The 55,555-nt window shown below is 62.5% G+C and carries 55 protein-coding genes and 10 riboswitches (1 of these 65 only partly in view); of the genes, 20 read left to right on the top strand and 35 right to left on the bottom strand.

Annotated elements, in window-relative coordinates; genetic code table 11:
• Positions 1-953, bottom strand: partial view of an alpha/beta hydrolase gene (locus tag U5A57_RS14990; protein WP_321912058.1) — the 5' portion only. The gene continues 91 nt to the left of window position 1, outside the view; the window shows 953 of its 1,044 coding nt (coding positions 1-953); its start codon is at positions 951-953; its stop codon lies beyond the left edge, outside the window.
• Between the two features lie 408 nt (positions 954-1,361).
• Here U5A57_RS14990 and U5A57_RS14995 point away from each other — a divergent pair, with 408 nt between their 5' ends.
• Positions 1,362-1,610 (top strand): DUF4148 domain-containing protein, encoded by a 249-nt coding sequence (locus U5A57_RS14995; protein WP_321912060.1) that lies wholly within the window; start codon positions 1,362-1,364, stop codon positions 1,608-1,610.
• Between the two features lie 40 nt (positions 1,611-1,650).
• Positions 1,651-2,073 carry an organic hydroperoxide resistance protein gene (locus tag U5A57_RS15000; protein WP_321912061.1) on the top strand — a complete coding sequence of 141 codons (423 nt, stop codon included), beginning with the start codon at positions 1,651-1,653 and terminating at the stop codon, positions 2,071-2,073.
• Positions 2,074-2,164: 91 nt separating this feature from the next.
• On the opposite strand, the gene U5A57_RS15005 is transcribed toward U5A57_RS15000, so the two are convergent.
• Positions 2,165-3,199, bottom strand: a complete 1,035-nt coding sequence (locus U5A57_RS15005) for a 2-hydroxyacid dehydrogenase (RefSeq protein ID WP_321912063.1) — start codon at positions 3,197-3,199, stop codon at positions 2,165-2,167.
• A gap of 235 nt (positions 3,200-3,434) precedes the next feature.
• Positions 3,435-3,797 carry a DUF4148 domain-containing protein gene (locus tag U5A57_RS15010; protein WP_321912065.1) on the bottom strand — a complete coding sequence of 121 codons (363 nt, stop codon included), beginning with the start codon at positions 3,795-3,797 and terminating at the stop codon, positions 3,435-3,437.
• Between the two features lie 311 nt (positions 3,798-4,108).
• Here U5A57_RS15010 and U5A57_RS15015 point away from each other — a divergent pair, with 311 nt between their 5' ends.
• The gene (locus U5A57_RS15015) at positions 4,109-4,234 is read left to right on the top strand and encodes a hypothetical protein (RefSeq protein ID WP_321912067.1); all 126 of its coding nucleotides are present in this window, start codon (positions 4,109-4,111) and stop codon (positions 4,232-4,234) included.
• Positions 4,235-4,316: 82 nt separating this feature from the next.
• Here U5A57_RS15015 and U5A57_RS15020 read toward each other — a convergent pair whose 3' ends face one another.
• From U5A57_RS15020 to U5A57_RS15035, 4 genes are read right to left on the bottom strand one after another with little or no spacing between them, the layout of a single operon-like run.
• Positions 4,317-5,261, bottom strand: a complete 945-nt coding sequence (locus tag U5A57_RS15020) for a YkgJ family cysteine cluster protein (protein ID WP_321912069.1) — start codon at positions 5,259-5,261, stop codon at positions 4,317-4,319.
• Positions 5,255-6,046, bottom strand: a complete 792-nt coding sequence (locus U5A57_RS15025; protein WP_415773735.1) for a MetQ/NlpA family lipoprotein — start codon at positions 6,044-6,046, stop codon at positions 5,255-5,257. Before U5A57_RS15025 ends, U5A57_RS15020 begins: the two co-directional genes overlap by 7 nt.
• Entirely contained in the window at positions 6,043-7,089 is a 1,047-nt protein-coding gene (locus U5A57_RS15030) for a formylglycine-generating enzyme family protein (protein WP_321912070.1), read from the bottom strand. Before U5A57_RS15030 ends, U5A57_RS15025 begins: the two co-directional genes overlap by 4 nt.
• A gap of 10 nt (positions 7,090-7,099) precedes the next feature.
• Positions 7,100-8,995 carry an arylsulfatase gene (locus U5A57_RS15035; protein ID WP_415774625.1) on the bottom strand — a complete coding sequence of 632 codons (1,896 nt, stop codon included), beginning with the start codon at positions 8,993-8,995 and terminating at the stop codon, positions 7,100-7,102.
• A 322-nt stretch (positions 8,996-9,317) separates the two neighbouring features.
• Here U5A57_RS15035 and U5A57_RS15040 point away from each other — a divergent pair, with 322 nt between their 5' ends.
• The 3 genes from U5A57_RS15040 (at position 9,318) to crcB (ending at position 13,549) form a co-directional block, all read left to right on the top strand.
• Positions 9,318-10,874 (top strand): nodulation protein NfeD, encoded by a 1,557-nt coding sequence (locus U5A57_RS15040; RefSeq protein WP_321912073.1) that lies wholly within the window; start codon positions 9,318-9,320, stop codon positions 10,872-10,874.
• Complete coding sequence (locus U5A57_RS15045; RefSeq protein WP_321912074.1) at positions 10,871-11,644, top strand: slipin family protein; 774 nt, start codon at positions 10,871-10,873, stop codon at positions 11,642-11,644. Before U5A57_RS15040 ends, U5A57_RS15045 begins: the two co-directional genes overlap by 4 nt.
• A 1,198-nt stretch (positions 11,645-12,842) precedes the next feature.
• Positions 12,843-12,908: riboswitch (Fluoride riboswitch) on the bottom strand.
• A gap of 126 nt (positions 12,909-13,034) precedes the next feature.
• A riboswitch (Fluoride riboswitch) is annotated at positions 13,035-13,098 on the top strand.
• A 58-nt stretch (positions 13,099-13,156) separates the two neighbouring features.
• Positions 13,157-13,549, top strand: a complete 393-nt coding sequence (crcB, locus tag U5A57_RS15050) for a fluoride efflux transporter CrcB (RefSeq protein ID WP_321912075.1) — start codon at positions 13,157-13,159, stop codon at positions 13,547-13,549.
• 133 nt (positions 13,550-13,682) lie between these two features.
• On the opposite strand, the gene U5A57_RS15055 is transcribed toward crcB, so the two are convergent.
• Together U5A57_RS15055 and U5A57_RS15060 are read right to left on the bottom strand one after the other, a co-directional pair.
• A complete protein-coding gene (locus tag U5A57_RS15055; RefSeq protein WP_321912077.1) occupies positions 13,683-15,353 on the bottom strand; it encodes a dynamin family protein in 1,671 nt (556 codons plus the stop codon).
• Positions 15,354-15,395: 42 nt separating this feature from the next.
• Positions 15,396-15,818, bottom strand: a complete 423-nt coding sequence (locus U5A57_RS15060) for an amino acid-binding protein (protein ID WP_321912079.1) — start codon at positions 15,816-15,818, stop codon at positions 15,396-15,398.
• Positions 15,819-16,006: 188 nt separating this feature from the next.
• Positions 16,007-16,068: riboswitch (Fluoride riboswitch) on the bottom strand.
• Between the two features lie 110 nt (positions 16,069-16,178).
• A riboswitch (Fluoride riboswitch) is annotated at positions 16,179-16,251 on the top strand.
• Between the two features lie 296 nt (positions 16,252-16,547).
• Here U5A57_RS15060 and U5A57_RS15065 point away from each other — a divergent pair.
• Positions 16,548-17,651 (top strand): hypothetical protein, encoded by a 1,104-nt coding sequence (locus tag U5A57_RS15065; protein ID WP_321912081.1) that lies wholly within the window; start codon positions 16,548-16,550, stop codon positions 17,649-17,651.
• Here the strand turns inward: U5A57_RS15065 and U5A57_RS15070 are convergent.
• The 16 genes from U5A57_RS15070 to U5A57_RS15145 all read right to left on the bottom strand — a co-directional run bounded on the left by U5A57_RS15070 (position 17,631) and on the right by U5A57_RS15145 (position 33,426).
• The gene (locus tag U5A57_RS15070; protein ID WP_321912082.1) at positions 17,631-18,842 is read right to left on the bottom strand and encodes an MFS transporter; all 1,212 of its coding nucleotides are present in this window, start codon (positions 18,840-18,842) and stop codon (positions 17,631-17,633) included. The genes U5A57_RS15065 and U5A57_RS15070 overlap by 21 nt on opposite strands.
• A gap of 33 nt (positions 18,843-18,875) precedes the next feature.
• The gene (locus tag U5A57_RS15075) at positions 18,876-19,226 is read right to left on the bottom strand and encodes a hypothetical protein (RefSeq protein WP_321912084.1); all 351 of its coding nucleotides are present in this window, start codon (positions 19,224-19,226) and stop codon (positions 18,876-18,878) included.
• Positions 19,227-19,254: 28 nt separating this feature from the next.
• Entirely contained in the window at positions 19,255-19,611 is a 357-nt protein-coding gene (locus U5A57_RS15080) for a DUF190 domain-containing protein (protein ID WP_321912086.1), read from the bottom strand.
• Between the two features lie 25 nt (positions 19,612-19,636).
• A complete protein-coding gene (locus U5A57_RS15085; protein ID WP_321912087.1) occupies positions 19,637-20,953 on the bottom strand; it encodes a voltage-gated chloride channel family protein in 1,317 nt (438 codons plus the stop codon).
• Positions 20,954-21,031: 78 nt separating this feature from the next.
• Positions 21,032-21,097: riboswitch (Fluoride riboswitch) on the bottom strand.
• Positions 21,098-21,233: 136 nt separating this feature from the next.
• Positions 21,234-23,213: a proton-conducting transporter membrane subunit gene (locus U5A57_RS15090; protein ID WP_321912089.1), complete on the bottom strand. Its 1,980-nt coding sequence runs from the start codon at positions 23,211-23,213 to the stop codon at positions 21,234-21,236.
• Between the two features lie 4 nt (positions 23,214-23,217).
• On the bottom strand, positions 23,218-24,027 hold the full coding sequence (nuoB, locus tag U5A57_RS15095) for an NADH-quinone oxidoreductase subunit NuoB (RefSeq protein ID WP_321912090.1): 810 nt from the start codon (positions 24,025-24,027) through the stop codon (positions 23,218-23,220).
• Between the two features lie 30 nt (positions 24,028-24,057).
• Positions 24,058-25,545, bottom strand: a complete 1,488-nt coding sequence (locus U5A57_RS15100; RefSeq protein ID WP_321912092.1) for an NADH-quinone oxidoreductase subunit C — start codon at positions 25,543-25,545, stop codon at positions 24,058-24,060.
• Positions 25,542-27,020 (bottom strand): proton-conducting transporter membrane subunit, encoded by a 1,479-nt coding sequence (locus tag U5A57_RS15105; protein ID WP_321912094.1) that lies wholly within the window; start codon positions 27,018-27,020, stop codon positions 25,542-25,544. Before U5A57_RS15105 ends, U5A57_RS15100 begins: the two co-directional genes overlap by 4 nt.
• A 2-nt stretch (positions 27,021-27,022) precedes the next feature.
• Positions 27,023-27,703: a hydrogenase gene (locus U5A57_RS15110; RefSeq protein ID WP_321912096.1), complete on the bottom strand. Its 681-nt coding sequence runs from the start codon at positions 27,701-27,703 to the stop codon at positions 27,023-27,025.
• 4 nt (positions 27,704-27,707) lie between these two features.
• Entirely contained in the window at positions 27,708-28,655 is a 948-nt protein-coding gene (locus U5A57_RS15115; RefSeq protein WP_321912098.1) for a respiratory chain complex I subunit 1 family protein, read from the bottom strand.
• A gap of 165 nt (positions 28,656-28,820) precedes the next feature.
• Positions 28,821-28,892, bottom strand: a riboswitch (Fluoride riboswitch).
• Positions 28,893-28,942: 50 nt separating this feature from the next.
• Positions 28,943-29,311, bottom strand: coding sequence for a DUF190 domain-containing protein (locus U5A57_RS15120; protein WP_321912099.1), 369 nt, complete (start codon positions 29,309-29,311; stop codon positions 28,943-28,945).
• Positions 29,312-29,462: 151 nt separating this feature from the next.
• Positions 29,463-29,807, bottom strand: a complete 345-nt coding sequence (locus U5A57_RS15125; RefSeq protein WP_321912101.1) for a hypothetical protein — start codon at positions 29,805-29,807, stop codon at positions 29,463-29,465.
• A 44-nt stretch (positions 29,808-29,851) separates the two neighbouring features.
• Positions 29,852-31,144, bottom strand: coding sequence for a phosphopyruvate hydratase (eno, locus tag U5A57_RS15130; RefSeq protein ID WP_321912102.1), 1,293 nt, complete (start codon positions 31,142-31,144; stop codon positions 29,852-29,854).
• 39 nt (positions 31,145-31,183) lie between these two features.
• The gene (gene eno, locus U5A57_RS15135; RefSeq protein WP_321912104.1) at positions 31,184-32,482 is read right to left on the bottom strand and encodes a phosphopyruvate hydratase; all 1,299 of its coding nucleotides are present in this window, start codon (positions 32,480-32,482) and stop codon (positions 31,184-31,186) included.
• Positions 32,483-32,560: 78 nt separating this feature from the next.
• A complete protein-coding gene (gene ppa, locus U5A57_RS15140) occupies positions 32,561-33,097 on the bottom strand; it encodes an inorganic diphosphatase (protein WP_321912105.1) in 537 nt (178 codons plus the stop codon).
• Positions 33,097-33,426: a DUF190 domain-containing protein gene (locus tag U5A57_RS15145; protein WP_321912106.1), complete on the bottom strand. Its 330-nt coding sequence runs from the start codon at positions 33,424-33,426 to the stop codon at positions 33,097-33,099. The genes ppa (U5A57_RS15140) and U5A57_RS15145 overlap by 1 nt, the downstream gene beginning before the upstream one ends.
• 172 nt (positions 33,427-33,598) lie before the next feature.
• A riboswitch (Fluoride riboswitch) is annotated at positions 33,599-33,666 on the bottom strand.
• Between the two features lie 153 nt (positions 33,667-33,819).
• Positions 33,820-33,885: riboswitch (Fluoride riboswitch) on the top strand.
• Between the two features lie 122 nt (positions 33,886-34,007).
• On the opposite strand from U5A57_RS15145, the gene U5A57_RS15150 reads away from it, so the two are divergent.
• Positions 34,008-34,478: a hypothetical protein gene (locus U5A57_RS15150; protein WP_321912108.1), complete on the top strand. Its 471-nt coding sequence runs from the start codon at positions 34,008-34,010 to the stop codon at positions 34,476-34,478.
• A gap of 12 nt (positions 34,479-34,490) precedes the next feature.
• Entirely contained in the window at positions 34,491-35,030 is a 540-nt protein-coding gene (ppa, locus tag U5A57_RS15155) for an inorganic diphosphatase (RefSeq protein ID WP_321912109.1), read from the top strand.
• A gap of 18 nt (positions 35,031-35,048) precedes the next feature.
• Here the strand turns inward: ppa (U5A57_RS15155) and U5A57_RS15160 are convergent, their stop codons facing one another.
• The gene (locus U5A57_RS15160; RefSeq protein ID WP_321912111.1) at positions 35,049-35,474 is read right to left on the bottom strand and encodes a hypothetical protein; all 426 of its coding nucleotides are present in this window, start codon (positions 35,472-35,474) and stop codon (positions 35,049-35,051) included.
• A gap of 94 nt (positions 35,475-35,568) precedes the next feature.
• Positions 35,569-35,636: riboswitch (Fluoride riboswitch) on the top strand.
• Between the two features lie 76 nt (positions 35,637-35,712).
• Here U5A57_RS15160 and U5A57_RS15165 point away from each other — a divergent pair.
• Positions 35,713-36,435, top strand: a complete 723-nt coding sequence (locus U5A57_RS15165; RefSeq protein WP_321912113.1) for a hypothetical protein — start codon at positions 35,713-35,715, stop codon at positions 36,433-36,435.
• Positions 36,436-36,449: 14 nt separating this feature from the next.
• Positions 36,450-38,543, top strand: a complete 2,094-nt coding sequence (locus U5A57_RS15170) for a dynamin family protein (RefSeq protein ID WP_321912114.1) — start codon at positions 36,450-36,452, stop codon at positions 38,541-38,543.
• A gap of 97 nt (positions 38,544-38,640) precedes the next feature.
• On the opposite strand, the gene U5A57_RS15175 is transcribed toward U5A57_RS15170, so the two are convergent.
• From U5A57_RS15175 to U5A57_RS15205, 7 genes are all read right to left on the bottom strand, one after another.
• A complete protein-coding gene (locus tag U5A57_RS15175; protein ID WP_321912116.1) occupies positions 38,641-40,197 on the bottom strand; it encodes a MutS-related protein in 1,557 nt (518 codons plus the stop codon).
• Positions 40,194-41,729 (bottom strand): MutS-related protein, encoded by a 1,536-nt coding sequence (locus tag U5A57_RS15180; RefSeq protein ID WP_321912118.1) that lies wholly within the window; start codon positions 41,727-41,729, stop codon positions 40,194-40,196. The genes U5A57_RS15175 and U5A57_RS15180 overlap by 4 nt, the downstream gene beginning before the upstream one ends.
• A gap of 163 nt (positions 41,730-41,892) precedes the next feature.
• Positions 41,893-41,959, bottom strand: a riboswitch (Fluoride riboswitch).
• A gap of 277 nt (positions 41,960-42,236) precedes the next feature.
• Positions 42,237-42,434, bottom strand: coding sequence for a DUF3562 domain-containing protein (locus tag U5A57_RS15185; protein ID WP_321912120.1), 198 nt, complete (start codon positions 42,432-42,434; stop codon positions 42,237-42,239).
• Positions 42,435-42,442: 8 nt separating this feature from the next.
• The gene (locus tag U5A57_RS15190) at positions 42,443-42,670 is read right to left on the bottom strand and encodes a hypothetical protein (RefSeq protein ID WP_321912257.1); all 228 of its coding nucleotides are present in this window, start codon (positions 42,668-42,670) and stop codon (positions 42,443-42,445) included.
• A gap of 52 nt (positions 42,671-42,722) precedes the next feature.
• The gene (locus U5A57_RS15195; protein WP_321912122.1) at positions 42,723-43,535 is read right to left on the bottom strand and encodes a fused MFS/spermidine synthase; all 813 of its coding nucleotides are present in this window, start codon (positions 43,533-43,535) and stop codon (positions 42,723-42,725) included.
• A 5-nt stretch (positions 43,536-43,540) separates the two neighbouring features.
• Positions 43,541-43,804 (bottom strand): HPr family phosphocarrier protein, encoded by a 264-nt coding sequence (locus U5A57_RS15200; protein WP_321912124.1) that lies wholly within the window; start codon positions 43,802-43,804, stop codon positions 43,541-43,543.
• Between the two features lie 35 nt (positions 43,805-43,839).
• Positions 43,840-44,286 carry a hypothetical protein gene (locus U5A57_RS15205; protein WP_321912126.1) on the bottom strand — a complete coding sequence of 149 codons (447 nt, stop codon included), beginning with the start codon at positions 44,284-44,286 and terminating at the stop codon, positions 43,840-43,842.
• A 180-nt stretch (positions 44,287-44,466) separates the two neighbouring features.
• On the opposite strand from U5A57_RS15205, the gene U5A57_RS15210 reads away from it, so the two are divergent.
• Both U5A57_RS15210 and U5A57_RS15215 read left to right on the top strand, forming a co-directional pair.
• Positions 44,467-44,811, top strand: a complete 345-nt coding sequence (locus U5A57_RS15210) for a zinc ribbon domain-containing protein YjdM (RefSeq protein ID WP_321912128.1) — start codon at positions 44,467-44,469, stop codon at positions 44,809-44,811.
• 72 nt (positions 44,812-44,883) lie between these two features.
• Positions 44,884-45,720 carry a spermidine synthase gene (locus U5A57_RS15215; RefSeq protein ID WP_321912129.1) on the top strand — a complete coding sequence of 279 codons (837 nt, stop codon included), beginning with the start codon at positions 44,884-44,886 and terminating at the stop codon, positions 45,718-45,720.
• Between the two features lie 24 nt (positions 45,721-45,744).
• Here U5A57_RS15215 and U5A57_RS15220 read toward each other — a convergent pair whose 3' ends face one another.
• Positions 45,745-45,942, bottom strand: coding sequence for a ribbon-helix-helix protein, CopG family (locus tag U5A57_RS15220; protein WP_321912132.1), 198 nt, complete (start codon positions 45,940-45,942; stop codon positions 45,745-45,747).
• A 299-nt stretch (positions 45,943-46,241) separates the two neighbouring features.
• Positions 46,242-47,009, bottom strand: coding sequence for a YoaK family protein (locus U5A57_RS15225; protein WP_321912134.1), 768 nt, complete (start codon positions 47,007-47,009; stop codon positions 46,242-46,244).
• Between the two features lie 249 nt (positions 47,010-47,258).
• Between U5A57_RS15225 and hyfB the strand changes: the two genes are divergently transcribed.
• The 7 genes from hyfB to U5A57_RS15260 are packed head-to-tail and all read left to right on the top strand — an operon-like array spanning position 47,259 to position 54,934.
• Positions 47,259-49,265, top strand: a complete 2,007-nt coding sequence (gene hyfB / locus U5A57_RS15230; RefSeq protein ID WP_321912136.1) for a hydrogenase 4 subunit B — start codon at positions 47,259-47,261, stop codon at positions 49,263-49,265.
• Positions 49,259-50,209: a respiratory chain complex I subunit 1 family protein gene (locus tag U5A57_RS15235; RefSeq protein WP_321912138.1), complete on the top strand. Its 951-nt coding sequence runs from the start codon at positions 49,259-49,261 to the stop codon at positions 50,207-50,209. The genes hyfB and U5A57_RS15235 overlap by 7 nt, the downstream gene beginning before the upstream one ends.
• Complete coding sequence (locus U5A57_RS15240; RefSeq protein WP_321912140.1) at positions 50,210-50,869, top strand: formate hydrogenlyase; 660 nt, start codon at positions 50,210-50,212, stop codon at positions 50,867-50,869.
• Positions 50,862-52,325 (top strand): hydrogenase 4 subunit F, encoded by a 1,464-nt coding sequence (locus tag U5A57_RS15245; RefSeq protein WP_321912142.1) that lies wholly within the window; start codon positions 50,862-50,864, stop codon positions 52,323-52,325. Before U5A57_RS15240 ends, U5A57_RS15245 begins: the two co-directional genes overlap by 8 nt.
• A 3-nt stretch (positions 52,326-52,328) precedes the next feature.
• Positions 52,329-53,891: an NADH-quinone oxidoreductase subunit C gene (locus U5A57_RS15250; protein WP_321912144.1), complete on the top strand. Its 1,563-nt coding sequence runs from the start codon at positions 52,329-52,331 to the stop codon at positions 53,889-53,891.
• Positions 53,891-54,400 carry a formate hydrogenlyase gene (locus tag U5A57_RS15255; RefSeq protein ID WP_321912146.1) on the top strand — a complete coding sequence of 170 codons (510 nt, stop codon included), beginning with the start codon at positions 53,891-53,893 and terminating at the stop codon, positions 54,398-54,400. The genes U5A57_RS15250 and U5A57_RS15255 overlap by 1 nt, the downstream gene beginning before the upstream one ends.
• A 51-nt stretch (positions 54,401-54,451) precedes the next feature.
• Positions 54,452-54,934, top strand: a complete 483-nt coding sequence (locus tag U5A57_RS15260) for a hypothetical protein (RefSeq protein ID WP_321912148.1) — start codon at positions 54,452-54,454, stop codon at positions 54,932-54,934.
• The last annotated feature ends 621 nt before the right edge of the window (positions 54,935-55,555 follow it).

The raw sequence follows: 55,555 nt of genomic DNA on the forward strand, positions 1-55,555 counted from the left end.
TGCAGGTACTTGCCCGTGAACTTCTTCGCATAGGCGGCCGGCGCGGGATGCGGCGCGCCGTTGGCGTCGCCTTCGAGCGTGATGGTCGGCACGGTAATGGCCGGTGCGGCGGCGAGACGCTGCTCGAGGCTGTCGTACTTCGCTTCGCCCTGCACGAGCCCGAGGCGCCAGCGGTAGTTGGAGATCACGATGGCCACGTGGTCGGGATTCTGGAACGACGCTGCACTGCGCTCGTAGGTCGCGTCGTCGAAGTTCCACTTCGGCGAGGCAAGTTGCCAGATCAACTTGTTGAACGCGTCGCGATTCGAGGCATAGCCCTGCGCGCCACGCTCGGTCGAAAAGTAGAACTGGTACCACCACTGCAGCTCGGCTTGCGGCGGCAGCGGCTTGCGGTTCGCCTCCTGGCTGCCGATCAGATAGCCGCTGACCGAGACGAGACCCTTCACGCGCTCTGGCCACAGCGCCGCGACGATGTTCGCCGTGCGCGCGCCCCAGTCGTAGCCGCCCAGAACGGCCTGATCGATCTTCAGGGCATCCATGAACGCAACAAGATCGACAGCGGTGACGGCCTGCTGGCCGTTGCGCGGCGTGTCGTCCGAGACAATGCGCGTGCTGCCGTAGCCGCGCAGATACGGCACGATCACGCGGTAGCCCGAAGCGGCCAGCATCGGCGCGACCTCGACATAGCTATGGATGTCGTACGGCCAGCCGTGCAGCAGGATCACCACCGGGCCGTTCTTCGGTCCCGCTTCGGCGTAGCCCACATTGAGCAGGCCCGCGTTGATCTGCTTGATCGGGCCGAACGACACGCCGTTGCCCGTGCGCGTGTTGCCGTCCGTACCGCCAGCCGACTGTGCGTGCGCGAGACCGCCGAATGCGAAGTCCGCGAGCGTGAGGCCGGCAAGCGACGTGCCGAGAAGACGACGGCGACGGACGTTGACGGGATCTGACATGACCACTTCTCCTTGATGTGCATGCATGCAGGCCGCGCCCGAACGGCTTGGCCTCGTTGATTGAGCCCACGGCAGCAGATCGGTCGATCGCGCTCGCGGCGGCAGGCAAAACGCCCCGGTGAATTTATATCCGAGCAGGAAAAGCGCCATGTATCCCAATGTGTCTGTTGCGAGCGTGGACACACAACGAATCAAAAAATGTCGGCGTGGCGGGATCGGTCGCGGCGAGCGCGAGGTTGAACGAACGACGGGTTTGTATCGCAATGTATAAGCGCCTGGACGAGATACATACCCTTGCAAAACGCGGCGTTCATGAAACACGGCAGATACGTCCGGCGGTTGTAATGCATCAACGCCGGAACTTGCTGATGACCGGACGGATTGCCCAACCCATCCCAGGAGAAAGTCATGAACGCATCGAAGCTCGCCCTCGCCTTTGCCGCCAGCGCCGCAGTCCTCGCCGCCACGCCGGTGTTCGCCACCATGCCCGCTCAGTCGAGCGCAGCACAACCCACGGTTGCGCAAAGCCAGGCATGGACGCCCGCCAGCAATGCGGCGAACGCGAAGCTCACGCGTGCACAGGTTCGCCAGGAACTGATCCAGGCGCAGCACGACGGCCAGCTCGCCGCCATCCAGCAGCTGTATCGCGGCAGCTAAATCATTGCCATCACGAAGCCCATTTCAGGAGATACACACCATGACTCAGGCAGAAAAAGTGCTGTACACCGGCAAGACCCACACCACCGGCGGCCGCGACGGCGCAGCCCGCAGCGAAGACGGACGTCTGGACGTGAAGCTCTCGCCGCCCGGTTCGAGCGCGCCGGGCACGAACCCGGAACAGATGTTCGCGGCGGGCTGGTCGGCGTGCTTCATCGGCGCGATGGGCCGCGCCGCCACGAAGCTCGGCACGACGCTGCCGCGCGACGTGGCGGTCGACGCCGAGATCGACCTCATCAACGCCGACGACGCCTTCAAGCTGCGCGGCCGCCTGAACGTGACGCTGCCGGGCGTGGATCGCGAACTGGCGCAGCGTATCGTCGAAACGGCCCATCAGATCTGCCCGTATTCGAAGGCGACGCGCGGCAACATCGACGTCACGCTCGCCGTCGTCGAGGCGTGATCGCGTAGCGGTAGAAAGTGTAGAAAGCAAAAAGCGGGGCGCCTTGTGCGCGCCCCGCTTTGCTTTTGTGTGTTGCTGTGAGTGTTGCGCTTTAGCCGTGCCGCGCGTCCACGAGATTGCCCGGCGTGCCGTTACGCCAGGCTTCCACGTTGCGCAGTGTCGTTTGCGCAATCTCGCTCATCGCCTCGCGCGTGAAGAACGCCTGATGCGACGTGACGATCACGTTCGGAAACATCAAGAGACGCGCGAGCACATCGTCCTGCAGCGGCGCGTCCGAATGGTCCTCGAAGAACAGGCCGCCTTCTTCCTCGTACACGTCGAGGCCGAGGTGTCCGAGCTGGCCGCTCTTGAGCGCATCCACGAGCGCGCTGCTTTCCACGAGCCCGCCGCGCCCGGTGTTGATGAGCATGGCGCCGCGCTTCATCTTCGCGAGCGCGTGGCGGTCGATCAAATGACGCGTGGCTGGCACGAGCGGGCAATGCAGACTCACCACGTCCGACTGCGCAAGCAGCGTATCGAGCGGCACATAACGCACGCCGAGCGCGAGCAGGTCGGCGGCGGGCGTGCCCGGGTCATGGGCGAGCACCTGCATGCCGAAGCCCGCCATGATGCGCGCAAAACACCGGCCGATAATGCCCGTGCCGACCACGCCGGCCGTCTTCCCATGCAGATCGAAACCGAGCAGCCCCGCGAGCGAGAAGTCACCTTCGCGCGTGCGCGACACGGCGCGCGGCAGCTTGCGGTTCAGCGCGAGGATCAGCCCGACGGCGTGCTCGGCCACCGCATGCGGCGAATACGCGGGCACTCTCGCGACGGTGATGCCAAGACGCTGCGCCGCTGCGAGATCGACGTGATTGAAGCCGGCCGAGCGCAGCGCCACGAGCCGCGTGCCGCCCTGATGAAGGCGCTCGAGCGTGGCGGCGTCGACCGTGTCGTTCACGAACGGACACACCACGTCGTAGCCGTCGGCGAGCACGGCGGTCTCGGCGTCGAGGTGCGATTCCTGGAAGTGCAACTCATACTGGAAAGCGGCGTTCGCCTCGGCAAACGTATCGACGTCGTACTGGCGCGCGCTGAACAGGATCATGCGTGGGCGAGCGGAAGTGGGGAGCTGGGTTCCCGGCATGTTGACCTCGTGCGAGCTTCGGGGGATAGGCGCGCATTGCGCGTTGACGCGCGGGGATGCGTCTTGAACTCGAACGCGTAACGTTCGCGCGTGCCGCGTGGGCACGCTGGCACATGGTATCAGCAGGAAGGCGAGCGATCAGGAAGAAGCGGCAACAGGCGGGCGAGGCATGGACGCGGCAAAGCCGCGAAGCTTGCCGAAGTGCGGCGAACTTCGCGGCATGGTGCCGCGCGCATTACGAGTGAGCGTAGATCGGTTCGAGGCCAACGACATCCTGGTCCGCCGCATTCGCACCGGAGACCTTCGATACGGCGCGAGCGTGCGTGCGGCTGCCTGCTGCGGAGCCGCCTTCAACTGCCCCGCCGAATGCCGACGCCGCTGCGCCGTTCTCTGCACTCACGCGCGAGAGCGCGGCTTGCAGGTTCGCGGGGTACTGCGTGTCGTCGCTGGCGGGGTTGTAGCCCGCCTTCTGGAGTTGCACGAGTTCGGCCTTCACTTCGGCGCGGGTGACCGGCTGGCTCGACTGTGCGAACGAGAGCGCGGGAACGGCAACGAGGGCAGCAAGAGCGGCGGCGGCGAGCGATTGGGCGAGCTTCATGGTGTTTCTCCTGACGTTGGCTGAGTGGTTGCGCACTGTTGTGTATCAACCTTGCGTAGGAGACATTTGAACGCCGCGATGTATCTGGCTTGTTTGCGTGCGCGCCCGTTTTTGCAAGCGCGCTTGTCCCGCGGGCGGCCAGACACAGTGCGATACAAGAAGGCGCCCAGCCGCCCGCTACCACGTCAATAAGGGGCGAATCAAAAGTGTTGCTGCACTGCACACTTAGCGCCCTCGAGCCTTGCATTCTGTCCCGAGATCTCTATAATAAGGGTTATCCCTTAGGCACTAACCCTAGCAAAGAGGAAATCATGGGTGCAATCGTCGAAAAGCTGGCTCAAGCCCTCGCTGCACTGCGTCGTCTGGGCGCCGAAGCGCTGGACCGTCACCTCGAATACTGCGAACTGCTCGCAGAAGCTCAGCGCCGCTGGTACTAATGCGCGCCTGACTGCAGCAAGCGTCCCTGGCCGTGCACACGGGGGACGAGTAGCAACACGCGACCGCACTGCGCGGTCGGGTTTATGCGGCGCCCAGCCATGCCTCGATTTCGGGGGCATCCGCGCGCGCCGCATCGGGCCGCCATCCTGGCGCCACCAGAAGTTCGCGAGCGCCGGCGTAGGCCTGCGCAAAGCCACGCAGTTCACGCGTAACCGGCCGGTCGTCCAGACGCCGCCGGGCTAGCGCCGCTTCCACGGTGCGCTCGATCAGCGCGACCTGGTTGTCGATATACGCCACGCAAAGCTCGCGGCAGCGCGCCGACACACGCGCCGCCGCCATGAGCGCCGGAACGAGCGAAACCGTGAGATGCCCGCCCGCGCCAAGCCGGGCCAGCGCGCCGCGCAGGTCCGCGGCCGCGTCGTGGAGCGAAGCGAACACGGCGTCACGCCAAATGCTGCGCTCGAATGCCAGCGCACCGCGAAAGCGCGCCAGCGCCTCGGCATCCGCCACCTTCCCCTCGAGCACCAGCGGTGCGGCGCCCGCCGTCGCCGTCGTACGGATGCAATCCGCACCGAGCCATTGCGCACTTTCGCGCCTTCCTTCCAGCACCCGCGTTTGCAGACGATCCGGCAATAGCGGATCGAGCGGCACCGCTGCGCACATTGCGGGCTTGCCGGTTTCGTGCAGCGTGCAACGCCCGTCGTCGGCCAGCGCCGCGCAACGGCCGAGCGACGGGTAGTCGTAGCCCTGCAGCGTCAGCACGATCCAGTCGCTGCCGAATGCCGCGCTGCGGTGAAAAAGCGACTGCGAGAGTTCGTCGATCGCCACGGCGTCGGCGGCGGCAAGCCGGTGCTCGCCCGCGCGGCGCACCGGCTGACGCCCGATCGCAAGGCACCCGACAAAGCGCTCCCCATGCCGCAGCAATTCCGCCAGCGACATCGACGGCGGGCTGTTGCAGCACTTCCCGCACGCCGTGCACGCGAGCGCGTAGTGCGCCATGCCGTGCGCCGCATCGTGACCTACCATGGCCGCCGCACCGAGTCCTGGTAGCGCGTGAGGATGAAATGCGCGACCTCATTCGAGTGGTACGCGTCCACCAGTTCGCGCGCCCAGGGCTGCGTCCGGTCCGCGTCGCGCACAGCGAGCACGTCGGCGTAAGGCGAGCGCGCGTCTTCAATGCCGATGCTGTCGCGCGCCGGCTGCAGCCCAGCGCGCGCCGCGTCATCGACTTCCATCGCCACGAAGGCCGCCGTGTCGAGCGCATGCGCAAGGCTTGCGTGCGGCACGCGGACGACTTTAAGTTTTAGCCGGTTGCCCGTGATATCCGCCGTCGTGGCGTGCAGCCCGGCGCTGTCGCGCAGCGTCACCAACGTGTAGTTCTGCAGCAGGATCAGCGCGCGGCCCATGCCGCGCGCGTCGTCGGGAATCGCGATTGTCGAGCCGGGGCGCAGTTGGCTGAGGCTCGGCAGTTTGCGCGAATACAGCGCCATCGGCAGCGCGACCGTGGGCGCAATGGCCGCGATCGCGTAGCCATGCACGTGGCGCGCGTCGGCCAGGTCCGCTTCGTCCTCGAAGCTCGCCGCGTCGATACGGCCCGCCGCCAGCGCGCCGTCGATCTTCGCGGCGTCGTCGAACACGACGACGTCGAGCGCCAGGCCGCGCGCCGCTGCCGTGCGTTGGACCTCGCCCATGATCTCGGCGTGCGTGCCGCGCGTCACACCCACGCGAACGGGATCAGGCGCCGCATGGGCCATGCCGCTCAGCGCCGCGGCAAGCACCCATGCGGCCAGCGGCCAGCGGCTTGCGTTCATGACGCGCCCCTCAAAATCGTGCGAAAGCCAATATGCGAAGCCGCGAGATCGGCCTCCTGCTGTTCCCGCGACGAGGCCCGATAGCGCACGCAATAGTCGCGCGCGCACAGGAACGAGCCGCCCTTGATGACCATGAGCGTGTCGTGGCGCCGCCCCGCCGGCGCGACCGCTGCCGTGTCGCCATTCGTGTGCGACTGGTGCGGGCCCGTGTACGCATCGCGCGTCCATTCCCAGGCATTGCCGATCATGTCGTAGAGGCGAAACGCATTGGCCGCGTAGCAGCCCACGGGAGCGAGGCCGGCATGGCCGTCCTCGGCGGTGTTGAGCACCGGAAATACGCCCTGCCAGTAGTTCGCCGTGGGCTTGCCGTTGGCGTCGGTGGGCGCGGTGTCGAGGTCCGCGCCCTCGCGGCCCGCCTTGCCCGCGTATTCCCACTCGGCTTCCGTCGGCAAATCGCGGCCCAGCCAGTGCGCGTACGCGAGCGCGTCGCGTAGCGTTACGAGCGTGACGGGCAGGTTGCCCCGGCCCTCCACGTCGCTGCCCGGCCCTTGCGGATGCCGCCACGACGCGCCCGGCACCCACGACCACCAGGCGAGATCGCGCGCATTCATCTGCTCGGCCGTGGGCACGCGAAATACCGCTGCACCGCCCTGCTGCTCCGCTTCGCTCACGTAGTGCGTGGCTTCGACGAACGCGGCGAACTGCGCCACCGTCACGTCGGTCTGGTCGATCCAGAAACCCGCCACGCGCGTCTTGCCGCCGCCGGGCGCGGGACGCTCGTCCGGGTAGCCCGCCGTGCTGCCGAGCACGAACGAGCCGCCTTGAAGATGCACCATGCCCGCCTTGCGGTCGCTGCCCCAGCTGTCGGGCAGACCCGAATAGCGTTCGCACTGACGCTCGTTGCCGAGCCGCGCGAGCGGGCGGCCGCGGTTGAGCGAATCGAAGCCGTCGCCGGACGATGTGAGTGTCGAGGCGCTCGATGCCGCGAACGCCGCAGCGAACACCGTCACGGCCAGCGCCGCGAGTGTCAGTCGATACCGCATGGCCGCGCCCTTAGTAATAACCTTGCGGACGCAACGGTTCGACACCGCCCACGTTGCTCATATACGTGTTCCACTGGTTCACGAGGCTTTGGATCACCGAGGGATTCTGCGTCGAGACGTCCGTGGTTTCGCCGCGGTCCTTCGTGAGGTCATAGAGCTGCCAGTGGCCGTCCGTGGGTCCGAGCGGCGGCTCCGTCCACAAGGCCTTCCAGCGGCCATCCGCGCTGCGCAGATACGCACGGCCGTAGGCTTCGTCGCCGAACGCTTCCGTGTGGGCTTCCGCAGTCGTCTTGCCATTCAGTTGCGCAAGCAACGACTTTCCGGTGACCGGATACACATAGCGGTTGTTGTAGACCACCTTGCCCTTGTTCTGGTCCACGCCCGTGAGCGCATTGATGAGCGCGGGCGCGGGCTGGCTCGGCGGCGTCACGCCGGCCACGTCGAGGAAGGTGGCCGTGTCGTCGGTAACGTGCGTGAAAATGCTGAGCGACGGCAACTGCGTAGCCTGCCCCGGCAAATGAACGATGGCCGGCACCGACACGCCGCCCTCCGCCGAATACCCCTTCGTGAGCCGCAGCGGCGTGGCGCTCACTTCGGCCCAGCGCAGGCCATACTGCAGGCGCTTCGCATTCTGCAAACCGTTGTCGGTCCCGAGCGACGAATACACGGGCTCCTGGGCGTTCGCCGTATCGGTGGCGGTGGGGTCGGCGCCCGAGTCGATCGGCCAGCCTTCCGCGCCGTTGTCGGACTGGAACATGATGAACGTATTGTCGTATTCGCCTATGTCCTTCAAATGCTGGATCAGGAGTCCGATGTTGTAGTCGAGATTCTCGACCATGCCCGCGTAGATCTCCATGTAGCGCGCCTGCGCCTTGCGCTCGTCCGCGGAAAGGCTGGCCCACGCCTTGTCGACGTTGCCCTGGCCGTAATCGACGTACCCATCCGACGCCGGATGCACGGCGCTGATGTACTTCGCGTTAGCCGTGCCGTTGTTGGTCGTGGCGGGCGAACGCGTGAGCGTTTCGGGCAAGCCTTCGAACGGCGTGAAGTCGGCGGGAATCAGGCCGAGCGCTTTTTGCCGTGCAATGCGCGCGTTGCGGATCGCGTCGTAGCCTGCGTCGTACACGCCCGCGTATTTGTGCAGCCACGGGTCCGGCACCTGGAGCGGCCAATGCGGCGACGTATAGGCCGCGTAGGCGAAGAACGGCTTGCCGTCCCCCTTGTTCGAGTCGATGTACGCGATGAGCTTCTGCGTGTAGAAGTTCGTGGAATAGAACACGGCAGGACTGCCGCCTGATCCGCCGGGCTGCCCCGGTTGACCGGGCTGCACGTACTGGCCGTCTTCGGTGTAGTTCTTCGAGCCCGCGAGTTCGTGCGCGAAGTGATTGGTCGCGGCGCCGCCCAGCAGCGCGTAGCTGTGCTCGAAGCCCCATTGGTCGGGGGTTTGCCCGCTACCCGTAGCACTCCCAACGATACCCGAGCCGAGATGCCACTTGCCCGCCATATAGGTGTGATACCCGGCGTCCTTGAGCAGTTGCGCAACCGAAAGGGCGCGGTCGTTGAGATAGCCTTCGTAACCGGGCAGACCGCGACGTTCGTCGGTGGGCACGCCCATGGTGCCCTCGCCCACGAGGTGATGGTCGGTGCCCGAAATCAGCATGGAGCGCGTGATCGCGCACACCGTACCCGCGTGATGGTTCGTGAGAATGCGGCCCGACTGCACGAGCGCGTCGAGGTTGGGCGTGTTGATCTCGCCGCCGAACGCATGAATGTCCGAGTAGCCTAGATCGTCCGCCATGATGTAGAGGATGTTGGGCTGCTTGTGCGTGACGGCGGCGCTCGCCACCGGCGAGCCGCTGCTGTTCGTGCCGCCGCACGAGGCCAGCGCGACGACGCTGGCGACCATGGCGCATGCGATGCGGATACGGGGAACTTGCGTCGACCGGTGAGCTTTTTTCATTGTTCTCGTGCGCTGCTTGTAAGGGAGTGCAATGGTAGCCACGAAGCCCGGTGCGCCAAATCTCGATTCCTCCATTGCTTTCGGAGCGGTGGAATAAGTGTGCGGCGCAACGTTCGGCGCGTGTTGCGGCCGTTCATGCCGACCATGCATTCCGGTCATTCGGGCCGGTTCGCGCTTTGCGCGGAAAGCGCCTAATCTTGAGGTATCGGCTCTTGCCCCATCTGTGAACCGGAACCTGCGCCAGCGTGCGCCATGCTCCGGACGCCCGATGCGCGATCATCGCCCCTCGCATGTCGCGGTGCACGACGCGCCGCCTGCTCACCCGCACCATCCGCTCACGGCGCGGCTTGCTCGCGCCGTTGTGTTCGTCGCCTTGCTGCTCGCGTGGGCCGCTCTGGCGGCTGGGATCGCTTTGCCGGCGGCCTTCGCTGCAGCGAACCCGCCCGTCGTGGTGATGACCGTGAACGGTGCGATCGGGCCCGCCAGCGCCGATTTCATCGTCCGTTCGCTGGAGCGCGCCGCGAGCGAGCGCGCGCCGCTTGCGATCCTCGAACTGGATACGCCCGGCGGCCTCGACACCTCGATGCGGCAGATCATCAAGGCAATCCTGGCCTCCCCGGTACCGGTCGCGGCATTCGTCGCGCCCGGCGGCGCACGCGCCGCGAGCGCGGGCACCTATATCGTCTACGCAAGCCATTTCGCGGCCATGGCGCCGGGCACCAATCTCGGCGCGGCTTCACCGGTGCAGCTTGGCGTGGGCGGCGGCGGTGGCCCCGCGGGTGGGCCCATGGGTGGTCCGGCAGGCTTTCCGGAAGCCGCCTCCGGCGCCTCGGCCCCGCGCGCCGACGACAACGCCTCGACGGAAGCCCGCAAGGTCATGCACGACTCCGCCGCCTATATTCGCGGCCTGGCGCAACTGCGCGGGCGCAACGCGGCGTGGGGCGAGCGCGCGGTGCGCGAGGCCGTGAGCCTCTCCGACGAAGAGGCGCGCGACCAGCACGTGATCGACCTGATCGCGCAGGACCCCGCCGATCTCGCGCGCCAGCTCGACGGCCGCACCGTCACGACCACGGCCGGCACGCTGCGCCTCGCCACCGCGCACGCGCCGCTGGAAGCCGTCGCGCCCGACTGGCGCAACCGCTTCCTTGCGATCATCGCCGACCCGAATGTCGCGCTGATCCTGCTGACCATCGGCGTGTATGGGCTCTTCTTCGAGTTCGCCAACCCTGGCTTCGTGCTGCCCGGCGTGGCCGGGGCAATCTGCCTGCTCGTGGGTCTGTTCGCCATGCAACTGCTGCCCGTGAACTACGCGGGCCTCGGGCTCGTGCTGCTCGGGCTTGCGTGCCTCATCGCGGAGGCTTTTTTGCCGACGTTTGGCGTGCTGGGCTTTGGCGGTATCGTGGCCTTCGCCATCGGCGCGCTCATGCTGATGGACACCAGCGCGCCCGGCTACGGCATCCCCTTGCCGCTCGTTGCGGGCCTGGCACTCGGCGGCGCGGCGTTCGTCGCCACCGTGTCCAGCGTGGCCCTGCGCGCGCGGCGGCGCCCCGTGGTGACCGGCGCGGAGGCCATGGTGGGCGCCGTTGGCGAAGTGATCGACGAGGGTTTGCATCCCGAATCGCGGCCCGGCCACGCGGCATTGTCCACGGGCTGGGCCCGCGTGCACGGCGAGCGCTGGCGCGTGGCCTGCGCCACGCCGCTTGCCGCCGGCAGCCGCGTGCGCGTCAGCTCGCGCAGCGGACTCACGCTCACCGTCACCCCGCTGCACGGCGCGGTGCACGACAACGCACACGACAAGGCACAAAACGAGGGAGAACGTTCATGATCGGCTTCACGTTCGGCTTCACAGGTCTACTGATCGCGCTCGTGGTGCTGATCGCGTTATCGTCCATCCGCATCTTCAAGGAGTACGAACGCGGCGTCGTGTTCATGCTCGGACGCTTCTGGAAGGTCAAGGGGCCGGGCCTCGTGCTCATCATTCCCGTCGTGCAGGTGGCCGTGCGTATCGACCTGCGCACCGTGGTGTTCGACGTGCCTTCGCAAGACGTCATCACGCGCGACAACGTTTCGGTGAAGGTGAACGCCGTGGTCTATTTTCGGGTGGTGGACCCGGAAAAGGCCGTGATTCAGGTCGCGCGCTACGTCGAGGCGACGAGCCAGCTCGCGCAAACCACGCTGCGCGCCGTGCTCGGCAAACACGAACTCGACGCCCTGCTCGCCGAGCGCGAGCAACTGAACGCGGACATCCAGAAAGTGCTCGATGCGCAAACGGACGCGTGGGGCATCAAGGTGTCGAACGTCGAGATCAAGCACGTCGACCTCAACGAAACGATGATCCGCGCGATCGCGCGCCAGGCCGAAGCTGAACGCGAGCGCCGCGCAAAGGTCATTCACGCGGAAGGCGAACTGCAGGCGTCCGAAAAATTACTGCAAGCCGCGCAATGTCTCGCACAGCAGCCGCAGGCCATGCAACTGCGGTATCTGCAGACGCTTACCACGATCGCCGCCGACAAGAATTCCACCATCGTCTTCCCGCTGCCGATCGAGTTGCTCAACGCGCTGATCGACCGAGCCGGGCCGCCGCGCGGACCTTGAGTGATCCGTCCCCTCAGTTCAGGCATCCAGCGTCTTCTCCAGTTCACCTGAATATTGCAGCGCAGCGAAAATAGCCGGCCAGCGCGCTGCGCGCGTTCGTGCACGCTTCTTTTGCGCGTGGGATTGGCAGAGCGCGGAAATATCGCCAATAATTGCCGAACATCCACTAACGGACGACGGCGGCCATGGATTACAGTCCCGAAGGCTGATAGCCCTGCCAGAGCCTTATCCATGTTGGGCTTGAAGGTTCAGTAGATTGTTGACCCACCATCTGGCCCACCACAAATTCGTCGGTTTACTCGGTAACGTTTGGACGCTGGCGGCTAGTGTCAAATGGGTGGGGTTCCGCTTTGGACCGAGCAACCGCCTGACCCACATCGCAGTCGCCCTGCTGGGAACGTTGCGCCCGTTCGCTACGACTGAAAGGCAGAGAAGCAGCATGGCGGCGCAACATATCTGCTGCGGAGCCATCGACAGGTATGCAGGCTTGACGATGGTTTGCATGGCGTTCCCCATGAGTCTTTCCCGCCGAGCGTAGCGGCCTGGGTGACATTTGTCGGCCCAAGCGCGGGCGAACTGTGCGCTACCGCACGTTGGGACGGCCTCTTGCATACTGCCGGCCCAAAGCGCCACTGCGCAAGGTCGCCGACCGCGGCTTGCGGGATGGATAGCGCCGAAAATCAGGAAGGCCTCTGCCACCGTAGTGCCCCCGCTAGTGGCCGTTCTCCGCGCGAGGCCTGCCGTAAGTCTGGCAAAACAGCAAGCGGCGGCTTCGGGGTCGGTTGCTGCCGACTGGGTCGGGCAGTAGTCGGCCGCCAGGAGATCTTCAGTGAGCATGTCGTTTTGAAATTCAGAAGGCCGCGGCGCTCAGCAAACGGTCATTCAGCAAACACTCTGCAAGGAAAATATGTTTGTTTGCGAACCCCAAGCGCGCGACCGAACTACACGCGGTGCGTAGTCACAGATAAGATCACGACGCCTTGGCTGTGGCGACCTATTCGTTTGTATATGTACGGCCAAGGTTGATGTGCTTGCCCTTGATCTATCGCGTCTCGCAGCACGTCGCGCCAACGCTACTCCAGAAGAAGGAAGGAAAAGAAGCGATATGGATCGAAACAACCGGTCCTTGCAGCGAAACAGGACGCTTCTCATGGCGAGTCTACTGTTGACGAGCGGGTTATGCGAATCTTGCATCCGCACTCAAGTAGGTATCATTAGCCGGCGGGGCCGCCGGTTTTCGGAGAATGCCCTCTCCATGGGCAGCGGGTACGGCCGCTCATGCGGCATCGCAAGCCCCTGGCGGGAGCCTGAACCAGTTCGCCAACGATTGATGTGGTCACGATGATCGTCGTGACCAGCATTGAACCAGCAAGATACGCGACCTGTTAGACTGTCCAAAGGAGATGGCATTCTCCTTTAACCGCTCGTTTTGAGCCGATGATGCCTACAACCCGCCAGATGAATGGCATGTATTTGTCTTCGTCGAGGTCAAATTCAAATGGGGTGTCGGCTATGTTTCAATCGGTTCTGGCAGTCGCGATCGGTGGAGCGATCGGCTCGTTGTTTCGGTGGTTCCTGGGTGTACGTCTGAACGGCCTATATCCGGATCTTCCGCTGGGCACACTCGCGGCAAACGTGATTGCTGGGTACATCATTGGCGTCGCCATCGCTTTTTTTGCGCGCTTGCCCCAGATTCCGCCTGAATGGCGCCTGTTTGTCACGACCGGACTGATGGGCGGTCTGTCGACATTTTCAACGTTTTCCGCCGAAGTCGTGTCCGATCTCCAGCAAGGTCGGCTTGGCTGGGCGGCAGGGGAAATTGTCATTCATCTCTCGGGATCGCTCGTTATGACCGTGCTGGGATTCGCCACTGTCGGTGCAGTCTCACGTATGGCGATCGCGTGAGCGCCGGGCCGGCGGCCCCGTCATCCAGGCGACCTCGATATTGCCCGTCTGCGGTGTCAAGAGAGCTGCGCCGGCAACGGCCTTCCCTCTGAAGCGACACGTCGAATGCTGTTACGTAGAACGAAGCATCTCTTTACCCGTCTGCCCATGGGACATGGACGTTGACAAGCCCGGCGATCAGCTTGAGGGTCTTCTCCGCAGCCTCGGTCTCTTCGGCGCTGGCGAGCTGCCTGCGGATCGCATCGTGCTTCGTCGCGTAGCGCCTGAGATCATCTGCCAGCCTCGACAGTATCGCGGCTTCGCGCGCGAGAACGCCCTGCATCAGTCTGACGTCGCCCAGACCGGCGATCAGCGCTGGAAGGTGAAGCATGCAGATCCCGGACAACGCATCCACTGCGTGTGCCGGATCCTGCGCGAGGCGCCCAGCAATCTCTGCAATCGTGGTATGCAAGGTGTCCATGCACAATCTGCACAACTCGCACTCGTGCGCATCGGGCAGCACGTCCTTTCGATCAAGGAGATCCTCAATACCACCCTCAGCCGCGCGTGCCGCGCGCTCGAGCGTGGCGGAGAGTGCCCCGAGAAGCGCTGGATACCCAATTGCAACGCCCCGTGGCGAGGCGAGCACCGCGAGTTGTCGTGTGTGAGTGACACACAGCCCTCTTGCCTGCGCATGACGGTCCTGCGACTGCGGGCTGACACTGAGTTCGTACTGGTAGTGGCACAAAAAGTCGAAACTGACAGACTGGATACGCTCGCAGATTTCGCAGGGCTGGAGGTTCTGCAGTGAGCCGAGCTCGATGTCAATCGAAGGGACAGTGCGCGAACGGCTCACTGTCGCGCGATCGGCTTCGAGCCGGGTTCGGAAGTTCTGTATATCGAGAGCAACTGCGGCGAGTCTTGCGTCCATTGGCATGCGCCTCGCAACGTCCTGGACACGCTCGCAAAAGCTGGCCAGAAATGCACGCCGCTTGCCTTCCAGAAGGAAGGCGACGAGGGCGTCTTCGAGGGCCGCTACGCCGCTTTCGCGCAATGCGTCCCGATCACATCGAGACTTTGCAGCAAGACCATCCTGCGCGGAAACCGGGAATGGTGGTGACGCGCGAGGTCCAAGCACACGCTGCAGCTGCTCGTTCACATAGGCGAGCCCTTCCTCCCGTTGTGCCTGCGTCACCGTATCCTGCTTGTTCAACACCATGAATACGCGGCGGTCGTATCTCGCGGCCAGACGCAATACGGCAAACTCCTCCTCAGACATTGGGCTGTCGTAGCTCGTCACCACGAGCATTGCATCGGCTTCGGGAAGGAATGATTCTGTCGTTCGCGTGTTCTCCGCGATGGCTGAGCCCAGTCCCGGCGTATCAACGAAATGGAAGCCTCGACGCAACAGCTCGGCTGGCAGTTGCACCTCTGCGGTCTTCACGCCCCGCATGTTGCCCGGGTTGGCCCGTTGCGTAATGAACTGTGGAAGCTCTTCGAGCGTAATTTCTGTTGAAAGGCGGCGTCCTTCGTAGTGGATGACGACCTTTTCGGTGCTGCCGTAGACAACGGCTGTAATCACCGCCGTCAGCGGCAAAATCCCCGTGGGCAGACGCTCGACGCCGATCAGGGCGTTCATCAGCGAACTCTTCCCGCGCCCGAAGCGCCCTACCACCGCGAGGTTGAACCGGTCCTCGGCGAGACGAACGAACAGATCCCGGATCTGCGCCGCGACCGGTTCGCCCATGTCCCTCGTCGCATCAGACAAGGTACGCAGCATTCCCGCGAGCTCAAACTTTGCATTTTCGTACTCACGAAGATCCATCGGACGCCTCCGCTCGCCAATCCCAACGACACACTTGACCGCTCAAAGCTGGCGCAACGCCTGCACGATCCTGTCAACATCAGGCTGCGAGTCCGCAGCTATGTATGCAACGAACCCGCGACCGAGCGTCGACGCAGTGAAACCGAGGAGGTTAATGCCGAGTCTGGCGATCATGCCAGGCAAGCCCGTAGCGAGGCCCGCGCGGTTGTCCCCGGAAACGCGGATCGCGTGGATATGCTCGGGCATATGGAAACCTGCGCGCGCTGCCGCCGCGACCTGATGATCTCCCCGAAGCGGCGTAATGAGCACCTGACCGCGTCCCGAGCCCGTCAGACCGCGCCGCGCGACGATGAACTGTATATCGATGCCGGCGTCATCCAGCGCATCGAGCGCGTGCGCCAGGCCGCCCGGTTGATCGGCAATGTTGGCTTCCCAGATTTCAATGCTCTGGATGTCGAGTTCCATTGGCCTCGCCTCGCAAGGTTTTGCGCGACCATCGCAAGAAAACGACTGGAAACGGGAGCAACGGGCCTCTGCGTGTGACCAGGGCGAGCACGATCTGCCTCGCCCCAGGCGAGCGTCGATGCGTCGACGTGCCACGGGCACAAACAGGATGAAGGGAACTGGTGGTCGTGCCAGTGCCGCCTTCAATCAGGCCAGCAGGCATCATCAGCCCGAGCGGGCGGTCAGGGAGAATGCCATCTCCACCAGTACGCCTCAATCTTATCGCCGGTACCCACGCGTCGCAACGTGTTTGCGAGCCCTCGCAGGCGTCAAACTTCCCATGTTCGTCGCGTTGCCGAAGGATTTCGATATGCGATAGACTGAGTTCGCGGAGATGGCATTCTCCCTGAACCGCCGCGCTTTCCCTTGTGCGGCTAATGATGCCTACGGACCCCTGGGGGGGGCACCGTTGGCTGTCTACCGGAGCCATCCCCAGGTCACGTAAGCGAAAACCTGAGCGTGACTGCCATGCCCTCACAAGCCCCCCACTCGGGCGACACCAGCCGTTGGTCCACACCTCTCATCGCTGCGGGCAAACGCCCGTCAGAACTTACGGCCCGTGCGGTTTCCACTGGCGGGCCAGAATGCGTCATCTGTACGCAGCTCGCGGGCGCGAATGAGCGATACTTTGGACGCCTGATGCGGGATGCACGCGCACGTACGTTACTTGCGCAGACCGTAGCGACGAGCATGGGTTTCTGCCCGGATCATGCGGCCGTCCTTGCGTCGTCCCGCAAGGCTGCACGCGCCCTTGACGACACGATTCACGCGGCTGCCCGCCATCTCGTCTCTTTGCTTGAGCGCACGGCCCTTCAGGACGAGTTGCTGCAGGACATCCTGTTCAATGCCCGGGGGCGCTGTCCTGCATGTACGTATTTTCATCGTAGCGAAGGGCGTGCGTTGGCGAGCGTGCTGCGCGGGCTGGAACATAACGGCAAGTATGGTGGCTTGCCGCCGCTGTGCTTTACCCACACCCAGCTTCTGGCCCAACGCACGGAACCGCCCTTGCGGGGCCGTCTCGTTCGCCAGTTACGCAACATGGCACACACGGCACTCGAAGTACTCGACGCGCCGTCGATCGTCAGCTCCTCTGAGAGCGCCATAGCCGTACGACATATGCTTTACCAACTGGCTCGCGATGGCATGCCCCGGGAGGAGTCACCTTGTGTGTGTCCGGTCTGCGAGGCGATTCGCACAGGGCGCACCCAGTGGCTGACGTCTGCGGCGGAGAACGTGCGTCTTGAACAACCTGGCTGGATCACGCTCCCGACCTGTCGAAATCACCTGTTCCTTTGCCTCGCGCAGCCAGACCGGGAACTGCAGCGCGCGGCGCTTCAGCGCTATCTCGAGGGCGTGCTGGCCGCTCGCCCGGTCGCGCCTGTGCCGGGAGCCAGCAACGCTCCGAAACGGCGTCCGCGCAGCAGGCTCCGGTGGTTTAATGCGGCAGGCAGCGCCGCCCGCGCGAATGGTACCGCGCACGCCTCTGAAACCGTTCAGCGCGAATCGTGCCCTGGCTGTGACACCGAAGAAATTGCAGCGCGCCGAGCCATTGCCCGGTTGATCAGGGAAGTGAGCCGGGCGAAGGATGACGATCACGCTGCGCGGGTCACCTCCGGGGTATGCTTGAAGCACTTCGCAGAGGCGCTTATCTACGCATCGGATCCGTTGATCGAACACCGACTTAACACCGCGTTATGCAATGCCCTGCACCGGGATCACCACGCACCGCCCGCGCCCGAACTCCGCAAAAGTGTTGGCGTCCAGACAAAGGCGCTACTTTCCGGCGATGCCTGAGTTCGGTCCCGCATTCCGACGGCTGACCCACGCGAACACGGGAAGGGCAAGCAGCTGCGAAATGACGCAGAAGGCGACTGCGCCCGTGATCGACCTGTCATAGATCCAGCCAATCAATGCGCTACCGGCAAACCAGCAGACCCCGTAGGTGGCCGTGAAGACACCGAACGCAGACGCCCGGCGCGCCCGGCTTACCATCGGCGCCACGGCCGCGGGAATGATGGACTCGTGAACTCCCATGCCCATGCCCCAAAGCGCGGCGCCGAGAACGACGTATTCCATGCGGCCTGCAAGGAACACCAGTGGCGCGAAAGCCGCAGCGACGATGGTCAACGCGATCAGGACGCGAAACCCGTACCGGTCAAAAAGTCGTCCGAGAAGAAGCGACGCTCCCCCACTCACCGCCATGGCGACCGCGTATAGCAGCGGCACCCAGTCCACCGGAATCACCCGATGGATTGACCAGTGATACGCGATCAGCGGGTAGTCCGCAAAGCCGGCGGCGACGAGGCCCGCCCCCGCAAGATACACCCAGTAGTCCAGAGGATAACGATCGACGACTGCGTCCTCCTTGTCGCGTTGCTCCAGGTCCTCGGGGCGCGGAAAGGCGATACGTGCGAGCGCGACGAAGCACAGATTGAAAGAGGCGGGGATAGCCAGGACGGCAAACGCAAAGCGATAGTCTCCGCGCACGGCGACGATGGCAGCGACAATGAGCGGTCCCACCATGGCGCCAAACTGGTCGAATGCTTCATGTATCCCGAAGGCCCAACCATAGCCACCGATTCGTTTTGCCGCGCTGGCGAGCATCACGTCTCGCGGCGGATTGCGTATGGCCTTGCCCGTGCGCTCCAACACGATCAGGACCGCTGCGAGCTGCCAGCTCTGAACGAAAGCCAGGAGCGGAACCGCACTCATCTGCACGACGTAGCCCGTGATAGCTATCGGCCAGAACTGGCGCGACGCATCAGCCAGTCTCCCCGACACGACGCGCAGCCCGTAACCCAGCAGTTCGCCAAACCCGACCACAATTCCGATGGCAGCAGCGGACGCACCCATTGTGGCGAGCCATGGGCCGAGGACACTGCGCGCCCCCTCATAGGTGCAATCCGCGAAAAGGCTGAGGACGCCCACGAGGAGTACGAACCTCATGGCGCGTCGTGCAGCGAAGCCTCCATCGGTGCCATTCATGACAGTCTCCGCTCGCGACGGAAATCGCGCTGCCTAGCGTTCGTGGAAACGCAACTCGGGATGCATCTGGATATGCAGGAGGACGAGCCATCGACTCGGGCAGTTATCGGCAATCGACGCTACGCGTGGAGGGAGGCCGTCGAAGCCCAGAAACCGCTCGTGCGCCGCGGTTTCATAGGCCCTTTTCGCATCCCGGCCGATCCATGTCATTGCCACAGGCATGGTCACAGCTCCCAGGGCCATGAACCACCATCGCTGCATTCCTGGATAGATCGCGATCGCGAGAAATGAGAAAGCCCACGCCAGCACTTCATTCGCAAGCAATGCATAGGCCACGAGCATCATCTGCCCCTTCAACCGCTCCTTTTTTGCATCCCACGTCATGGCGTCTCCCCATGTGCTCAAAACGGACTTAACTCTCGACTACCGCTCCTTCGCAGGGGAGGAAGACGGCGCGCACGTTATGGAGGCCTTTGCCGTGTGCGCCCCAGAACGCCCTCACCTTGCTTTCAAGGTCGATCAGCTCGATGCAGTGCGGGAAGCGGTGATGCGCGGCCTCAACGTGTTCATGGTGGACACGGTCTCCGTTCAGATAACCGGCATGGACCCGGTGAAGGACCGCCTGCTCGATACCTGCACGCCGGGCGTGCTCCAGCAGGTGGCATGCGAGACTCGGTCGCGTGAAGCGCTGCCAGAAGCGTTTCGGTTCGTGCGCGTGAGCACGTTCAGAATGGTGAAAATACAGGCGAAGCGAAATCAGTTTGGACATGGTGTTCAGGGGAATGGTGTTCGGGTCACGACTGGGTTGACGATGCAGCGGCGGCCGCCGCACGACGCGCACGCCGAAGCGCCGGAATGTCAGAAAGACGCATTCCCGCAGGCAGAAGGGGGTGCTTGGCATGGCCGACGCGCTGGGCGCGATAGATGCCCGTATGGCCGGAAAAGAGATAGGCCACAACGCACGCGAGTGCTGCATACACGGCAATGTCCGAACCGAACAGTTCAATGGCCATGATGGTCGATGCGATCGGCGTGTTCGCTGCACCGGCAAACACGGCGACGAAACCAAGACCAGCAAGTACGGGGATCGGCAGGGCCAGCACATGTCCCAGCGCGTTGCCAAGCGTCGCGCCGATGTAGAACAGCGGCGTTACCTCGCCGCCCTTGAAGCCGGAGGCCAGCGTGACAGCTGTAAAGGCAAACTTTCCGGCGAAGTCGTAGACCGGCAGCGGCCCGTTGAATGCCTGGACGATCGTGGGAATACCGAGACCCAGATATTGCGGGACGTTCAGGAGCACGCCTGCCAGGGCGACGATCGCACCGCCCAGCAGGGGTCTCGCCGGCGCGTAGGCGATCTTGCGCTTGATCAGCGCGGACAGCGCGTGGGTCGAGTCGGCGAACAGCATGCCCACCACGCCGAAGGCGATTCCTGCAACGATTACCGAGGCCGCGCCGAGTGCCGTGACCGGCGGGACCGCCGGAATGCTGTACACCGTGTGATGGATACCCCAAACGCGGCAGACCTGATCCGCCACGACCGATGAAGCAATACAGGCAAGCAGCGCGTCGTAACGAAGGCGGCCGATAGCGAGCACTTCCAGGCCAAACACTGCGCCGGCCAGCGGCGTGCCGAAGACGGACGAAAAGCCCGCGGCAATGCCACCCATGAGGAGAATCCGGCGCTCCTCCTTTTCAAGGCCGAAGAGCGCCGTTACCTGGTCGGCCAGCGCACCGCCCATCTGGACTGCCGTGCCTTCACGGCCCGCCGAGCCGCCAAAGAGATGCGTCACGACGGTCGCGATCAACACGAGCGGCGCCATGCGCTTGGGCACGATCTTTTTCGGATCGTGGACCTCGTCGATCAGGAGGTTGTTGCCGCCTTCGACAGACTGCCCCACACGGTGGTAGACCCAGCCCATGACGAACCCTGCCAATGGCAACAGCCACAGCAGCCACGGGTTGTCGAGGCGGATATCGGTTGCGCGATCAAGCGCGTAGAGGAAGACAGCGGATGCGGTGCCGGCAAGTGTGCCGAGGATGGATGACAGGAGCAGCCAGCGCGCCATGTAAGGCACCATGGCCACCTGCTCGAGAGACTTCAGGTTTTTCATGTTTTCCAGGTTTGAAACTTCATCAAACCCGGGCGACGGGGGCCCCCGCACGGACGACCTACGACCTCCTTCACCCAGGAACTCGTAGGCATCATCAGCCGCTGACGCGGCGGTTACGGGAGGTATGCCATCTCCGAAAGCCGTGCGATTTTAAGGGACGACGTTTTCCCCTGCAACCGGGCTGTCGCGAAAAGGACGCACCACCCCACCCACCCGCCCGTCGCCAGACGGGCGGCGATCCAGGCCCCGCCAGGGCCTGGTGCGGCTGGCAGGACGAACGCTATAGCAGCGTGAGGAAAAGGATCGCGATCAGCAATCCTCCGATCAATGCGAGATAAAAATTCAGATTGCCCGACTGCAGGGCGCGCAGCTTCTCCGCGCACCGGTTGACAATCCGTACCGCAGGATCAAACAGGTGTCGCTCGAACAGGTCGGTTACGCCTGCCGAAAACACGAGGCGCTTGATGAAGTACTCGCGCTGCTCGTGCTCGCGCGTGGTACTGATCGTCGGCTGGTACACAAAACTGTAGAACGTGCGCATCGCGTTCGAGAATGTCAGCGCGGTGGTTATGGCGTCGCGCTGGTTCGTTGTCATGCCACCAAACCAGACGGGGACACGCCTGACGGCGCGTCGCCTGGTGAACCACAGCAATGCCAGAGGCAGGATTGCCAGCAGCGGCATCACAATAATCAGCTTCGACGGCGAGATGAAGGCGAACTTGTCAGTCAGGGGAACAAGCAACCAACCCGCGACCATCGCCTGCGGACTGTTGGCGTTGAAAAGCGCCTGCGCGTCTGCGGCCAGTGCGTTCAGCCAGAGGGGTGCACCGACCGCCACCGCAAGCACGCAAAGGCCAAGGATGCCGACCGCCAGGGCGTTTGTGCGAGGCACGAGCGGCGTCACGTCGACATCCGGCAAGCCAAGCAACCCCAGGCCGAAAACCTTGACGAAAGTGGCCAGCGCAACCGCCGCCGCAAGTGCAAGTCCGGCGCCGGCAAGCACCAGCGCAAGCCGCCCGACAAACGACGAAAGGTGGAAGCCCTGGAAAACGGACTGGAATACGTACCACTCGCTGACGAAGCCCGCCTGCGGCGGGACCGACGCGAGACTCATCGCGGCGAACAGCGCCCCGAATCCGAGCAGAAAGCCGCTGCGCTTTAGCCAGCCGCGCGAGATGATGTCGTAGTTCCCGGAGGCAAGGAAAATCCCGTCCGCGGTCAGAAAGAGCGCGCCTTTCGCCAGCGCATGACCGGCGAGATGCAGCATCGCCACGGTCCAGGCGAGCCCTGCGAGATCCGGGAGATGATCGGCACGAAAGAGTTGCGTCACGCCAAGCATCACCACGGCGACCGATGCGTTCTCAGCAGACGAATAGCTCAACAATGCGCGCCAGTCGTCCTGCTGGAACGCAAAGAGCACGGCGAGGATGGCACTCACGACGCCCACCGCGATGGCGATCACGCCCAGGCCGAACGCCGTATCAGGATGAACAGCCACGTTGAGCCACGTGTTCCACCCGCGGCTCAAGGCGAAATACGCGGCGTTGAGCACGACGCCCGAAAACAACGCGCCGGTCGCCCCGCTGCCACTCGAATATGCCCTCGGAAACCACTCATAAAAGGGCAGCAAGCCAAGCTTCGCGCCGAACCCGACGAGGAGCGCAATCCCCGCAAACCATGACACGACGTCGCTGGAGGTCGTCGCATTGACAACGAAATTGCTGAAGCCAATTCCACTCGCTGCGTGGTCGAGCACAATGATCGCAAATACGAGCGCGACCGCCCCCACCTCCAGAAGGGCAAGCATCAGCAAGACGGGTTTTGCTTCGTTTTCCTCTGCACGTTCCCCCGCGAGCATCAGCGCGCCGCCGAGACTCATCACCTCCCATGCCACCAGCAGCGCGGTCCCGTCCTGCAGGCCAGTCACGCCGAGCGCACCGAGAAGGCTGAATGCCGCCCCCGCGTACCAGCGTCCCGAGCGCCCCGCAAGCGGCGACCCGAGCCAGCAGGCGAAGATGGCCGGGACGAGCCCGAAACCGAGTAACCACAAACCCGACGGTTCGACTGCGAACGAGACTGGGTGAGATGCCAGCGAGACGCCCAGTCTTACGGGCGACGTGCCCAGCGGCAAGGCGACGAGACAGGCGAGCATCCCGAGCACACAGCCTGCGCCAAGCAGCGCGCGGATCGGGCGATGCATGACCCGTAGCGGGGAAAGGATGGCGGCCAGCACCCAGGCCGCGGCCGCAATGCCCAGCAAGTGGTTAGCGTTCAATCCGGCCTCCCCTCATTCGCTGCTGCGCCCGCCCGACGATCATCAACAGCGCGTGAATCAACGCCGCAGGGTTGGGCGGGCAGCCTGGCAGATAGACATCGACGGGCACGACACCGTCAAGCCCGGTACCCGATGCGTAGTTGCCGCCCGAGACGCCACCGGAAACTGCGCAGGTGCCGGTTGCAATCACCCAGCGTGGCGCCGGCATCGCTTCCCAGGTCTCGAGAAGCGGCCCGTGCATCGCCTTCGTGACCGGGCCTGTAACCAGCAACACATCGGCGAAGCGAGGCGATGGCGTGAAGAAAATCCCTAACCTGTGCAGGTTATAGAAGGGATTGTTCAATGCCTGCAACTCGGATTCGCAACCGTTACACGACCCCGCGTCTACGTGCCGGATATGCAGGCTGCGTCCAAACGCGCGTCGCCCATGTTCCATGACCTCGCGAGGGATGCGTTCGCTAAATGCCGTGTCCCATTTGAGATCGAGCCGCTCGCTGACACCCAGCGCCCAGTCCGCCGATGGGGTAAAAGCCGCAGTCGGGCAGACTTCCGCGCAGCGCTGGCAAACAATGCAACGCCCCCAGTCGACTTCCGGGGTTGCGGCTTCATCGTCCTGTGATCTGAAACTGATGGCGTGAGTCACGCAGGCCTGTGCACACTCGTCGCAGTTCGGCCGGCATTTCGACGGGTCATAGCGCGGCATGCCAAGCACTCCCCGCTGCCCGTCCTCGCCGCCCTTCAACGGCCAGTCGGTGCTCGCGCTGCCTTCCTTGAGTCCAAACCAGGTCCAGAGTGACATGGCATGCGTTCCTCAAATCGTCTGCGATGGCTACCGGGCACAGCCCGAGATCGTCAGCCCGAAACTTGCCTCATTGATTGCGTAGTCCATCATGTTGCTGTCGTGCACGGTCGATGGAAACACCCGCCAGTTTGCGAACGACGGCGACTTGATCTTCACGCGCAACAGCCGCCCGTCGGTGCCGATATGCACGGCATACAGAACCGTCCCGCGCGGCGACTCCGACCAGCCGAGCCCTTCGGAGCCCGCCACGGGCATGCATACAGCAGATAACGCGCCTTCGGGGAGCCCCTCGGCGATGGCCCTGTCGACGAGTGCGATACTCGCGCGCAGTTCCGCGATGCGAACCCGCATCCGCGCTGCGGCATCCCCTTCCTGCGCCACGGCAACCTCCGGTTTCAGCGTGCGATAGGCTGCATAGGGATGATCGCGCCTGAGATCACGATCCACACCGGAGGCACGCTCGATCGGTCCGGTCGCACCCTGGTCAAAGGCGAGCTCCTGGCTCAAGGGTGCCGTGGAGATCAGACGGTCGAGATGACTGGTCGTTCTTTCAATCAGCCCGATGTATTCGTCAATCTGCGGCTTCAGCACCCCCAGCCCTTCCCTGATGGTTTCGAGATCAAGCTCACTGCGCACGCCGCCCGGCCACACAAGGCTGCGCAGAAAGCGGCTGCCGCTGGCGCGGCCGTTGATCTGTTTCGCCCGCTCCTCAAGCAGTTTTCCCTGCGCTTCGCCGACCTTCAGGGTCGTCGTGTGGCACAGGTGCCCCAGGTAATGAAGATGGTTGTAGATGCGCTCGAGCTCCGCGGCGAGAAGCCGGATCCATTGCGCCCTGACGGGCACTTCGCAGTCCGCGGCATCCTCGATGGCTTCGACATAAGCGATCGCATGCGCCACGCTGTCAATGCCTGCTACCCTCTCAGCGAGCAACGTGGCCGACCCAACATCCATGCCCTCGAACTGTTTCTCCATCCCGCGGTGCTTGAGAAACAGGTTCGGGTGATAGTGCAGGATGCCTTCGCCAAGGTAGTAGAAAATGAACTGGGCGGATTCCAGTACGTCAGCGCGGACCGGCCCGAAGGGAAGCAACTGCACATGCTTGCCCGATACGGCTGGCAATACCGGAGCCGGCAGCGTTGCCGCGACGCTGTCTCGTTGTGAACCGGAAGGCTCAAGGGGTCCCCGATCCGTTTGCGGCAGGAACGCCGTCACCAGTCTCTCCGGCTCGGGGTGTCCCGAAAACGCGATGCCGCTCATTTCCATGACTTCGCGCTCATGCCAGCCAAGGAGCGGGCTGATTGCCGCAAGGCTTGGCACGGAGTCCGCCCTCACCGGAACACGCCAGCCAGTGAACGTCTCCTGACCGGGCAAGGTGGCGACGTATCGCAACTCTGCGTCTGATGCACTCGGGAACCACGCATACACGCCCTGAAAGCGGCCGCCTGCTGCGACCAGCGCCTGCGCACGCCCCATCAGCTCGTCTATCGACAGCGTCACGTACTCGCAGTTCGTCATCGCGCGCCTCCGCCGAGATCTGTCGCGACGACACCGAAATAGCGCCACAGCTCCTGCGGCCACCAGATCCCGAGCACGAATACGGGTACGAGTGCCATCCACATTGGTAACGTCATCCACGGGCTGACCTCGACGCCGTTGGCAACAGATGCGACAGCGGCATCCGGCGTCCGCGTGTCGAAATACATGGTCCGAAAGTGATTCAGGAATCCGATGAAGATCACGATCAGGAGCAGCAGCAGCACGATAACGGCCCATGCATTCGGAGTAGCGAACCCGGCGCGCATCAGCGCTAGTTCGCTCAGAAAGAGACCGAATGGCGGCGCACCCGTGATCGCGACGGCTCCTGCGATCCACAATGCCCCGGTCACCGGAAAGCGTGACCAGACGCCCCGTATGGCATCCATGTCCTTCGTCCCATAAACACGCATCACGTTCCCCGCACCGAAGAACATGAGCGACTTGTTGAGCGAATGGTTGAGCATGTGATACAGCACCGCGGCGATGGCAAGCGAGCCGCCGAACCCAAAGCCGAGAGCCAGCACACCCATATGCTCGACGCTCGAATACGCCATGAGCCGTTTTATGCCCTGCTGCCGCACGATGAACAGCGCAGCGACGAACAGCGAGAATGCGCCGAAAGCAACGAGAACCGTGCGCGGGAGCATCGATCCGCTCGCCGCATCCGTTATGGTCAGAAAGCGGGCGACGCCGAGCATCGCCGTGTTCAGTAGTGCGCCCGACAACATGGCCGATACGGGTGCCGGACCCTCGCTATGTGCGTCAGGCAACCACGTGTGCATGGGTGCGAGCCCTGCTTTCGTCCCGTAACCCACAAGCACCAGAAGAAAGGCCATTTGCGTGAGCGCTGGGCTCATGCGCGGCGCTGCGTGACGCAAGGTATCCCACGTCATGTCGTATGTCGGGCCGAGGACAAGACTGCCCGCCCAGTAAAACAGCACGGTCCCGAGCAGCGCGAGGCTGATGCCGGCGGACACGACGATGATGTATTTCCACGCCGCTTCGATGGCTTCCTGGCCGCGCTCGAAGCCCACCAGAAACGTGCTCACCAGCGTCGTCAGTTCGATGGCGATCCAGTACACGCCGATGTTATTCATCAACGGGCCGCAGATCATCGTCGCGGCAAACAACGCAAACAATGCGTAGAAGCCGGGCAAGCGCCCCTCCTCCTCCCTGAGAAGACGCATGTAGCCGACAGCGTAGACGGAAGCCAGAAAATAAACGACGCAGGTACAAACAAGGGTCCACGCGCCCAGGCCGTCGAAAAGAACGTATCCGTTAATAAACGTCCTCGATCCGTCGACATGGATGACCAGCCATAGCGACGCGACGAGACACGCGACAGCGGCCGCGAGGTTGGCGTACTCGGCCATTCTCACGTGCTGGCTCGCGCCAGCAACCAGGGCGGCCAGCACCGGTGCGAGGACGACAATCGCCAGCCATGCTTCGATCATGATCACCCCACCAGACGCCTGAGTTCATGGCTGCTCGTGCTGCCCACGTGCGCGACCAGGTAGCGCACGAGCACACCGAAGCTCACCACGATGACGAGAAGATCGAACAGGAGAACAAGTTCGATGAGAAGCGGCATACCCGGGACCAGAATCTGTGAGCCGAGAAAGATTCCGTTTTCGAGAACCAGCAGGCCAAGCACCTGGCTGATCGCTTCCTGCCGCACTGCAAGCATCAGGAATCCGATGAGCTTCATCGACAGCATCACCGTCAATGCGAGCACGACCACCGTGCCGCCCAGCCCGAGCGAGTTCCCCAGATGATTCGAGACGACGAAGGCAAAGAGGACCAGCAACGCCCCGAGCACCAGACTCGAACTCGGCTGCAACGTGACATGTAATTCGCGCTCGACGGACAGTCGCGAAATGATCCTCCAGATCAGGTACGGCAGGACAAGACCTCGAAAGAATGCCGTGAGCACGGCCACCAGATACAGTTCGTGGAAGTTGCCGAAATAGCCGACGGCGCCCGACAGGATCGCGATCAACCATGACTCCGCCATGAAGGCGAGCAGATAGTCCTTGAGCCAGCGCGAGCCGAGCATGACGAACGCCAGCAGGAGGCTGCCGATCGCCAGCAGGCTGAACAGGGACGCCGCCAGAGGATTCAGATGGGCAAGTAGCATGGCGTCACCGCAACTGGTTTGCAGCAATCGCGAGTACCGCGAGCATGAACGAGGCGGCGAGCGGTTCCTGATAGCGGAAAAACCTCAGTCTGGACTGCGCCGTTTCAACCAGCACGATCACGAGCGCCACGACGAGCATCCGCGCAAACAGCCCCGCTGCCGCGCCGACCGCCCCGATCACGGTACCGCGCTGCGAAAGCCCCCATGGCAGGGTGAGCACGTTGCAGAAGATCGTGAAAAGGATGAACTGCTTCATCATCGACGCCCACTTCAGGAGTGCCAGGAGTGGGCCGGAATATTCGAGGATCCGGGCCTCCTCGATCATGTAGACCTCGATATGCGTGCTCGAATGTATCGGCAGACGGTCCGTTTCCACGAGTAGCAGCACGAAGAAAGCGAACACGAGAAAGAGGTGCGCCGGGCTCCAGTACACAGCGGGCTGCTGGACGAGCAGGTGGTTCACCACGAACGGCAACATCGCCTTGGCAAGCAACGTAATGCCGACGAGCACGAGTATCAAGGTGGGCTCAGCCAGTATGCCGAGCATGACAGAACGGCTTGAGCCGATGCCGCCATAGGCGCTGCCCGAGTCAAGGCCGGCCAGCACGATGGCGAAGGAACCCAGGGTGAGAATGAGGCCGCCGCCCAGTATGTCGCCCATGTCGGAGAGTGGCAGCGGAAAATCGGTGAGAACCGGGATCAGGATCGGCACCGTCATCATGCAGGTAAACGCCACGATCGGCGCGCACCAGAAGATCCACGACGCCGTGTCGGGCACAACGATCTGCTTGCGGAACAGCTTGCGCAGGTCGCGATAGGGCTGGAAGATGCCTGGCCCCCGCCCACGCTGGATGCGCTCCTCCCATTGCAGGATCACGCCCTGCAGCAGCGGCGAAAGGGCGAGCACCGTCGCCACCTGGGCGATCTGGAGCAGGATGTCGCGTGCGCTCATGGCCTGGCTCCCGCCCATGCAGGGGAGCAAAGGTCAACGCAGGGGGGGATTTGCCATGAACGCTCGCTGGTGCATCCCATGTTCTTCGCTTTTTTCTGGCATTGATATGCCCGGGATGCTCGTGAATGCGAGCCGGCCAAAATACCTACCGGCCCCGGCTACCGGGGACTGGTAGGCATCATTAGCCACGTGGAGACGACGCGGCGGTTAAGGGAGGATGCCATCTCCGCAAACAACAGTATCGAGTATAGGAGACGCCTCGATACATGCAAGCCTGCAACCTTCTTCTAGTGCGGCCGCCGGTGGAAGAGAGAAAAATGCTTCCCGGCGCTTTCATGTTCGTCACCGCCGACCAATCCAAACTCCACAGGAGAGCGGGTATAAAACACATGCACGTGCTCGGTTCTCACCGCGTCCATCATCCGGTCAGCCTCGTCTTCTGTAACGGCAAGGATCACCTGGACGGGTTGATCGGTCAGCCTGAGCACGTGAGCGGCATGATGCGCCCCCGCATGCCCCGTTCCCTCTGCACAATTAATGACCGTCGCACCATGAATGCCCAGTTGCTTCGCTTCATGAAGCAGCCAGTCCGCGACGGTATGGTGGCCATGGCGGCGATTCTGTTCGGTATAGAAAGTGAGCTGGTAGCCGTTCATGTCTGCTCCTTCAACGACACCAGGATGCCGTCACGAAGTCGGCAGCCCCGGGGCCCAAGGCCCCACAACGAATTCTAGTGCATGGCTACGGGCGTCACGGATGCTGCAGCGCGGCAAAAGCGCGGCCGCCGAGCTGGTGCGCCAGAGCCGATCAGGTACTGTCTCCAGACGCCCTCATGAAGCGGATCGATTCGCTCAGCACATGCGTGATTTCATCCAGCCGGTCGCGGGGAACGCGCATCTCCACCCATTCCCGCATGAGGGAGCGCCCATAGGGTTGAAAATAAAACGCACGTCCACGATCGACCATGAGCTGCGCGACACCTGCGGGCAACCTGATACCGATGCCGCTACCGTATACGCAGAAGGCGACGCGATCGTCGATGAAAATCGCCGGGTAGCCAAAGATGACGCCTTCGCGAATCGCAACGTTGAGTGTCTGGACGTGTGTCAACAATGCTTCAAATAGCGCCCGGTCATGAAGCAGCCTCGGCATGCCATCCACGCTCTCCTCCATCCCCGCTCACGGTGCACCACCGATCAACATCTGCGCTGGAACACCGCGCGCCCCGCATACTGCGCGTGTTCGCCAAGCCTCGCCTCGATGGTCAGAAGCCTGTTGTACTTCGCGACGCGCTCGCCTCTCGCCGGCGCCCCGGCCTTGATCTGGCCGCAATTCAGCGCCACTGCCAGATCAGCAATGCTTGTGTCTTCCGTTTCCCCTGAACGATGTGCCACCATGCACGAATAGCCCGCTGCGAGTGCCATACGCGCGGTGTTCAGCGTCTCGGTAACCGTTCCGACCTGATTGGGCTTGACGACGACGCAGTTGCAGCAACCCTGAGCGATTCCCTTTACGAGAAACGGACGGTTGCTCACGAACAGGTCATCGCCCGCTATCTGCATCCGGTCGCCGAGCTCGCGCGTCAGCTGGGCATAGCCGCCCCAGTCGTTGTCTCTGAGTGGGTCCTCAACAGACACCAGCGGGTACTGCTCGCCCCATTCCCGGCACAGTCCCGCCATCTCCTGTGCCGAAAGGTCGCTCCCCTCACGCGCCAGCCGGTATCGACCGTCACGCCAAAGGCTGGTCGCGGCAAAGTCAATGGCCAGCGAGATGTCTTCCCCTGGCCTGTATCCGGCGCGCTCGATTGCCTGCATCACCAGGTCGAGCGCCGCACGATTGGTTGAAAGCGCCGGGACAAAGCCCCCCTCGTCGCCGACGTTGGTCGAGCTGTGACGTTCGACCAGCAGATCACGCAATGCATGGTAACTCTCCACGCCATACCGGAGCGCCTCCCTGAACGTCGGTGCACCGACGGGCACGAGCATGAATTCCTGCAGGTCCGGCCCGCCGTTCCCATGGATGCCACCGTCCAGTACCGTGAGCATTGGCGTTGGCAGAACCCGCGCCTCGTCCCCGCCGAGATACCGGAAAAGTGGCAGGCGGCAGGCCTGCGCGGCGGCGCGCGCGCATGCCAGGGACGCCCCAAGCGTTGCATTTGCGCCAAGACGGGACTTGAAATCCGTGCCGTCGAGTTCGATCAGCACGGCGTCGATCCGCCACTGGTCATCGGCGAGCAGGCCCACCAGTGCGGGCCCGATCAGCTCGTTGACGTGCCTGACTGCGTTCAGGACGCCCTTGCCGCCATATCGCTGCCGGTCGCCGTCACGTAACTCGATGGCTTCCGACTCCCCCGTCGACGCGCCCGATGGCACCGTTGCGTGCGCGAGGGAATCGTCGTCGAGCACGACGGTAACCTGCACAGTCGGATTGCCCCGGGAATCCAGGACTTCTTCTCCGATTACGCGAGCGATCGACGCGGACGTTGCCATCTGCTCTTTCTCCAGGTGCCAGCGACTGCCGTTGCCGGCTCAGCCACGACGGAATTGCCGGAACGCGGAGCGCCCTGCAAACCGCGCGTCGTCACCGAGCATTCTCTCGATGGCGAGCAGACGGTTGTATTTCGCCACCCTTTCTCCGCGCGCCGGGGCACCGGACTTGATCTCGCCACAACCCAGCGCGACCGCGAGATCGGCAATACTCGTATCTTCCGTTTCCCCGGACCGGTGCGAGACAAGGCAGGTATATCCAGCAGAGAACGCGAGCTGCGCGGTATCCAGCGTTTCCGTCACGGTGCCGATCTGGTTGAGCTTGATGAGGATGCTGTTGCAGCAGTGCTCATCGATGCCTCGCTGCAGGAACCTCCGGTTCGTCACGAACAGGTCATCGCCCACGATCTGCACGCGGCTACCCAACTCGCGCGTCAATGCGGCGAACCCCTCCCAGTCACTGTCCGCAAGGGGATCCTCAAGCGATATCAGCGGATAGCGGTCCACCCAGTCCGCCCAGTACGCGATCATCTCCGCGGACGTCAGGACCCTGTCATCCCGGTTCAGGTGATAGCGTCCCTCCGCGTAAAAGGAACTTGCCGCCGGATCGATACCAATCGCGATATCCTCTCCTGGCCGGTATCCTGCGCGCTCGATCGCCCGCAGGATGAGTTCCACGGCGACCGCGTTCGAGGGCAACTGGGGAACATAGCCGCCTTCGTCACCCACATTCGTGGACGCGCCCCCTTCGGCCAGCACGGCGCCAAGCGCATGGTACGTTTCCGCGCCATAGCGCAGTGCCTCGCGAAACGTCGGTGCGCCAAGCGGCACCAGCTTGTACTCCTGGACATCCGGCCCACGGTGTCCGTGCTTGCCGCCGTTCAGTACATTGAACATCGGGACAGGCAGCACGTGGGCGTTTGTCCCCCCGAGATAGCGGAACAGCGGCAAGCCGCTCTCCATCGCCCCGGCTTTCGCGCACGCCAGAGAGGCTCCCAGGATCGCGTTCGCACCGAGCACCTCTTTCGTCTCGGAGCCATCCACCTCGATGAGTTTCTCGTCAATCAGTCGCTGGTCGTCCGCTCTCAGCCCCGTCAGCGCCCACGCAATCTCTTCATTCACGTGCTTGACCGCGCGCAGTACGCCCTTGCCTCCATACCGGCCGGGATCCCTGTCCCGAAGCTCGGCCGCTTCAAATTCACCGGTCGATGCCCCGGAAGGTACTGCCGCAGTGGCCGCGATACCGTTGTCCAGCGTAACGGTGACCTCGACCGTCGGATTGCCGCGCGAATCAAGGATTTCGTCGGCCCCTATCGTGTCAATCACTGCGTGGTTGCTCATCGCGGCTCCTGCGGACTCGACACTCTGATCCGGTGACCGGCTTTCGCATGGCCACCTCGAGATCGGAAGAAGACAGAATCACGGGTGTGCGTCGTGAAACGCCGCCACGGCGATGCGGATTGCCTGATACGCCGCGTCGATGTCCGCCCACCCCTCGAACTGCACCCACTTGCCCGGCTCGAGCTTCTTGTAGTTCTCGAAGAAAAACTGGATCTGGTTCAACGTGTACTCGCCAACGCCATCCAGGTCCGTGATGATGCGGGTCGCCGGGCAGACGCCGTCAGTCGGCACCGCAATCACCTTTTCGTCAGGGCCGGCCTGATCGGTCATGTTCAGTAATCCGACCGGTCGACAGGGAATCAGCGACAGCCGTTCGAGCGGAAATGGCGCGATTACGATGATGTCCAGCGGATCGCCGTCCCGGGCAAGCGTCTGCGGAATGAAGCCATAATTGCCCGGGTAGCGCATACCGGCGCTCATGATCCGGTCAACCCTCAGGAGTCCGAGGTGTTTGTCCGCCTCGTATTTCACGGGTTCGCTCTGAGCCGGAATCTCGATGATGGCATTGACTTCCAGCGGGACGTTCTCGCCGGGTGGAATAGCGTTGAAATCCATCACTGGCCTCCAACCGTTCCGAGGGTCTCGTATTCGATCGGCGTGCGCGTATAGAAAAGGCGAATGCCGCCGGCTCGCAGTAAGGCCAGCATTGCATCTACCCTTTCATCCTCGCCGATCAAGGTAACAGCGACCGGTTGATCCGTGAGCTCGAAGAAACGCGCCGCGTGGTATCGACCCTTCGCGTCCACGCCCTCCGCCACCTCGACTACCGTCGCGCCAACGATGCCAGCCTCTTTGGCTTCATGGAGCAACCATTCGACCACCGTCATGTGTTTCACACGGTGGCTCTGGTTCGCAGCGTAGAGGGTGAGCTGGCTCCCCTTCATGGGCGCCTCCACACAGACAGGCTGGCCGCCACCTCAAGGAAAAACGAACGCGCGTGACCACCACGCCTCGCAAGGCACAGAAAAGGAACAGATCGCATGAATTACCAGATTCGTAGATTGAACAAATCTGGGTAGCAGGACGCTTTGGCAATGCCTACGAGCTCCTGACCCAGGGACCGTAGGCATCATTAGCCGGGCGAAGCCGGCGGTTTGAGGAGGAATGCCATCTCCTTTCGGGCCAGTGTAACACGCATATTTTGCACCCGCTACTGGCCATGGCCGAAGCACTTCCGAAGGTGCGTCGTTCCCGAGACCGGGCCAACGCACCCTCAGCCCCCAGTCACAAAAAACCGGATTGCGCAGCCTCCCGGCATTGTCTAGAGTTGTAGCACCGGATCTTACGGAGATGGCATTCTCCGCCAACCGCCGGTGCGACCGGCTAATGATGCCTGCAGCCGTCCGGACATCGGGCCGCGCTGTTGCGCATGTCTGTCTTCCCATGCTCCAGGATGGCGCGGGCAAAGCGCCAGTTGCGCCGTGGCAGGGGCCCGATTTCCCTCGAGGCGCGCAAGGAGAGACGGATGATCGTCATCGACATCCCGGGGTTTCGTACCCTCAACCTCGAGCATCTTGTTCTCGATTTCAACGGAACGCTCGCCGTCGATGGGCGTCTGCTCGATGGCGTCGAGTCACGTCTGACGGCGCTGGCCAACGAACTGGATCTTCATGTCATAACCGGCAATACCTACGGCGATGCGCGCGAGCATCTGCGTAATTGTCCGGTGGAAGTCGTCTGCCTGCCCGCCGCAGGACAGGCGCTCGCCAAAAGCGACTATGTTAGGCGCCTGGGCCCGGATCGCGTTGCTGGAATGGGTAACGGGCGAAACGACGCCCTCATGCTAAAGCAGTCCGCGCTCGGGATCGCCGTGCTCGGCACCGAGGGCCTCGCCATTGACACGCTGGACGTCGCCGATGTCGTGGTTCGCCACGCGGTCGACGGTCTGGGATTATTGTTGCGCCCGAAGCGGCTTGTCGCAACCCTGCGTAGCTAAGGGGGAACCGATTTGGACTACGACGGAATCGGTGCAGGCAGCAATCTCCCTGCGTCCTTTAACGTCATCATTGAGATGTCTGCCTTTGGGGAGCCTGTAAAGTACGAGGCCGACCCGAAGTCGGGATGGCTGCGCGTTGAGACGTTCATGATGACGAGCATGCGTTATCCCGCCAACTACGGATTCGTGCCGGACACGCTCGCTCCAGATGGCAGACCCCTGGACGTTCTCGTGGTTGCCCCGTTTCCAATCGTGCCTGGCGCCGTCGTGGAGGCGCGAGCCCTGGGCACCATGCATCTGACCAACGAACGCGGCCCCGACGCAAAGATCGTCGCGGTTCCGGTGAGCAACGTCTGTCCGTCAAGCGCGGACATACTGGCATTGGAAGACTTGCCCAGACTGCTCCTGCATGAATTCCGGCACTTCTTTGTCAACTACAAGGTCCTTGAGCAAGGGAAATGGTCTCGCTTCGAGCACTGGGGTTCATCCGATGATGCCGCGAGCGAGTTGCTCCAGGCCGCTTCGGCCTACCGGGAGGCTGCCGGCCACTGAATCGCGTGAAAAATTGGTCTACCTCTGCTCAAGCGAACGCTGCAGGACGTCGAGATGCGCGCGAAGTCTCTTGATAAACGCCGCGTATTCTTTTTCGAATGCCGGTTCCAGCGCTCCGAAGCCGGACAGGCGCGTTGGCGACATCTCATCGATCGCAATCCCGACAAACTGCAATGTGACAGACAGTGCGTGCATCGCATCAATCGGCTCCCCCTCGATGTCGATCCCCCATCGAATCGCCGCCCGGCCGACCTCCTGGTCGAAGTCTTCGAGGAAGCGCTGGACGCGATCCAGCGCGTCGCCACCGGGACGACGCACATAGCTCATGTGAGCGCTGCTGCTCGCGTGGGTGCCGCTCGTCTCCCGCACCTTTTCGAGGAGCTCCAGCAAACGCCAGAGATGCCCGCGCAGCGCACGTCTCGTGTTCTCGGATGGTGCTGCCATTTTTGAGCCTCCGTGCCGCCTTAGCGACAGTGTAGGACAACGCTCATGCCTGCATGGGTGATCCGTTGCCAATTCGAAGCGGCGTCACTAGAATGAAGTTGCGGGAGATGGCATACCTCCTCAAACCGCCGGCTTCGCCCGGCTGATGATGCCTACGGTTCCTGGTCGGGAGCTGTCGGGTCATCTCAATGCCCCTGTCCAGATTTTGTTTTCCGTTTGTCTTACCGGACAGCGTCTCGTGCCCGCCTCTCCCCATCTCGCTGCGCACTCTTCGCTCCCGTTGCCGTTGTCTGACGGCGAGGTCGACTTTCTCTGGTGGTTTATCCAGGGCAGCATCATGGATGCGGACGTGAGAGCGCGCCTCTACGCCCATTGGGGAATGTGCGCGCGGCATGGTCTTTCCTTTTTCTGCGTTGAGGCGGCCTTTCGCCCGCATCTGATCCACGGCAGCACAATTCTGTACAACGAACTGATGCGACGTGCTGCGCACCTGGTGGCTGGGCATGGCGTGTACAGCCTGACGCCACCGGGAGTGATGCGACATCGACTGAGGCCTTCCGGCCCATGCCATATGTGCACTCTGGGCTACGGCCCCGAATCTCGGGGGAGCGCGCCGCCGGAACGACTTGCTCAAGGTCGGGATCTCACCAATGCGCGCGCGTTCGCAGTTGAGAATCGCGAAGGATGGTTGCCGTATGTCTGCGGACGATGCTCCGGAAGCCGCGGCGACGCGCTTTGCCGCGCTCATCTGATTGAAGCAATGGAGCACGATGGCTCGACTGTCCTGCAGCACCACAGCGTGGCCGTATCCCACATTGCAGAGCATCTCGCGCGTTTCGAGCATTCCTTCCGTTGGGACAGCCGCGGAACGGATACCGCGGCGGATCGGGGTGCGCTGATCGCCGCCATCGGTTGGTGCGCCGGCTGGAGCGAGATCCTGCAGACACTGTCAGCCAACTGAGCCGAGCGACCATCATGCGAAACGACAGGCAGGACACTTTCCCCGCGGTGTACGCTCGACGCGTGGGAGATGCCTTCGTTCGCATCGATGCGTGCCTCACTGATGCACTGCACTATCTCGATCCGCTCATGCAGCGCTCGCCCTTTGCGTCCCGCGTCGCTGACGCCGCTCCGGTCCAGCACCAGATGATGATCAGCGAGCTTGAGCTGATCCGCAAGGCGATGCAAACGATAACCGCTCGCCATGATGTTTCCCTCCCCGCGCCGCGCACCAGCTCCCTCGAATCCTGCAGGCTCCGTATCAGCGAAGCGATGCTTGCACTCTCCGAACTTGATCCGCGCGCCGCGAAGGAAGCCAGCATCAGCGATGGTTGTGGGTTGACTGAGGGGCAAGAGGAAGACGCCTGCCGCCTCGTCGGTCATTTGATGGCCTTGCTCGACGGGCTCGAAAATGCACTCGCGAAGAACTTCGACATGACGACACGGACGGGAGAGACGCTCGCCGGTCCCGGGTCGCGCGGCCCACAACGTATCCCGGGCAGTCCGCCCGCTCAACCGCTCGTAAGCGAACTCGAAAGGATTACCGCGTCGCACGGGCTCGGTGACCTTCATCGCCGTTGCATGGACTTAGCACGACACCTGGCGTCGCCGGACATCGTCGTTGGGTTCTTTGGTGCTGTCAGTGCCGGAAAATCGTCGTTGATAAACAGCCTGTTAGGCGACGCTCTCTTACCCGTCGCGGCACTTCCGACAACTGCCGTACCGGTCGAGATCCGTTACGGGAAGGTAGCGCGCGGTACAGTAGAATTTGCCGTCTCGAAGACTGAACTGATCGACCGCGCTCGCATAGCCGAATTTGTCGACGAGCATTCGAATTCCCGGAACTCCCGCGGCGTCACGCGAATCACGTTCGAATCCCCCTCGCCGCTGCTCTACGATGGCACTACCGTCATCGACACCCCTGGCGTCTCATGGGACGATTGGGACGTTGCACCGGTAGCCGCAACCGCCGCGCCCTGGTGCGACATCGCAGTCGTGCTCATCTCGGCGGCGGCCCCCCTCACGCTTCACGAGGCCGCGCTCGTTCGCCAGCTTTCCGGCCATGGCGCGCGGGTTGTTGTACTCGTTACGAAGGTCGACCTTGTCGGCGCTGAGGACCGTTGGCGTATCTACGAACACGTCGTTCGCGGACTCTGGCAAAGCACGCAGCTCGAAGTTCCCGTCTATCTGGTCAGCACACGGGAAGAAGATCCACCATGGCGGCGCGCGTGGTTCGATGGCCCTTTTGCCGAAGCGCTGGCGCAGTGTCGGTTGCAGCGAGCGGAAATACGTCGGCGTCAACTCGCGACATTACGGCGTGACGTGCTTGATGCCATCCATACCCGGCTGATGTTACACGCGCCCGCTGCCAGTACGAGTGCGCAGCTTGACGACGCATTGCGAACCCCTAACGCGAACCGCGATGCCGCTCACGCTGCAATCGGCTCCAGGACAGGCGCTGCAAAAGCGATCGACCGGACAATGAACCGACTCATTGACGAGATTGCCCACAACGCCGCGTCGCTATGGTCCGAGACTCACGATCTCTCGTTCGACGCAACGCGACTGCTCGAGCTCGCGACGAATGCACGTGCACTATCGCTGTCCAGCGCGGCGATGCGAACCGTCGAGACCCACCATGCAAGCGCCCGCGTCGCGCTCCGCCGTGTCGAAGAAATGTTGGGCCAACCCGGCATGGTCTCAGCACTGCCGGTCTCTTTCATTGCTCCAGCTTTCGCTCTACAGGAGGATTTGCCAACGACGTTACTGGCGAGATCGTGGGGCCGGGTCTTCGGGCGGTGGGGGTTCTACTTCTGTGCTCGCGTTGCGTTGCATTCCAGTGCGTCCGTGCAAGTCGTGCGCCGGGCACTCGACACCTATCGGCAGCGACTCGAGACGTGGAAACAACGAAGCCTGACCTCGCTGGCTCAGGCGCTGACGGAGTACATCGAACGATTCGAACGTTTGCGCGACCAGGGCAGTGAAGGGGTCCAGCCGAACGTGCAACGTTTGAAGGATGACTTGGCGATCCTTGGCGCTATTGAACATAATGACCTGTCCGGGAAATGAAGCTGCGCCACCACAGCGAGACTTCCCGGCTCTGGATGGGTAACTGACTCAAATCGCGCACTGGCGAGCCTCCGTCGGTGGGAGGATCGCCAGCGCGTCAAGACTCGTCGACCCCTGACAAGGTGCCCTCCGACTTGACGCTGTCGTCTGGCGCGTGCTGACCTGTGCCGAATATCTCCTGATACAGGTCCTGGCCGAAGCTTGTCTGTAACGGCTCGGCTTCCATGAGCCTGAAAGTGCGAACGCCGTCATCCCGGCGTTCGGCCCGCAGAAACGTCCTCGGATACGGATCGTCATCGTAGAGGCCCTTTGCCAGGGTAAACAGATGCGTCACGAGAACAACCTTTACGTGGTGCGAGAGCAGCGCATCCACGATCTGACGGCCAATCTCTGAGCCTTCGCGCTCGTTGGTCGACGCGAACGACTCGTTCGAAAGGAACAGGCCGTTTTCCGCCAGATGATCCACCACCTCGCTCATGCGTTTCAGTTCCTCGTCGAATTTGCCACCGTGCATCGTGGCGTCCTCTTCGCGCTTGTAATGGGTAAAGATCGCCTGCGTCACATTGGCGTCGAACTCCACAGCACCGACAAACATGCCCGCCTGTAACAGCATCTGGGCGATGCCAATGCCGCGCAAAAACGTCGACTTGCCACCCTGGTTCGCGCCGGTCACGACGATGAGGTCCTTACCGGTTGCATCGACGTCATTCGCCACGGGCGGTTCCTGCATTCGCAATGCGAGACTCACGTCATAGAGCTTCTGAAAGCGGTGCTTACGCTCACCGGGTGGATGCACTACGGGAAAGCAGACCGGCATCGCGCGTCGCGAAAGCTCGTTGCGCAGGTTGAGGCCGCCGAGATAGAAGCCGAGTTCCGCCCGGAGCATGATGAAAAAACTCTTGATGTGGTCCGCCGACTGGGCCAGCGCATTCGCCACGTGATTGAGGCCTCTTGCCTCGAGTTCCGAGACAGCCCCCGCGCCGTTCTCATCCCTCTCCGCGATATGGAAAGTGCGCGACGGCGGCCCTTTTGCGAGCAGACGCTTGAAGAGGTTTGGGTCCTTTTTGTGCGGCTTGCGGAGCACGTAGTATTCGCCCTTGTTTCCACGCCCGGGTCGGGCGCTGATGAGCACGCCGCTGCTGAACTTGAGTTCCTTCAGGCACCGCGTGATCGTCACGAAATAGTCGTCAGTCAACTCGTCCTTTACCATCGCGTAAAAGCGCCGGAAGCCGGCCGACTCGAACTGTCCCACGTTGTCGTCGGCGATGCGGCGAAGCTTGCCCAGCACCCCGAGCATCGCCTGAATCAGTTCCCGCGCGCTGTGCAACACGCTGCTGGGCGATGCCGACAGCGCCCAGTAGAACGTCTTCCGCTCAACTTCAAGTGCCTCGACTGCAATGGCGTAAAGCTGCCTGACCGTCTCTTCGTGTTCGACGCAGTCCCGGAGCACAGCCTGGCGGTAAAGGATGGCATCGAGGTCGGTAAGACTCACAGGGAGAACCTTTCTGACCGTGTCGAACAAATAGTCGTCATCTGCGGACATCGCCCTGTAGAGCGTATTGAGTTCCAGGTCCTGGTTGAGGGTACGCTCGTTCCAGAATTCGTCGCGGCCCCAGGGGAAGTCACTGGCGTCATGGAGCAGATAGGCTTTCATGATGACAGGCGCTCCCTGATACGTTCGTAGGTGAGACCGTAATGTTCGGCCACGGACAGTGCGTACGCGCGACCATCGGCCGGACGCCTGCGTACACGAAATGTACGGACCGACGGCCGATCCGGATTGATTTCGCTCACCATGCTCACCGTCTGCGGCCCCAGTCGCGAGAGCTCTTCGATAAAGGTCACGCAGACACAGAGGGCGTCTCGCTCCATGAATTCGCCGATGATCTGCCGGCAGAGAAACAACGCATCCGCGAGTGTCGTTGAACTGAAAATCTCGTTCATCAGGATGATGCTGTTCTCGGTGGATGCCTTCAGGATGCCGTGCATTCGCATGAGGTCGTCCTGAAGCTTGCCGCGCAGGTCCAGGGTGTTTTCCTCGCGTTCGAAGTGCGCAAAGAGGCGATCGTAGAGAAAGAGACGCGAGTCGCGTCCCGGAACGGGTAGTCCGAGCTTTGCCAGGAAGTGCAGTTGACCAAAGGTTCGGGCGAACGTGGTCTTGCCTCCATTGTTGGGTCCGGAAACCACGAATATTCGTTCTGGGTCTTCAAGATAGAGGTCGTTGCAAACGACAGCCACCTTATCCGCGCAGAGCTTATGGGCCAGTACGAGATCGAATGTCCCGGTACAGCGAACAGCCTTTGATTCGCCCGATACCACCGGATAGCTGAACTTCAGCCCCGCATCGCGACACAACTGGATATAGCTGCGGTATGCAGTGTAGAACTCGATCTCCCGATCAAAGGTGCCAATGGTCGGATCAAGAAAATCCGCATGGTTGCGGAAGAAAGCTTCGAGTAGAAAAAATGGTTGCGGATTGAGTTGCGCAACACAGTCGAGGATCTGGGCTTCTACGTGATTCATCTCGGGCCAGTCTTTCTGCGCCACACTATGGTCTTTAGCTTCGCCCTGCTTGAAGCGCTCGAAGATCCCGAGAACGTAGGTGCTGTAGTCCTCCTCATCGTCGTAGTTGAGGACCGTCACGGCACTTCCGTGGAGATGAATGCTGTACCGCACCCCAGCCAACGCCGCGCGCGTTTCGTCGATATCACGCGAAACGTTCATAAAGGCTTCAGAATCGACGTATTCCTTGAGCCAACCGCCGAACGCACTCAATCCGCGGGACTTTGGGCACAGGTCCATTAGCTGGCTGGAAAGTGCCAACGTTCCCTGGCAGTAACGCGAGGCGGCTTCAAGGAACCACCATTGCTTCTGCCGCTTGTAATAGAGCTTTTGAACGTCGCCAAGACAGGCACGCATTTTCCGCATGACGAGCGCGAACGTCTGAACGGCAAGCAGGACGTCAGGATCGTCGAGGTCTCGCATAACCTCGTGCCGGTACGTGATGGCGCGTTCCCTGGTCAGCTCGGTGCGATAAAAAGGAGTGAGGCTATATTCGTCAAGCCCTCGCGTCACATCGCTCACGAGCTGATCGAGGTTGAGATCGCCGAAGAAGTCCGGTTCCTCAATATCGTCGGATGGTGGCCCGTCTTCGGGCCTTTCAAAGAGGATGCTATGGAATGCCATCGATGACTCTCCCTGCACTCGTGGACGTCGTCAGCGCGCACGAACCGCTTCGGCTCAGCGGGCTAGCCGAAAAGGATGATCACGATCTGGGAACTGCCACAGGGGCGGTAAAGGCACAGAGGGTCTAGCGCGAATCCCGCGCATGCCTACAGCGCCTCTTCCCAGGCCTGTAGGCATCATTAGCCCCCGTCGGGGCGGTTTTAGGGAGGAATGCCATCTCCTTTTCGCAGTTTACGCCGACGACATCGGGCTTACAAGTACGGCCGTGACCCAGAGGCAACTCGACGACCGAGCCTGCGGCGGGCGGGCGTAGTCGCGCAAGTTCTGCGCCCGCGACACGTTAGCCGCCATAAAGCGATTCGATCACAAGGTGCTTTGATAAGGTCGACATACTCTGGCGATGCCTGCGTACCTTTTCAAGGAGCGTTGCGGCAGTGTCACCCATGTCGAACCGACGACAAACGAAACCCAAGCACTCAATCCACATGCCGAACCCTCACCTCCGCGTCACTGCAGACGATTCCTATCAGATCGGAGGTCTTCACGGACACGACGTGTGACCAGGACGGTCAGGTAGTCCATGACTCGAGCCCCTTCACTGTATGCGGCCCATGTCTCCGCATACATCTTCGAAACAAGACTAACGGGAGTATTCGATTCGGCGGCGATTTCCTTCACGATGTCTTCGACGTCAAGCTGTCGCATGTTAGCCCCTATTTCCGGCCCTTCAGGAATGCCCGTCCAGCAGCCGTAACCGTAATACCGGAGCGCGTGCCAGACGGGTAGTCAACGTAGCCGGCACTGATCAGTTCTCGGGTAACCGACCAGCCGAGCGCCGGTGCGTCTCTCCCGTAGCGAATTTCTGTAAGGCGTTCCAGCGCCCAGATTGCGGACGTAGAAATAGAAATGGTTTGCTCATCTGGCGTATCGTTGTCGATCATCATACCTCCAAAGAATTAATTCGTACTCTTGCAGATTGCACGGCGCCCACCATCAGGCGTGGTTCGATGCACCCGGTCGTGTCCAGTCGTACCTCGTACCGATCACGATGCGTACGGCTGCTTCCACGAGATCAACGCTGTGTTGCCCGGCATACTGGTCCGCCCGCTTCATCAGCGCCTCGAGTGGCGGTAGCGGAGCAGCATTCTTCCAGGCGAAAACAACGCCATTTCCGGCGCCGTTTTCCGCCGGGGCGAGCGCGACCGATGACCCGAACGTCTCGCGAATTCTGGCGAGATTTTCCCTATGCCGCGGGTCCTCCCCTGGCAGGTTGGCAGCCATCACGCCATCGCCGTTCAATCGTGAATGGCAGGCTTCGTAGAAGGCCGCGTCGGAGAGTTCCGCAGGCACACCGCCCGCCTTGAAACCGTCGAGCAGCACCACGTCGAAGGTTTGCGCAGTTGCCGACAGGTACAGCGCAGCGTCCGCGCAAACGACCGAGAGCCGCTCGTCGTCGGGTGGGATGCAAAAGCGGTCGCGTAGCGCAATCACCTCCGGATTGATCTCGATTACCGTGATGTTTGCATCGGGCAGATGCCGGTAGCAGTACTTTGCCAGTGAGCCACCGCCTAGCCCGATCATGCAGATGTGCCGGGGAGCCGGCTGCAGCAGCAGAAATCCCATCATCGTGCGCGTATAGCCAAGCGCGAGCGCATATGGCGCTGCACGCAGCATGCTGCTTTGCATTTCGCGGCCGTCAAAGTACAGCGAGACGAACTGCTCAGATTCCACAACGACCGGTCTATCCACGGCAGCGCGTGAGCGAAAGGCACGAAATCGCAGGAGTGGCCAGTTGAACGGAGGCATTCGGCTCATCCCTCCTGCAGCAGCGCCAGGAGCGCGTGAAGTGCGGCTTCTTCGTCAGGGCCCGCAACCAGCAGTTGAGCGGCGGTCCCGCCGCGCACCCGCAACGCGTCGATTGCCATGCCATCCTTCGCGTTACCACGGCGCCCATTCGCGACCACCAGGATATCGCTTTCGAACCGGCACGCCACACTGACCAGTACGTCCCGGAAAGAGGACGCCCCATTGCGGTTCCACCCGGAACCGGCTTGAAAATCGACAACCGTTGCCACGTATTTTCCCCAAATCTCTGGACGGGTCCCTGGATTCAGCACGAGGTATCAATCTGGCAGTCCGTGAGAAAGGCCCTCAGTTCGCCTTCCCAAGTGGTGTCCTGCAGGTCGATGCGGATGCCCGCGAGCCGCTTCATTTCAGGGTTCAGGTGCACCGCTTCAAGCGATCGGGGCCACACGCCCTGCGCAAAACACCGGCCGTCCACGTCGAGGAGCACGCGTGGATGACACCGGAAACGCGCACTGGCCACCGAAATCGCATCCAGCACGTGCCGGGCCGATCCCGGTGGATAAACAAAGGTCAGGTTAATCCCGGTCGCCGCGAGCTGCTCGCCGACGTCATGGAACCGGTGGACCATCTGGAACCCGCGTTCGCCACCACGCCCGACGCCCACCGCAACCAGCCCCCTGCTTCCAGCCATTTCCCGCAGGCGCACAAGGCGCCGGTCAGGCAACAGCAGTGCCCCATCCAGATCGAACATGACGGCATCCTCAGCGAATCCGCCCGCAAGTTCGCTGAAGGGCGGCGAAAAGCATTATGATACAACAACAATTTCATGTGTCTTACATTATAATGTTGTGTGCGTAATCAAATGATCGCCCCCAGCGAAGTACGCCTCATTTTTTCTGCCTGGTCCGACACTGTTTCAATGGAATCCGCAATGAACACCGCCCCCGCATGCCCGCAATGCTCTATGGAGAACACGTACCCGGACGGAGCACTGTGTGTGTGCGCGGACTGTGGGCATGAGTGGTCAGTGGCTGTGCGTAGCGATACCGACGGCGAACCGGAAAGGAACATTGTTCGGGATGCAAACGGAAACTTGCTCTCAGACGGTGATTCGGTCGTGCTCGCCAAGGATCTGCGTGTGAAGGGTTCTTCGATCACGCTGAAAATGGGCACCAGGGTGAAAAATATTCGGATCGTCGGTGGCGATCACGAGATCGATTGCAGGACCGATGCCGGCAGCTTCATGCTCAAAGCCTGCTTTCTGAAGAAGGCGTGATCCTCAGCACTGCACCCGCGCGAAACGTCACAGCGTTTCACGCACCCGTTTGACTACCTGCATATACCGAGAATGGACGGCGACGAGACATCCCGCGACGCATTCGTCGAATTCCCCACTACGCCATTGAATGACAGGCGACCATTCGTGTTGGAAACGCAGCACGCAGTGTCCCTGCACTTCGATCACTTTGCCACCCAGAGCTGCATGTCACTTCGTGCGCCGGACAGGCTCACGCTTGGCTATACGCGTACGATGATGGGATTCCTCCTGCTGCAGCCGGCTCCCCGGCACATCTGCATGATCGGATTAGGCGGTGGCTCACTGGCAAAGTACTGCTACCGGCATCTGCCTGAAGTGGAGATCACCGCAGTCGAGATCGACCCTGAAGTCATTGCGCTGCGTGACGTGTTCAGGATTCCAGCAGACGACGCGCGCTTCAGGGTGTTGTGCGCCGATGGTGCAGACTACATCAGGAACGAGAGCGTTGTCGCAGATGTCATGCTGGTTGACGCCTACGCGTCGGGCGGGATTGCAGACCAGTGCACGGATATTGCATTTTTTTCGACGTGCCGCGAACGGTTGACGAAGACGGGAGTTCTTGCGATCAATTTCACCGACGACGAGCCGGCACTGGACCTGTACGTCGAACGGCTGAGCTCCGTGTTCGGCTCCTCGTACACGGTGGTCCGATGCGCGGACGACAGCAATTTCGTCGCTTTCGCCTGGAAAGGCAGAGGCCGCCTGCCGTCTTCGCGCGTCCTGCTGGATCGCGCCTTCTCGCATGCGTGGGCGGACGACCTGAGGCTGCCCTCAACTGCCAGGCGCCTGAAGGGCGGTATGAGCCTCGACCCGAAGCGCCTGATCTGGCGCGAAAACGGCCACGCGCACTGGGAGCATGGCACCTGATGCTGCCCGCTGGTTCAGTAAGCTTCAGTCAGCATTGCGCCCGACCCGCTTTCCGAGTGCGCTCTTCGTCTTGTAGGTCACACCATGACGTTCGAGATATTCACGGATCAACTGCCGGACAACCTGCGATGGCGTCAGATCCTGCGCGGCACAGAGCTTTTCCAGTGCCTCCTTCTTGGCGGGATCAATCAGGATAGTCAGGCGCGCAGTTTTGGTTTCCATCGGGAGCGGGAAAGGCGAGTATGATAATCAGATTATAATACACTCGCCCTCAAAACGAATGGCAGCACCAACGATTCAGGCAGGAATGGTGACCGGGGGCAAGCAGACTCGAATCCGGGCCGCCTGAATATCATCGGGACCACACGTTACCATGGGCTACAGTGCCGGATTCAGCACGCAAAGCATGTTTCCGCGCCACCCGGCAACGCCGGAAGCGAACGTCTCTTCCAGGGCGCGCAGGTCAATGCGAAGAATCGCTCGCCAGTCCAATAGGCAGGTACGCCGCCCTTCATGCCCGGCTACCGACTGCGCTCCTGCCTGCCGTAATACGCGAGCACATCGTCCGCTACAGGCACAACCACCAGTGCGACGAGTACCGCAGCGAGCGGGACGGTCGCCACATAACCCACGTTCCTGAACCCGACGGCACCTGCCAGCCCTCCAACGAAGAATGAAGCCAGCATCGTTCCTTGGGTCCTCAACTTCGCACGGTTTGCGATGACTGCGTGCGTATCCGCATCGACTGCCGACCTGTTCCAGTAAAAGAGCTTGCCCAACTCTATCCCGAGGTCCGTCACGATGCCGGTCATGTGCGTCGTGCGGATCTCCGCGCCCGACAGCTTCGCGATCATCGCGTTCTGCAGGCCCATGATGAAGCACAGCAGGATGACGGTCGTAGGCACGAAGAACGCATCCCAAAGCGCGAGATGGCTGCCGAGCAAGCCGAACAGGACGAGCAGCGCGGCTTCTACCAGCAACGGCAAGACGTACTGACTTTGCAGGCTGCGGCGTCGCCCCCAGTTGACGAGCACGGCCGAGCACCCCGCCCCCACAAGAAACGATGCAAGTGAGCCAATAGCGGCAAGCGCAAGGCGAGCGTCCCCGAGTGCGGTCTGGTCGGCGATCGCCGACACGATGCCGCTCATATGCGATGTGTACTGCCCAACCGCAAGATAACCGCCGGCATTGGCCGCACCCGCGACAAAAGCGAGCGACACGCCGAGTTGACGGTTTGCGCTTGCGCCACGTCTGCTTCCTGTGAGGTTACGAAAGTACTGTGCTGGCATAGAAGCTTCGGACGGTCACCCGGATCGTGGGCGCATACCCTGCATATGGGCCTTTGAGGCACGGCGACGGGCGAGGTTGGCCACTGGGTGCCCACCACCCCTGATCCATGTGACGTACATGATAACGTCATTAACATATCCTGCTATCAACATTAAACTTTCGATGTAATATCATGCACAGGACTGATCCGGTACGCCCGGCACAGCCCATGCCCCTCGTTCAATCCGAGCGCACTGGAGACATTCCGGATGGCACCTGTGCCTGGCGTCCATTTCGTCGTGCTGGTTGTGGCAGTCTGGCTCGCGGTAGGCGCGCTGGGCCTCGGGGTTCTGCATCGCACGCGACTTGTCGCACACGGTCTGTTTCCGCTTGGCGCGCTGGCCGGGTTGATGCTGGGCGCGACAGGTCTTGCCGGTGTCTTCGCCGAACCGTCCACCCTGGTGCTGCCGGTTGGTCTGCCTGGTCTTCCCTTCCATCTGCGCCTTGACCGGCTCTCCGGCTACTTCCTGTTCGTGCTCGGCGTCGTCAGCGCGGGGATCGGCGCCTTTTCCGCCGGCTATTTCCGTAAGGGCGAAGGGACCGCGCCTGGGCTCATCTGTTTTGAATATCACGTGTGCGTCGCAAGCATCGCGCTTGTACTAATCGCGGACGACGCCTACGCCTTCATGGTTGCCTGGGAGACGTTGACGCTGTCCGCCACGTTTCTCGTGATGACCAACCACCGGATCGGCGAGATCCGTCGCGCCGCCTATCTGTATTTCCTGATTTCGCACGTCGGTGCGCTCGCGCTGCTCCTGTGCTTCGGCATTCTGCAGGCTCGCACTGGTGACTACACATTCGCCAACATGCGCGCGCAGTCGCCTGACGCATTCTGGGCTTCGCTCGCGTTCCTGTTCGCGCTGACCGGATTCGGCGCCAAGGCGGGCGTGTTCCCGCTGCATGTCTGGCTGCCCGATGCCCATCCAGCGGCGCCCTCGCCCGTGTCCGCACTCCTGAGCGGATTCGTGCTGAAAGTCGGCCTGTATGGCATGCTGCGCACCGTGTTCGACCTGCTGCACGTGCAGATCGCCTGGTGGGGCGCGCTGCTGCTTGTGCTCGGCGCCGGCACCACGCTGCTCGGTGCGGTGTTCAGCACGATCCAGGTCGACATGAAGCGCCTGCTCGCGTATTCGTCGATCGACAACGTTGGCCTGATGATCGCTGCGCTCGGACTCGCGGTGCTGTTTCGTGCATGCGGCATGCCGCGCCTGTCGGCCCTGGCGCTGACTGCGATGCTCTACCAGATTGCAGCACACGCGTCGTTCAAGAGTCTGCTGTTCCTTGGTACGGGCGCTGTGCTGCATGCCACCGGGGAACGCAATCTTGGCAGGCTGGGCGGCCTGATCCGTTTCATGCCGTGGACCGCGTGGGCCGCGCTTGCGGGCGTCGCGGCCAGTGCAGGCCTGCCGCCACTGAGCGGTTTCGTCGCGGAGTGGCTCCTGCTGCAAAGTTTCCTGTTCGCGCCAGGCTTGCCCAATTCCGTGCTCGCCATGACGGTGCCGATCGTGGCCGCGCTGGTTGCGATGTCGGCGGCTCTGGCCGGCTACACGATGGTCAAGTTCTTTGGCATCGTGTTCCTCGGGCAGCCGAGGGAAGTGAAACTGGCCCGCGCACGCGATGCGAATGCATGGGAGCGACTCGCGTTCTGCTGGTTCGCAATGGCCGGTGTGCTGCTCGGGCTGATGCCCGTGCAGTTCGTCAAGTTACTGGACCCGGTCACGCATGCGCTTGTTGGGAGCGGCGTCGCCGCGAACAATCACGGCTGGCTGCTGTTCGCGCCGGTGTCGGCAGCCAGGGCGAGTTACATGCCCGCCGTGTTCATGCTTTTCTTCCTTGCCTGCTGCGCCCTCGCCTGGGTCCTCGTACGGCGCTTCTACCACGGCAGGCTGCATCGCGCCGCGCCCTGGAGCTGCGGCTTTCCGTTCACGACAGCACGAATGCAGGACACGGCCGAAGGGTTCGGGCAACCGATCCGCGAGATCTTCGCGCCGCTGCTGCGCATCGAACGGCACCTGCCGTCGCCGCTCGACGCGCAACCGGTCTACAGCGTGTCGGTCACCGACCGCACGTGGTCCCTTCTCTACGAACGTATCGCGGCACTCACGCAACGCACGGCGCAATGGGCTGGCCGGCTGCAGACGGGCAAGATTGCCGTGTACCTCACCTACAGCTTCGCCGTACTGATCCTGCTCCTGATGCTGGTGAAACGATGGTGAGCCTGTCCGGTGTGATCTCGCAGGCCCTCGAGATCGTTGTGGCGCTTGCCGGCGCACCCCTGCTCACGGGCTGGATCAACCAGTGCCGCGCATGGTTGCAGAACCGGCGCGCGCCATCCATCTGGCAGCCGTACCGGATGCTCCACAAACTGTTCAACAAGGAATCGGTCGTCGCGCACACCGCAAGTCCGGTGTTCCGTGGCGCCCCCTACGTCGTCTGGGCCGCGATGACGCTTGTGTGTGCGATCGTGCCAACGCTGTCGACAGACCTGCCGCTGTCGCCTGCCGCAGACGCAATCGCTCTCGTCGGCCTGTTTGCGCTCGCGCGTGCCGCGCTGTCGCTCGCCGCGATGGACATCGGCACCGCGTTCGGCACGCTCGGCGCCCGCCGCGAGATGCTGATCGGCTTCCTCGCCGAACCCGCCCTGCTGATGGTGCTGTTCTCGGCCTCGCTGATCACGCAGTCGACACTGCTCACGAGCATCGTCGTGACACTGGGTCGGGATGAGCTCACGATCTATCCGAGCCTGGCCTTCGCGGGTATCGCGTTCACGCTGGTGTCACTGGCCGAGAACGCGCGGCTGCCCGTCGACAATCCGGCCACCCACCTCGAGCTGACGATGATCCACGAGGCGCTGATCCTCGAATATTCCGGGAGACACCTCGCACTCATGGAATGGGCAGCGAGCCTCAAGCTGTTCGCGTACTCGTGCATCGGCCTGGCGCTGTTCGTACCGTGGGGCATCGCCGGGGCAGGCAACCCGTTTGCCCTGCTGCTCGCGCTGCCCGCGCTCTTCATCAAGCTGGTGGTGGGCGGTGCGGCGCTAGCCGTGGTCGAAACTGCCAACGCAAAAATGCGGATCTTTAGAGTTCCAGAGTTTCTCGCCACCGCTTTCCTGCTCGCGGTCATCGGCATGCTCGTGCACATTCTGCTGGGGGCATGAATGCACGGTTACGCGACGCAACTCATCAATTTTCTCGCAGCGGTCCTGCTCGCGTTGTCGTTCGCGATGCTGAGCCAGCGCCGCATCCTCTCGCTGATTCATCTCTATACGATGCAGGGCGTCGCGCTCGTGCTGGCAAACCTGATCCTCGGATTTGTGACCGTCGATGCGAATCTGTACGTGTCCGCCGGCCTGACGCTCGTACTGAAAGTCGGCCTGATTCCGTGGATCCTGTACCGGCTCGTGCGCAGGCTCGACGTCCGGGCCGATGTCGAGCCGCTCATCAACATTCCGACGACGATGCTGATTGGCATCGTGCTGGTGATCATTGCGTTCAACGTCGCCTCGCCAATCAGCCAGCTCGCGACCTCGGTTGCGCACGGCACACTCGGAATCGCGCTCGCGTGCGTGCTGTTGTCGTTCATGGCGATGATCACGCGTGCGAAGGCAATTCCGCAGGTGATCGGCTTCCTGTCGATGGAGAACGGCCTGTTCTTCGCGGCAACGGCCGCGACCAACGGCATGCCGATGATCGTGGAACTCGGCATCGGGCTGGACGTGCTGGTCGGACTCCTCATTCTGGGCGTGTTCATGTTCCAGATCCGTGAGCAGTTCGACAGCCTCGACATCCATCACATCGAGAAACTCAAGGATGAGTAACGCCCACGTCGTGCTCGCCGTGCTCGGCCTTCCCCTCGTCGCGGCCGTATGTCTCGCGCTCACGCGACCCACCGACGTCGCGCGTCACCTGAACGTCGCCTTCAGCTTCGTGACGTTCGCGGCGACACTCGTGCTCGCCGCGCGCACCGTCGAACACGGGCCGTCGTTCGCGTTCGGACGGGCGTTTTTTGTCGATCCGCTCAACGTGTACCTCGTCGCGCTGACCGCGTTCGTCGGCTGGACAACGTCAATGTTCTCGCGGCCGTACATGCGGGTCGAAGAGGCGCGCGGCCGGATGACGGCAAAGCGGATGCGGCTCTATCACAGCATGTACCAGCTCTTCATGTTCGCGATGCTGCTTGCGCTGCTGACCAACAATCTCGGTGTGCTGTGGGTCGCGATGGAAGCCGCCACGCTCGCGACCGTGCTGCTCGTCAGCGTTTACCGCACAGCCGCGAGCCTCGAGGCCGCATGGAAGTACTTCATCCTGTGCGGCGTCGGCATCGCGCAGGCATTGTTCGGCACGATCCTGCTTTACCTCGCTGCGAGCCGGCAGTTGACCGGCGATGATGCGCTGCTCTGGACGAGCCTGGCCGCCGCGAAGACACACCTTGAGCCGAACATCGTATCGATCGCCTTCGTGTTCCTGCTCGTCGGCTACGGCACCAAAGTCGGACTTGTGCCGATGCATAGCTGGTTGCCGGACGCCCATGCCGAAGGTCCGACGCCGATTTCGGCAGTGCTTTCGGGGCTGCTGCTGAACGTCGCGCTGTACGCGGTGCTGCGCTGCAAGGTACTTGCCGACGGGGCATTGGGCAACGGTCTGCCAGGCCAGTTGCTGGTCGGGTTCGGGCTCGTGTCGGTGCTGGTTGCGTCCTTCTCGCTGTTTCGCCAGAAGGACGTCAAGCGGCTGTTCTCTTATTCCTCGATCGAGCACATGGGGCTGATGACTTTCGCGTTCGGACTTGGCGGCCCGATTGCGACGTTTGCCGGGCTGCTCCACATGACCGTCCATTCGCTCGTCAAGTCGGCCATCTTCTTCACGGTTGGCCACGCGGCGCAAAAGGCAGGCACGCAGGCAATCGAAGGGATTCGCGGGCTGCTGCAGGTCAGCCCGACAGTCGGCTGGGGAATGATGCTAGGCGCGCTCGCGATTCTCGGCCTGCCGCCGTTCGGCGTGTTTGCAAGCGAGTTCCTGATCCTGACGACCGCGATGAATACGATGCCGTGGACGGCGCCCCTGCTCCTGCTCGGCCTCGCCGTCGCATTTGCGGCAATCTTCGCGCGCGTGCAGCGGATGGTGTTCGGTGGAACGACAACGGCCAAACCACTCGAGCACCGCCCCGCGCTGCTGCCGGTATTTGTGCATCTGGGCTTCGGGCTGATGCTCGGTCTCTATGTGCCACCGTACCTGGCAACGTGGTATCGCCAGGCCGCAACGATGTTGGGGGGTTGAAGCATGCGACTTGACACGGCGCAGATCGAAGACGCGACCCGACTGTCGCACGCAGCGGGACAGATTCCAGCAGTCATCGCCGACGTCAACGAAGCGCGGTGGCTCGAAATCGCGCACATGGCGCGCTCGCAACAAAGCCGGCTCATTGCAATGTGGGGCAGCGAAGCACCCGAGGGGATTTTTTCGGCGAATGCCGCATACGAATGCGAGGACGGAATACTCTGGGTGTGCCTGGCGATCGAGCGTAGCCCACACCCCGGAGGCGTGTTCCCCAATCTTGCCGACATTTTTCCGTACGCGACGCGCATGCAGCGGACAATCTTCGATCTCACCGGCTTGCAGGCTCGCGATGCGCAGGACACCCGCCCGTGGCTCAATCATGGGAACTGGCCCAGTGACTATTTTCCGTTGCAAAGACAGGCAACGGGCGTCGAAACATTCGAGTCGAGCGAGGCAGACTACCCGTTCGTGCAGGTCGCGGGCGACGGTGTTCACGAAATCGCGGTCGGACCGATCCACGCTGGCATCATCGAGCCGGGGCATTTCCGGTTCTCGGTCGTTGGGGAAAAGGTGCTGCGCCTCGAGGAGCGTCTCGGCTACGTGCATCGGGGTGTCGAGCGGCTGTTCGAACGCACTCCGGCCTCAGGTGGCCATCGGGTCGCGGCACGGATTGCGGGCGACTCGACAGTGGCGTTTTCATGGGCATACTGCATGGCCCTCGAGCAGGCATGCGGTGTCGCCGTGTCGAATCGCGCGCTGTACCTGCGCGCCCTCCTGCTTGAAAGGGAACGTGTTGCCAATCACCTGGGAGACCTTGGCGCGCTCGGCAACGATGCCGGGTTTGCCTTCGGACTCGCCCAGTTCTCACGACTCAAGGAGGACTGGATACGGATGAACGCTCACGCCTTCGGCCATCGCTATCTCATGGACCGCATCGTGCCAGGAGGCGTGGCAGTTGACATTCGCCCCGAGACTGCAACGGCGTTGGTCAGTCAGTGCGACGCTATCGGGCGTGAAGTCAACGTCATGCTCAAGATCTACGAGGACCAGTCGGGAGTGCAGGACCGGTTTGCCAGCGCGGGCCGTTTGACTGCCGATGTTGCCGGGCATTTCGGCGTGCGCGGCATGGCGGCTCGCGCCAGCGGCCACACATTTGATGTGCGCGCGGCCTTGCAACCCGCTCCGTATGACAATGTGGCCGTCAAGGCGGCAAGCGACCCCAGGGGTGACGTCGCCGCACGCGTTGCCGTGCGTTTCACCGAAATCGGCGAGTCCCTGCGTCTGGTCCGTGCGCTGCTCGCCAGTCTTCCGGCCGGACCGACTGCCATCGACGTGAAACCGTCAACCGTACCCTCCCGCGGGACAGGCTGGGTGGAAGGATGGCGCGGTGACGTATTCGTCGCGCTCCAGGTGGACGCGAGCGATGTAGTTTCGCGCTGCCACTGCCACGATCCGTCGTGGCAGACCTGGCCAGCACTCGAGCACGCGATCATCGGCAACATCGTTGCGGATTTCCCGCTGATCAACAAGTCGTTCAACCTGAACTACGCGGGGCACGATCTCTGATGTGGCAGCTTATCCGGCAATTCGCGCGCTCCGGTTTTCCAGACGAACCCGCGCCGACAGTAGAAGATGCGTGGCGACACGAGGAGAAACAGGTTCGTCGCGAAATACTCGATCTCCTCGGGCGCGCACTGTGTATCCGGCAGATTGATGCGGGCTCCTGTAACGGCTGCGAACTGGAGATCCACGCGCTCAACAATCCTTACTACAACATCGAAGGTCTGGGTATCAGGTTCGTCGCGAGCCCGCGGCACGCTGACCTGCTGCTCGTGACCGGACCTGTGACGCTGAACATGAAGGCGGCCTTGCTCGCCGCATATGAGGCGACGCCAGCCCCGAAGCTCGTTGTTGCTGCCGGTGAATGCGCGTGCACTGGTGGCATTTTTGCCGGTGGCTATGCCGTGTGTGGGCCCGTTTCGTCGATCCTGCCGGTCGACGTTTCAATTCCCGGATGTCCGCCGCCCCCCATCGATCTGCTGCGAGGCATCCTGGCGGCCTGCCGGGCGCGTTAGCGTTGAGAATTCGAGCAAAAAGACATCGTCCAGGCGCGCACGTCCTCTGTTATGCCTCCTCCAACCACCGGGACGCGGCCCAGGCATGATGACGACTATGAAGAGCTGCGCGCGACTTTCGCGCTCCTGCGCCTGGCATGGCCTCAGCTCGTCACGATGTTCGGCTTCGTGTATGCCGTTCTGCTTCGCTACCCGACGTGGTTTGTCGCCTTATCCGTTCTTGTTGGGACGGTCTCGATCTCTCACGTCGCCATGAATGTCGCAAGGAATCCGGCCAGGCCGTTCGATTTCAAAGTGCTCGACTGGCTTCTGGTGATTTCCGGCTGGTCAGCCATTCTGCTCTCGATGAACTGGCTGCGCATCGAACGTACGCACCATCTGGAGCCAGGTGCGCTTCTTGGCCAGGCGATCCAGAGTACGCTGATTTCCAGTCCCGATCTGGGGACCGGTTCCGTTGTGACGCAATGGATATGCAGCTTCAGTGCGCTGGTTGTGATGCTTGCCTGGGCCTTTAGTGGACGATACCTCGACTGACCCTGGAAAGGGTGCAGCAAGGGCGGATCCGTTGACGCCTGATCACCGCCGTCTTGAGCTTGAGATGAAAACCGGCAGGTATGGCGTTCACGAGGTCGAACTACTGGATCTATACCGTTCCGGCAGGCTGAGGCCTACAGGTTCGAAGCGGTCTGCCATGTTGTGCGAAGATGCGATTCACGTCTGCCGCCACAACCTGGACGGCGCACTCATGCAGTTGCAAACTTGACTGCGGCACACACCAGTCCGATCCAGACCATCGCAGAATTCGGCAAGTCCTTCGGGTGCCCGTGGAGGGTTTCCAGGTCGATCAACCCGCTCCAGCTTTCCCGGAAGTTGAACGGAACAATGTCTCCGTTAAGATAAGTTTTCGATCGAGCCTTTGGTGCCGGTCCATGTGCTTTGCCACTTTGCGCGCGCCCTCTGCGCGCCAGGACGACCTCTGCGCGTTGGCGCCAACGGCGCGACGGAACCCTCACTTGACTTCGTCCAGCGCCCAAAACGTGGCGATACGCCGATTGCGGCTGCACGAGTCGCCGTGCGTGCGCAGGCGTTTGCCATCGTCGTCGATGGCTTCCGGAAACAGATTGCGCCAGATGCAGATTCAATTGGTCCGGCGGG

Source organism: Paraburkholderia sp. J11-2 (assembly GCF_905220185.1).
Taxonomy (GTDB): Bacteria; Pseudomonadota; Gammaproteobacteria; order Burkholderiales; family Burkholderiaceae; genus Paraburkholderia.

Bases quoted from the DNA above. Each gene is read 5' to 3' on its own strand.
- U5A57_RS14995 (WP_321912060.1), top strand. From the start codon at position 1,362: ATGAACGCATCGAAGCTCGCCCTCGCCTTTGCCGCCAGCGCCGCAGTC.
- U5A57_RS15000 (WP_321912061.1), top strand. From the start codon at position 1,651: ATGACTCAGGCAGAAAAAGTGCTGTACACCGGCAAGACCCACACCACC.
- U5A57_RS15005 (WP_321912063.1), bottom strand. From the start codon at position 3,199: ATGCCGGGAACCCAGCTCCCCACTTCCGCTCGCCCACGCATGATCCTG.
- U5A57_RS15010 (WP_321912065.1), bottom strand. From the start codon at position 3,797: ATGAAGCTCGCCCAATCGCTCGCCGCCGCCGCTCTTGCTGCCCTCGTT.
- U5A57_RS15015 (WP_321912067.1), top strand. From the start codon at position 4,109: ATGGGTGCAATCGTCGAAAAGCTGGCTCAAGCCCTCGCTGCACTGCGT.
- U5A57_RS15020 (WP_321912069.1), bottom strand. From the start codon at position 5,261: ATGGTAGGTCACGATGCGGCGCACGGCATGGCGCACTACGCGCTCGCG.
- U5A57_RS15025 (WP_415773735.1), bottom strand. From the start codon at position 6,046: ATGAACGCAAGCCGCTGGCCGCTGGCCGCATGGGTGCTTGCCGCGGCG.
- U5A57_RS15030 (WP_321912070.1), bottom strand. From the start codon at position 7,089: ATGCGGTATCGACTGACACTCGCGGCGCTGGCCGTGACGGTGTTCGCT.
- U5A57_RS15035 (WP_415774625.1), bottom strand. From the start codon at position 8,995: ATGGTCGCCAGCGTCGTCGCGCTGGCCTCGTGCGGCGGCACGAACAGC.
- U5A57_RS15040 (WP_321912073.1), top strand. From the start codon at position 9,318: ATGCGCGATCATCGCCCCTCGCATGTCGCGGTGCACGACGCGCCGCCT.
- U5A57_RS15045 (WP_321912074.1), top strand. From the start codon at position 10,871: ATGATCGGCTTCACGTTCGGCTTCACAGGTCTACTGATCGCGCTCGTG.
- crcB (WP_321912075.1), top strand. From the start codon at position 13,157: ATGTTTCAATCGGTTCTGGCAGTCGCGATCGGTGGAGCGATCGGCTCG.
- U5A57_RS15055 (WP_321912077.1), bottom strand. From the start codon at position 15,353: ATGGATCTTCGTGAGTACGAAAATGCAAAGTTTGAGCTCGCGGGAATG.
- U5A57_RS15060 (WP_321912079.1), bottom strand. From the start codon at position 15,818: ATGGAACTCGACATCCAGAGCATTGAAATCTGGGAAGCCAACATTGCC.
- U5A57_RS15065 (WP_321912081.1), top strand. From the start codon at position 16,548: ATGGGTTTCTGCCCGGATCATGCGGCCGTCCTTGCGTCGTCCCGCAAG.
- U5A57_RS15070 (WP_321912082.1), bottom strand. From the start codon at position 18,842: ATGAATGGCACCGATGGAGGCTTCGCTGCACGACGCGCCATGAGGTTC.
- U5A57_RS15075 (WP_321912084.1), bottom strand. From the start codon at position 19,226: ATGACGTGGGATGCAAAAAAGGAGCGGTTGAAGGGGCAGATGATGCTC.
- U5A57_RS15080 (WP_321912086.1), bottom strand. From the start codon at position 19,611: ATGTCCAAACTGATTTCGCTTCGCCTGTATTTTCACCATTCTGAACGT.
- U5A57_RS15085 (WP_321912087.1), bottom strand. From the start codon at position 20,953: ATGAAAAACCTGAAGTCTCTCGAGCAGGTGGCCATGGTGCCTTACATG.
- nuoB (WP_321912090.1), bottom strand. From the start codon at position 24,027: ATGTCACTCTGGACCTGGTTTGGACTCAAGGAAGGCAGCGCGAGCACC.
- U5A57_RS15100 (WP_321912092.1), bottom strand. From the start codon at position 25,545: ATGACGAACTGCGAGTACGTGACGCTGTCGATAGACGAGCTGATGGGG.
- U5A57_RS15105 (WP_321912094.1), bottom strand. From the start codon at position 27,020: ATGATCGAAGCATGGCTGGCGATTGTCGTCCTCGCACCGGTGCTGGCC.
- U5A57_RS15110 (WP_321912096.1), bottom strand. From the start codon at position 27,703: ATGCTACTTGCCCATCTGAATCCTCTGGCGGCGTCCCTGTTCAGCCTG.
- U5A57_RS15115 (WP_321912098.1), bottom strand. From the start codon at position 28,655: ATGAGCGCACGCGACATCCTGCTCCAGATCGCCCAGGTGGCGACGGTG.
- U5A57_RS15120 (WP_321912099.1), bottom strand. From the start codon at position 29,311: ATGAACGGCTACCAGCTCACTTTCTATACCGAACAGAATCGCCGCCAT.
- U5A57_RS15125 (WP_321912101.1), bottom strand. From the start codon at position 29,807: ATGCCGAGGCTGCTTCATGACCGGGCGCTATTTGAAGCATTGTTGACA.
- eno (WP_321912102.1), bottom strand. From the start codon at position 31,144: ATGGCAACGTCCGCGTCGATCGCTCGCGTAATCGGAGAAGAAGTCCTG.
- eno (WP_321912104.1), bottom strand. From the start codon at position 32,482: ATGAGCAACCACGCAGTGATTGACACGATAGGGGCCGACGAAATCCTT.
- ppa (WP_321912105.1), bottom strand. From the start codon at position 33,097: ATGGATTTCAACGCTATTCCACCCGGCGAGAACGTCCCGCTGGAAGTC.
- U5A57_RS15145 (WP_321912106.1), bottom strand. From the start codon at position 33,426: ATGAAGGGGAGCCAGCTCACCCTCTACGCTGCGAACCAGAGCCACCGT.
- U5A57_RS15150 (WP_321912108.1), top strand. From the start codon at position 34,008: ATGATCGTCATCGACATCCCGGGGTTTCGTACCCTCAACCTCGAGCAT.
- U5A57_RS15160 (WP_321912111.1), bottom strand. From the start codon at position 35,474: ATGGCAGCACCATCCGAGAACACGAGACGTGCGCTGCGCGGGCATCTC.
- U5A57_RS15170 (WP_321912114.1), top strand. From the start codon at position 36,450: ATGCGAAACGACAGGCAGGACACTTTCCCCGCGGTGTACGCTCGACGC.
- U5A57_RS15175 (WP_321912116.1), bottom strand. From the start codon at position 40,197: ATGAAAGCCTATCTGCTCCATGACGCCAGTGACTTCCCCTGGGGCCGC.
- U5A57_RS15180 (WP_321912118.1), bottom strand. From the start codon at position 41,729: ATGGCATTCCATAGCATCCTCTTTGAAAGGCCCGAAGACGGGCCACCA.
- U5A57_RS15185 (WP_321912120.1), bottom strand. From the start codon at position 42,434: ATGCGACAGCTTGACGTCGAAGACATCGTGAAGGAAATCGCCGCCGAA.
- U5A57_RS15190 (WP_321912257.1), bottom strand. From the start codon at position 42,670: ATGATCGACAACGATACGCCAGATGAGCAAACCATTTCTATTTCTACG.
- U5A57_RS15195 (WP_321912122.1), bottom strand. From the start codon at position 43,535: ATGCCTCCGTTCAACTGGCCACTCCTGCGATTTCGTGCCTTTCGCTCA.
- U5A57_RS15205 (WP_321912126.1), bottom strand. From the start codon at position 44,286: ATGTTCGATCTGGATGGGGCACTGCTGTTGCCTGACCGGCGCCTTGTG.
- U5A57_RS15210 (WP_321912128.1), top strand. From the start codon at position 44,467: ATGAACACCGCCCCCGCATGCCCGCAATGCTCTATGGAGAACACGTAC.
- U5A57_RS15215 (WP_321912129.1), top strand. From the start codon at position 44,884: ATGGACGGCGACGAGACATCCCGCGACGCATTCGTCGAATTCCCCACT.
- U5A57_RS15220 (WP_321912132.1), bottom strand. From the start codon at position 45,942: ATGGAAACCAAAACTGCGCGCCTGACTATCCTGATTGATCCCGCCAAG.
- U5A57_RS15225 (WP_321912134.1), bottom strand. From the start codon at position 47,009: ATGCCAGCACAGTACTTTCGTAACCTCACAGGAAGCAGACGTGGCGCA.
- hyfB (WP_321912136.1), top strand. From the start codon at position 47,259: ATGGCACCTGTGCCTGGCGTCCATTTCGTCGTGCTGGTTGTGGCAGTC.
- U5A57_RS15235 (WP_321912138.1), top strand. From the start codon at position 49,259: ATGGTGAGCCTGTCCGGTGTGATCTCGCAGGCCCTCGAGATCGTTGTG.
- U5A57_RS15240 (WP_321912140.1), top strand. From the start codon at position 50,210: ATGCACGGTTACGCGACGCAACTCATCAATTTTCTCGCAGCGGTCCTG.
- U5A57_RS15245 (WP_321912142.1), top strand. From the start codon at position 50,862: ATGAGTAACGCCCACGTCGTGCTCGCCGTGCTCGGCCTTCCCCTCGTC.
- U5A57_RS15250 (WP_321912144.1), top strand. From the start codon at position 52,329: ATGCGACTTGACACGGCGCAGATCGAAGACGCGACCCGACTGTCGCAC.
- U5A57_RS15255 (WP_321912146.1), top strand. From the start codon at position 53,891: ATGTGGCAGCTTATCCGGCAATTCGCGCGCTCCGGTTTTCCAGACGAA.
- U5A57_RS15260 (WP_321912148.1), top strand. From the start codon at position 54,452: ATGCCTCCTCCAACCACCGGGACGCGGCCCAGGCATGATGACGACTAT.